Genomic DNA, 54,882 nt, shown 5'->3' on the forward strand with positions numbered 1-54,882 from the left:
CAGCCCTCGCCCAGGGCACGGTACTGAAGGGTGTGCACCTGTCCCTGATGGTCCTCGTAGGTCATGGTGGCGGGCACCACTTCACAGACGTTGGGAATCGTCGACAGGCTGATCACGCGCTTGATATCGAGGTTGGTGGAATAGTCGTACTGCTCGACCACGGGTTGGGTGTCTGCGGTCTTGACCTGGTCCGCGAAGGCGAGCGAGGACATACCGACCAATGCAAGAATCAGTAAGGCTTTCATGGATAACGACCTTGATGGCTATCAAGCTGATCGCGTGACTTCTGATGCCGTCAATGGCGCGGAGAAGTTGTCATCGACTGCGAAGATGACACGAAGTACCGATCCCGCTTTATCGTACTGCCGGGGGGATGAGTGAAAGTCTACTCCGCAGTCAGAATAGTTGAACCCCTGGGTCGGTTATTCACCCTTGCCGGATTTGCAACAATCTGCGACAAAGCACCGTCATTTTTCCTGCACAGGCCCTGTCGCGGGACAAGCCCGCTCCTACAGGCTGCATGCGACCTTGTGGGAGCGGGCTTGCCCCGCGATGAGCCACACAGCGTGAGCCACGCATGCCGCCCCTGACCTGCACCCTTCTGCCCCCTATCCAGCGCCGCCTGCTGGAGCAGTTCTATCGCCAGCACGGCTCGCGCATGCGCGCCGCCAGTGATGGCGAGCAGTGGGTCGCGCGCAGCGGTGGAATCGTCGGCGGAATGAACCTGACACCCGTAGAGGGCGGCTACTGGCTGACCGGCCTGTTCGTCGCCCCGCAATGGCGTGGCCGGCAGATCGCCTCGCAACTGGTAGAGGCCGCGCTGGCCGACAGCACCTGCGCGACCTGGCTGTTCTGCCATCCGGACCTGACGCCCTTCTACCAGCGCCTGGCCTTCACGCCCGCCACCACACTGCCCGAAGCCCTGGCCTCGCGCCTGGCCCGTTACCAGCGCAGCAAGCCCTTGGTGGCGCTGGTGCGGGATCAGTCGTCGGCCACATCGAGCCCGGGGAACAGCACGTCGGTGTAGCCGAACTTGCTGAAGTCCTGGATGCGTGAGGGGTACAACCGGCCGATCAGGTGATCGCACTCATGCTGCACCACCCGCGCATGAAAGCCATCGGCAAAGCGGTTGATCGGGTTGCCCTGGGGGTCGATGCCCGAATAGCTGATGTGCTTGTAGCGCGGCACCACGCCGCGCAGGCCCGGCACCGACAGGCAGCCTTCCCAGCCGTCCTCGACTTCCGTGGCCAGCGGCGTGATCACCGGGTTGAGCAGGATGGTCCGCGGCACCGGCTCGGCGTCCGGGTAGCGCTCGCTGCGCTCGAAGCCGAAGATCACCAGTTGCAGGTCGATGCCGATCTGCGGCGCGGCCAGGCCTACCCCACCGACATGGGCCATGGTCTCGAACATGTCGTCGATCAGTTGCTTGAGCTCGGGGCTGCCGAGCATATGCTCCGGCACCGGCGGGGCGATGCGCAGCAGGCGTTCGTCGCCCATCTTGAGAATGTCGCGGATCATCTGGTATTCGGCTCGCGGGTCTGGGGTTCGGGTGTCACCGGGTGCTCATGCCCGAGCACGGTGATGCTCTGTTGCGGATTGTCCTGGGCGAACTCCTTTTCGCCGGGGTTCTTGCCCTCAGCGGACATGTGCTCGATCACCGCGTTCATCTCGGCCCCCAGCAGCAGCACGGCGGCGGAGATGTAGAAATACAGCAGCAGCACGATAATCGCCCCGATACTGCCATACATGGCGTTGTAGTCGGCGAAGGTCTTCACGTAGTAGGCAAAACCCAGCGACGCGACGATCCACACCACTACCGCCAGCACCGAGCCCGGGGTGATGAAGCGGAATTTCTGCTTCACATCGGGCATCACGTAGTAGATCAGCGCCACCGCCACCATCATCAGGATGATGATCGCCGGCCAGCGCAGGATGGTCCAGACGACCACTACCGCCTCTTCCAGGCCCACCTGGGAGGCGATCCACCCCATGACCTGCGGCCCCAGCACCATCAGCGCGGCGGCCGCCAGGAGCATGCCGGCGACGCCGACGGTGTAGATGATCGACAGCGGGATGCGCTTCCACACCGGCCGCCCTTCAGGCACGTCGTAGGCGGCGTTCATCGCGCTCATCATCAGGCGCACGCCGGCCGAGGCGGTCCACAGGGCGATCACGATACCCACCGACAGCAGTCCGCCCTTGGACTGTTGCAACTGGTCGATCACCGGGTTGACCTGCTCCAGGGCCTGGGGCGGCAGCACCAGCTCGGACTGCAGGCGCAGCCAGGAGAAGAAGTCCGGCAGGTGCAGGAAACCGATCAGGGCAATCAGGAACAGCAGGAACGGGAACAACGAGAACAGCATCTGGTAGGCCAGCGCGGAGGCATAGGTGGACATCTCGTCGTCGAGGAACTCCTTGACGGTGCGCACCAGCACGCGGTGCAGGGGCAGGCCGCGCAGGTCGGGGAAAATCATAGCGTCTCCTTTCGCCGCTTGATCGGGGTGGCAATGCAACAAGTCTAATAGACCAGGCGGCGGGCGTGCTGTTCGCTGGCGCGTTGCCGAACGCACAAAGCAATCGCGGGGCAAACCCGCTCCCACCGCGTGAGAGCGCACTGCCCCGCGACTATGCCACTGCGATCAAGGTTTCTTCACGGCATCCTTGACCTTGCCCACGGCCTGCTGCGCCTCGCCCTTCAACTCCTGGGCCTTGCCCTCGGCGCGCAGCCTGTCGTTGTCGGTCACCTTGCCGACGCCCTGCTTGATGTTGCCCACGGCCTCGTTGGCCAGGCCTTTCGCTTTATCCTTGGTGCCGCTCATGGGATGTCTCCTTGCCGGAAAGACACGGGAAATCGTGTCGACACCTGATCGACCCATGGCCATCGGCAGGAGTTTCAATTAGTTTGCCTGCGCTCAGCCCAACGGCTTCACGCCTTCCCCGTGGGAGCGGCGGTGCGCCGATGCGACTTGCCCCGCGATGAGCCCACCCGCACAATACCAGGCCAATCTAGCGTCAACCCGCAGGAACCTGCATGAAACTCGACAAACCCACCGCCATCGCCCGGCGCAACGAAGCGCTGACCCGACCGGTGCTCAACCGCGACAACACCCTGTTCGCCATCCTCGACAAGAAGCGCAACCTGTGGTGGTTCGAGGTGCCGGTGGCGCTGCTGCGCAAAGGCCAGCCAGACTGGGTCAACCTGCTGCTGCACACCCCGGAAACCGATGAACTGCAGCACCTGAAGGTACCGACCAACTTCCTGCGCGCTCACCAGGAGCAGATGGAAGTGCGCAACGCCGGTAAACGCCGCTCGACCATCAGCCTGGCCCTGAGCGCCGACCGCGACTCGCTGCTGCGCGACAGCCGCCCGGGTGGCGAGCAGCTGGACTTCAGCACCTTCGTGCAGGCCTGATCAGGCCCGCTCGATGCGATCGTCATGGATGACGATCCGGCCCTGCTTGAACAGTGCGCCGATAGCTTTCTTGAAGTTGCCCTTGCTGACATTGAACATCTGGCTGATCAGCGCCGGATCGCTCTTGTCGCACACCGCCAGCACGCCGCCATTGGCTTCAAGGCGCTGCATGATCTGCTCGGACAAGCCGTCGGCCAGGGCCTGGCCCACCGGCTGCAGGCTCAGGGCGATCTTGCCATCGGCGCGCACTTCCTTGATGAAGCCCTTCTCGTGCATGCCCGAACGCAGGAACTTGAACACTTCGTTCTTGTGGATCAGGCCCCAGTGGCGGTTGTTGATGATCGCCTTGAAGCCCATCGGCGTCTCGCCGGCCACCAGCAGCTCGACCGGCTGGCCGACCTGGTAGTCCACCGGGGTGCGGTCCAGGTAACGGTCCAGCTTGGCGGTGGCGGTGATGCGCCGGGTGCGTTTGTCCAGGTAGGCGTGGACCACGCAGTAGTCACCGATCTTCAGTGGCCGGGACTCTTCCGAGTAGGGCATCAGCAGGTCCTTGGACAGGCCCCAGTCGAGGAAGATGCCCGCGCCGTTGATGTCCTTGACCTTGAGGCTGGCGAACTCGCCTACCTGCATCTTCGGCTTCTCGGTGGTGGCGATCAGCTGGTCCTCGCTGTCGAGGTAGATGAACACGTTGAGCCAGTCGTCCAGCTCGAGTTCGGCATCCTTGGGGAAGTAGCGCCGTGGCAGGAGGATCTCGCCGTCGGCACCGCCGTCCAGGTACAGGCCGAATTCCACGTGTTTCACGATTTGCAAACTGTTGTAACGCCCAAGCAGAGCCATTTCCGAAGATCCTCAAGACAAGGCGGCTATTCTAACACTTGACCCGCCCGTCCGCCCGAGCGCGCATGCGCCGGAACCCTCGGGCCCACCTTGCGTCCACCGCCTGGCCAGCCTGTGCAAGGATTCGCTCATGCCCCGACGCCTGCCCCAAACCCTGCTGCTCGTCATCGGCTTCGCCCTGGCCCTTGTGGCCTGCAGCCGCATCGACCTGGCCTACCGCAACCTTGACCGCCTGGTGCCCTGGTCGCTGGACGACTACCTGGACATGAACCGCGAGCAGAAACAGCTGCTCGACGAACGGCTCAGAGAACAACTGGCCTGGCACTGCAAGACGCAGCTGCCCGGCTACCTCGACTGGCTCGACCGGGTGCGGCTGATGGTTGCCGAAGACGCAGTCACCGACCAGGCCCTGGAGCAACGCACCCTCGAAGCCCGCCAGGCCATCGGCCGGGTGGCCACGGCGATCACCCCCTCGGCCACCGAACTGCTGCGCGGGATGAGCGACACCCAGGTCGCCGAGATGCGCCAGGCGTTTCGCGCCGACATCGACAAGCGCCGCAAAACCTACGACGAAACCCCGCTGCCCAAACAGATCGAACAACGCGCCGCACGCATGCAGAAGCGCCTGGAACCCTGGCTGGGTGAGCTCAGCGCCCAGCAACGCTTGCGGGTGATGAGCTGGTCCCAGGCCCTGGGCGACCAGAACCGCCAGTCGATCGCCAATCGCGCGCACTGGCAGCAGCAGCTGGTGCTGGCAATGGACCAGCGCGCCACGCCCGGCTTCGAACCGCGCCTGGCGCAACTGCTGCAGCGCAAGGAAAGCCTGTGGACGGCGGAGTACCGCCAGGCCTATGAGAACAGTGAACAGCAGGCGCGCAGCCTGCTGGTCGATCTGATGAAGCAGAGCAGCCTTGCGCAGAAGCAGTTCCTGCAGCAGCGCCTGGGCAAGGTGCGGGCGGATTTCAGTGAGCTCAAGTGCCTGAGAGGTTGAAGTTAGCTGGGCTGCTCAAGCCATACCCCCCATGTAGGAGCGGCCTTGTGCCGCGAAAGGGCTGCAAAGCAGCCCCAGGATTTCAGCTTCGCAGCGAAAATGCCGGGGCCGCGTTGCGGCCCTTTCGCGGCACAAGGCCGCTCCTACAGGGTTACATGTTTGGGCGCCATTCAGCGCCCCTTGCGCCGATACGGAAAAACATCGATCACCTTCCCCGCGCGGATCGCCTCCTGCAGCCCTTTCCAGTAATCGGCGTCATACAACTCGCCATGCAGTCGGCTGAACAAGCGGCGCTGGCCGATATCGGCGAACAGGAACGGCGGAAACTCCTCGGGGAACACGTCGTGCGGCCCGATCGAGTACCACGGTTCGCCCGACATCTCGTCCTCGGGGTAGCGCGGCGGCGGGATATGGCGGAAGTTGACCTCGGTGAGGTAGCTGATCTCGTCGTAATCGTAGAACACCACCCGGCCATGGCGAGTAACGCCGAAGTTCTTCAGCAGCATGTCACCAGGGAAGATGTTGGCCGCCGCCAGCTGCTTGATCGCCAGCCCGTAGTCCTCCAGCGCTTCCAGCACCTGGGCTTCGCTGGCCTGTTCAAGGTAGAGATTGAGCGGGGTCATGCGTCGCTCGGTCCAGCAGTGACGAATGAGTACCGTGTCCCCCTCCAGCGCCACGGTGGAGGGCGCCACTTCCAGCAGCTCGGCAAGGCAGTCGGGGTCGAACTTGGCGCGGGGGAAGCGAAAATCGGCGAACTCCTGGGTGTCGGCCATGCGTCCGACGCGATCCACGCTCTTCACCAGGCGATATTTCTCAATCACCGTGGCGCGATCAACAGTCTTGGACGGCGAGAAACGATCCTTGATGATCTTGAACACCGTGTTGAAGCCCGGCAGGGTGAACACGCTCATCACCATCCCGCGCACCCCCGGCGCCATGATGAAGCGGTCGTCGCTGTTGGCCAGGTGGTTGATCAGTGCGCGGTAGAACTCCGACTTGCCGTGTTTGTAGAAACCGATCGAGGTGTACAGCTCGGCGATGTGCTTGCCCGGCAGGATGCGCTTGAGGAAGTTGACGAACTCCGCCGGCACCGGCACATCGACCATGAAGTACGAACGGGTGAAGGAGAAGATGATCGACACCTCCGCCTCATCGGTGATCAGCGTATCGGCCTCGATGCCATGGCCTTCGCGGTGCAGCAGCGGGATCACCAGCGGCCACTGCTCGTCGGGGGTGTACAGGCGCCCGACCAGGTAGGCGCCCTTGTTGCGGTAGAGCACCGGGGTGAACAGCTCCACTGCCAGCGCCGGGTCCTTGCACACCCAGTCGGGCAGGCATTCACGCAGCTGGTCCTGCAACCGCGACAGGTCGCCCTCCAGGCCCCCGTAGGGCACGTTGAAGCGGTAATCGGCGAAGATTGCCCGCAACAGCCCCTTCAGTCCACCGTCCAGCGCATAGGTGCGGGTCTGCGCCGCGCGCTCGTGGCCGCGCATGGACGGGCGAGTGGTGTGGATGAACATGCAGCCGTCGCTGATCTGGTCATGACTGAACAGGCTGCAGAACAACGAGTTATACCAGGTCTCGGACAGCTCATCGTCCAGCCGCGGGTCGATCAGGCGGATGTAGGCGTTCTTCACCAATGGCCACTGCTCGACGTCCAGCAGTTGGGAGGTCTCGAAGCCTTGGCGCAGCCAACCGCTGACCTCGGCGACCTTGTCTTCGTAGAGATTGATCCGCGCCGCCGCGGCATGCTGGATTTCCTGCCAGCGCGCCTGCTCGAAACGCTCGCGGGCACCGAGGGTGATGCGGCGAAAATGCTCGCGGTAGTCGTCGAAGCCATCGAGGATCATCCGGGCGATGTCGGCGGCGGGCCAGGGTTGGGTCATGCGCGGGATCTCATGGCAAGTTGAGTTAGATAGCTTAGTCGTCCGTAAGCGGCTCGCAGGCAGTGTGGACCTTATCGCGGGGCAAGCCCGCTCCCACGCCGCCAGTGTTCCACACGTGGAAGCGGGCTTGCCCCGCGATAAGGCTTACACAGCAAGAAAGCACAAGAATCCCGCTTGCCCACTGACGTACACTCGCGCCCCTGCCCCACCGCCGGAGACCACCCGTGAGCCCCATCGCCCTTGCCCGTCTGTTGACCCTTGCCGCCGTCTGGGGTGCCAGCTTCCTGTTCATGCGCATCATCGCTCCCGAGCTCGGCACCGTGCCGACCGCCTTTTTCCGCGTGTCGATCGCCTGCCTGGGGCTGATCGCCATCCTCGCCGCCGCCCGGGTGCGCTGGAATTTCGAGGGCAAGCTGGGTGCCTGCCTGGTGCTGGGCATGATCAACTCCGGCATTCCGGCCACGTTCTATTCCGTGGCGGCGCAGGTGCTGCCGGCGGGCTACTCGGCGATCTTCAACGCCACCACGCCACTGATGGGCGTGCTGATCGGCACCTTGTTCTTCCGCGAGGCGATGACCCTGCCCAAGCTCTGCGGGATCTTCCTCGGCCTGTTCGGCGTAGGCATCCTCAGCGGCGCCGGCCCGGTGGCGCTGGACATGGCCCTGGTGCAAGGCGCCCTGGCGTGCCTGGCGGCGACCACCTGCTACGGTTTCGCGGGTTTCCTCGCGCGGCGCTGGGTGGGAACGCTGGACAGCCGCCTGTCGGCCCTGGGCAGCATGCTCGGCGCCACCCTGCTGCTGAGCCCGCTGTTCGCCTGGAGCGCGCTGACCCAACCGCCGGCCAGCTGGGGCGGCTGGCAGGTGTGGCTGTCGCTGCTGGGCCTGGGACTGCTGTGCACCGCGTTCGCCTACATCCTGTACTTCCGCCTGCTGAACGAGATAGGGCCGGTCAAGGCCAGTACCGTGACCTTCCTGATCCCGGTGTTCGGCGTGCTGTGGGGCGCGTGGCTGCTGGATGAGCCGCTGTCGATGGCACACCTGTATGGCGGCCTGCTGATCGCCGCGGCGCTCTGGCTGGTGCTGCGTCCGGCGCGGTCGTGATGTGGGAGCGGGCTTGCCCCGCGATTGCGTCAGGCCAGGCAACGAAACAACCTGGCCGAACGCATCGCGGGGCAAGCCCGCTCCCACTGGTTCATCTCAGGCTTCAGCCGTGCGCAACGCCGGCTTGCGGAACACGAACAGCAACCCGACCACGATCAACCCCATTCCCAGCAGGCTGAGCGGCGCCAGGCGGTTACCGAAGATGGCGAAGTCCATCACCGCCGTCACCGCCGGCACCAGGTAGAACAGGCTGGTGACATTGACCAGGTTGCCACGGGCGATCAGCCGGTACAGCAGCAGCGTGGCCAGCAGCGAAACCACCAGCCCCATCCACAGCAGCGCGCCGACGAAGCTGGCGTTCCACTCGACATGCAATGGCTGGAACGGCGCGAACAGCGCGCACAGGGCAAAGCCGGCCAGGTACTGCAGCGGCAAGGTGCCCATCGGGTTGTCGGTGATGCGCTTCTGCAGGATCGAGCCGCAGGTCATGCTGGCCAGCGCCAGCAGGGCGAACAGCATGCCCGCCAGGGACACCCCGCCAAGATTGATGCCCTGGTAGACCACCATCACCAGGCCGCCAAGCCCCAGGCCCAGGCCGAACAGCCGGCTCCAGGAGCGTTGGCGCTCCATCAGCACCACGGTAAGGATCGGTTGCACGCCCATGACCGTGGCCATGACGCCGGGGGTGACATGGGTATTGAGTGCCAGCAGGTAGAAGATCTGGTAGGCGCCCAGCAACACGCAGCCGGTCCCCAAAGCGCGAACAATGCCGCCCCGGGTACGTGGCCAGCGCAAGCCGAGCAGCGGTCCGATCAACAACAGACCGAAAAGCGCCAGGGCCGAGCGCAGCAGCAGGAAGGCGAAGGGACTGGCCTGGGCCAGGCCGAGCTTGGAAACGATCGCCCCGCTGCTCCACAGCAGGACGAACAGGCTGGTGGTGGCCGCCGAGGCCACGGATGCTTTGTTGAAAACAGACATGTATTGCCACCTGTATACGGGCAAATGAGCCGTACGGAGGGCCTATCGCGTCTTGCGGGGATAGCCGACCGTGTTCAGTAGGTTGCGAGTGCGGTGGGGAGCGGCCTGCGGCCGATCAGCCCAGCACCACGACTGCGCAAGGAGGCGGAGCTACGCCGCCTACGACGCCACTGACAGGTGGTGGGTAGTGACTGATCATGGCCGGCTGCTGGCTGCCACGCACGACCACGCCCGCGACAGGCGCGAGAACGTAAGCGGTGGTGGAAGGGATGGCGGGCATGAACAGGTCTTCTGGAAAGTGAATGGACTGGACTATAGCGGTGGATTCTTCGCGGGTAAACCCGCTCCCACAAGTATCTCGCTGGATTAGCTGCCATGGAGTACCTGTGGGAGCGGGTTTACCCGCGAAAAGGCCGGACCTGCCCGGGAAGATGCCTGCCCCGATCAGAACAGCCAGCGGTACAGCGCATAGGCGACGACAACCGCCAGCACCGGCCGCAGCACGCGGTAGGCCTTGGGGTTGGCGCGCTTGAACTGCTTGACCCGGGTGCTGATGACATTGCTGAAGCGCTTGCTCCAGGCGTAGGCCTGGTTGATCCCGCCGACGCGCTCGTCATCGGTGTTCTGCGGCGCGGTGGCGCGGCCGAGGAAGGCGCTGACCTTGCGGTTGATGCGGGTCATCAGCGGGCTGTTGAGCGGGCGCTCGACGTCGCAGAACAGGATCACGCGGGTGACCTCGGTCTCATTCTTGACCCAGTGCACGAAGGTCTCGTCGAACATCACGTCCTCGCCGTCACGCCAGGCGTAGGGTTGGCCATCGACGTAGATGCGGCAGTTGTCCGAGTTCGGCGTGGACAGGCCCAGGTGGTAACGCAGGGAGCCGGCGAACGGGTCACGGTGCGGGTTCAGGTGGCTGCCACCGGGCAGCAAGGCAAACATCGCGCCCTTGACGTTGGGGATGCTGCTGACCAGTTCGACGGTCTTCGGGCACAGCGCCTCGGCCGAAGGCAGCGGCTTGTCGTACCACTTCAGGTAGAAACGCTTCCAGCCTTTCTTGAAGAACGAACCGAAGCCGGCGTCGTTGTCTTTCTCGGCAGCACGGATGTAACCCTCGTCGAACAGGCGCATGGCCTCTTCGCGGATCACTTCCCAGTTGTCCTTGAGCACGTCCAGTTCGGGGAAGCGCTGGCGGTCCAGGTAGGGCTTGGAAGGCACGCCGGAGAACAGGTACATCAGGCTGTTGTAGGGGGCGAACAGCGCCGAATGGTTGACGAACTGGCGCAACACCGGCAGGCGTGCCTTGCCGCGCAGGTGCACGAACAGCACGCTGGCGAAGAACACCAGCAGGACACCTGCCTTGGCGACGAAGGAAAAGGTCATGCAACACTCCTTGGAGGGGAAATCTGGCCATCCCCAGATAGCCGGACATCATAAACCCATCCGGGCCGGGTAAAAACAACCGGTGCCGGATCGCAGTGTCAAGGATTGTGCAATAAACGAGAGAGGCCGACATTGCGCCGGATCAGCGGTGGCCCGTATATCCCGGGCCCCGTTCGCGGCACAAGGCCGCTCCTACAGGCAATCGCGTCCTTGTAGGAGCGGCCTTGTGCCGCGATGGGCTGCGCAGCAGCCCCAGACTTACTGCTGGTTCTCCTGCTCGGTGAACATGTCGCTGAACAGCATGCTCGACAGGTAGCGCTCGCCCGAGTCCGGCAGGATCACCACGATGGTCTTGCCCTGCATCTCCGGTTTCTCGGCCAGGCGCACCGCCGCCGCCATCGCCGCGCCACAGGAAATGCCGCAGAGGATGCCCTCCTCCTGCATCAGGCGGATGGCCATGGCCTTGGACTCGTCCTCGGTGACGGTCTCGACCTGGTCGACGATCGACAGGTCGAGGTTCTTCGGCACGAAACCGGCACCGATGCCCTGGATCTTGTGCGGGCTGGGCTTGAGTTCCTCACCGGCCAGGGTCTGGCTGATCAGCGGCGAGTTCACCGGCTCCACCGCCACCGACAGGATCGACTTGCCCTGGGTGTGCTTGATGTAGCGCGACACACCGGTGATGGTACCGCCGGTGCCGACACCGGCCACCAGAACATCCACCGCGCCATCAGTGTCGTTCCAGATTTCCGGGCCGGTGGTTTTCTCATGAATGGCCGGGTTGGCCGGGTTGTCGAACTGGCCCGGCAGGAAGTGCTGGGCAGGGTCCGAGGCGACGATCTCGTTGGCCTTCTCGATGGCGCCCTTCATGCCCTTGGCCTTGTCCGTCAGGACCAGCTCGGCGCCCAGTGCCTTCAATACCTTGCGGCGCTCCAGGCTCATCGAGTCCGGCATGGTCAGCACCAATCGGTAGCCACGGGCGGCGGCGACGAACGCCAGGCCGATGCCGGTGTTGCCCGAGGTGGGTTCGACGATGGTCATGCCCGGCTTCAGCTTGCCGCTGCTCTCGGCGTCCCAGATCATGCTCGCGCCGATCCGGCACTTCACCGAATAACCCGGGTTGCGCCCCTCGATCTTGGCCAGGATGGTCACTCCGCGCGGGGCGATGCGATTGATCTGCACCAACGGCGTGTTGCCGATGGAATGTGCGTTGTCGGCGTAGATACGGCTCATGGCGGGGGTCCTTGAATGCAGGGGCTGGCGGGTGGACCTAAAAGGGTAAGCCTGCCGAGGTGGGGCGTAAAGCCCGCTCTGTTACCGGGGGTGACGGACCATTCAGGGACTGAATACCCGGTCTGCGTTTGCAGGCGACGGGTGCGGGGTTATAGTCGCTGACACATCAATAACCATGCGTTGGCTGCACTGCCCTCATCGCGGGACAAGCCCGCTCCCACAGGTTGCTCTCAAATCCTGTCGGGGCGGGCTTGCCCCGCGATAAGGCGAGCCCAGCCACCCCAGAGGATCGGTTCATGAAGTTCGAAGGCACCCGCGACTACGTCGCCACAGACGACCTGAAGCTGGCGGTCAACGCGGCCATCACCCTGGAGCGCCCGCTGCTGGTCAAGGGCGAGCCGGGCACCGGCAAGACCATGCTCGCCGAGCAGCTCGCCGCCTCCTTCGGCGCCCGCCTGATCACCTGGCACATCAAGTCCACCACCAAGGCCCACCAGGGCCTGTACGAGTACGACGCGGTCAGCCGCCTGCGCGACTCGCAACTGGGCGTGGACAAGGTCCACGACGTGCGCAACTACCTGAAGAAGGGCAAGCTGTGGGAGGCCTTCGAGGCCGACGAGCGGGTGATCCTGCTGATCGACGAGATCGACAAGGCCGACATCGAGTTCCCCAACGACCTGTTGCAGGAACTCGACAAGATGGAGTTCTACGTCTACGAGATCGACGAGACCATCAAGGCCAAGCAACGCCCGATCATCATCATCACTTCCAACAACGAGAAGGAACTGCCCGACGCCTTCCTGCGCCGCTGCTTCTTCCACTACATCGCCTTCCCCGACCGCGCCACCCTGCAGCAGATCGTCGACGTGCACTACCCGAACATCAGCCAGTCGCTGGTCAGCGAGGCACTGGACGTGTTCTTCGACGTGCGCAAGGTCCCGGGCCTGAAGAAAAAACCGTCCACCTCCGAGCTGGTCGACTGGCTCAAGCTGCTGATGGCCGACAACATCGGTGAGGCCGTGCTGCGCGAACGCGACCCGACCAAGGCCATCCCGCCGCTGGCCGGTGCCCTGGTCAAGAACGAGCAGGACGTGCAACTGCTCGAGCGCCTGGCCTTCATGAGCCGGCGCGGCAACCGCTGACAGGAGCCGGGCCATGCTGCTCAACCTGTTCAATGAAATGCGCGCGGCCAAGGTACCGGTGTCGGTGCGCGAGCTGCTCGACCTGCACCATGCCCTGCAGAAGGGCGTGGTGTTCGCCGACATGGACGCCTTCTACTACTTGGCCCGGGCCATCCTGGTGAAGGACGAGCGCCATTTCGACAAGTTCGACCGCGCGTTCGCCGCCTACTTCAAGGGCTTGGAAAACCTCGACCGGCATATCGAGGCCCTGATTCCCGACGACTGGCTGCGCAAGGAGTTCGAGCGCTCGCTGACTGACGAGGAACGGGCGCAGATCCAGTCCCTGGGCGGCCTGGACAAGCTGATCGAGGAGTTCAAGAAACGCCTTGAGGAGCAGAAGGAGCGCCACGCCGGGGGCAACAAGTGGATCGGCACCGGCGGCACCAGCCCGTTCGGCTCCGGCGGCTTCAACCCCGAGGGCATCCGCGTCGGCGAGGCCGGCAAGCGCCAGGGCAAGGCGGTGAAGGTGTGGGACCAGCGCGAGTACAAGAACCTCGACGACCAGGTCGAGCTGGGCACGCGCAACATCAAGCTGGCCCTGCGCCGCCTGCGCAAGTTCGCCCGCGAAGGCGCCGCCGAGGAGCTGGATATCGACGGCACCATCGACCACACCGCCCGTGACGCAGGCCTGCTGAACATCCAGATGCGCCCCGAGCGACGCAACACGGTCAAGCTGCTGTTGCTGTTCGACATCGGCGGTTCGATGGACGCCCACGTGAAGGTCTGCGAGGAACTGTTCTCGGCCTGCAAGACCGAGTTCAAGCACCTGGAGTACTACTATTTCCACAACTTCATCTACGAGTCGGTGTGGAAGAACAACCTGCGCCGGACTTCCGAGCGCTTCTCCACCTTCGACCTGCTGCACAAGTACGGTGACGACTACAAGGTGGTGTTCGTCGGCGACGCGGCCATGGCGCCCTACGAGATCACCCAGCCGGGCGGCAGCGTCGAACACTGGAACGAAGAAGCCGGGTATGTGTGGATGCAGCGCTTCATGGAGAAGTTCAGGAAGATCATCTGGATCAACCCGTATCCGAAGCAGGCCTGGGAGTACACCGCCTCGACCCACCTGGTGCGGGACCTGATCGAGGACAGGATGTTTCCGCTGACCTTGCAGGGGTTGGAAGACGGGATGCGTTACCTGTCCAAGTGATGTTGCCTGTTCTGGCCTATTCGCGGGTAAACCCGCTCCCACAGGTACAGCGCCACTCTCGGGGGCTGTATCGGACCTGTGGGAGCGGGTTTACCCGCGAAAGGGCCAGCAGCTTCACCGCCAACGGAGCAGGTATAGCTGCTGCTCCCGCCAAGCCTCGTCCTGCACCACCGCCCGAAACCGCACCGCAGACCCCGGCATGCACTGTGCCAACTGCGCCAGCGCCAACGGCGTCAACGCCCCCAGTCGTGGATACCCACCGATCGTCTGCCGATCATTGAGCAGCACGATCGGCTGCCCGTCCGGCGGCACCTGCACGGCGCCGAGCGGGATCCCCTCGGAGATCATCGGCGCGCCCTGGTAGACCAGCTGTGGCCCAAGCAGGCGAATACCCATGCGATCAGCCCGGCTGTCCAGCGTCCAGTCACGGTTGAACGCCTCGAACAGACTGGTGCCGCCAAAATCACCGATCTGCGCGCCCATCACCAGGTCCAATACCGGCTTCTCGGCATACACCGGTCGCAGCGCTTCAGGCACGTGGGAGCGGACTTGCCCCACGACTGCCCCGGCAGCGTGCAGCACCTCGCCCTTCACCAACGCCCGGCCCTGGCCGTCTAAACCACCCAGTTCTTCCCGTACCACGGTAGAACAACTCCCCAGCACCGGCTCGCCCACAAACCCGCCCGGCACCGCCAGGTAAGCACGTACCCCCTGACGAGGCTGACGCAGCGTCAGGCGCTGGCCCTTGCCCAGGTTGAAGCGGGTCCAGGGCGCCACGGCCTGCCCGTTGACCTGCGCATCCAGGTCGGCCCCGGCCAGCGCCAGCACGCAGTCCTGCTCGGCAACCACGCTGAAGCCGCCAAGCGCGATCTCCACCACGGCGCTGTCCAGGGCATTGCCCAGCAGCCAGTTGGCCCAACGCATCGCCACCCAGTCCAGCGCGCCGCCCTGGGTCACGCCCAGGTGCCGCACACCGAAACGCCCGGCATCCTGCAACAGGCACAACGCGGTGCTGGCCTCGACTCTCAATTGGCTCATGCCTGGGCCTCCAGCGGGCTGTCATCACCGCCCAGGTTGATGAATTCGGCCCGTTCAACGGCCACGAAACGTACCCGATCACCAGGTTGCAGCAAGCTGTAGCCCTCGCGCTCGCGGTCGAACAGGCGCACCGGCGTGCGACCGATCAGGTTCCAGCCGCCCGGCGACACGGCGGGATAGGCGGCAGTCTGGCGTTCGGCGATGCCGACGCTGCCCGCTGCCACGCGCTTGCGCGGGGTGCTCAGGCGCGGCGTGGCCAGGCGTTCGTCGACCAGGCCCATGAAGCCGAAGCCCGGCGCGAAACCCAGGGCGAACACCGGGTAGTCGCGACCACAATGCAGGCGGATCACCTCGGCCTCACTCATCCCGCCGCGCGCGGCCAGCACCGGCAGCTCGGGGCCGACACTGGCGTGGTACCACACCGGGATCTCATGCCGACGCCCGGCCTGGCCGGCATCCGGCCGCAGGCCCTCCAGCGCGTGCTGGATACGCTGGCGCGCCTCGCCCGGCGCCAGGTCGAACTGCACCATCAGCGTGGTGTAGGACGGCACCAGGTCGATCAACTGTTGGCCGAAAGCCTCCCGCAAGCGCTGGCTGGCGGCGAGGATCCACGGCATGTTGCCTTCATCGATGGCATCGAACAGCCGCACCATCAGGCTGTCGATGGCCACCGCTTCGATACGTGGCGTCATGCTTGCTCCAGTGCATCCAGGGCTTGGCGGATCTGGCGCACGGCGGCCACCGAGCCGTCGTTGTCGCCATGCACGCACAGGGTGCTGGCGTTCAAGCGCACGTCGCTGCCGTCGTCTGCCACCAGGGCCTCGCCCTTGGCCAGGCGCAAGGCCTGCTCGACCACCAGCGCCGGATCGTGGTGCACTGCGTTCGGCAGGCGCCGCGACATCAGGTGCCCGCTGGCGGTGTAGCCACGGTCGGCGAAGGCCTCGAACCACAGCGGCACGCCGACCTCGTCGCCCAGGGCCTGGGCGGCGCTGTCGTCGGCGGTAGCCATGAGCATCAGCGGCAGGCCGCTGTCGAACGCCGCCACCGCTTCGAGCACGGTGCGCAGGATGTCCGGGTTGGCCATCATGTCGTTGTACAGCGCGCCGTGGGGCTTGACGTAGGCCACCCGCCCGCCGAGCACCTTGCAGATACCATCCAGGGCACCGATCTGGTAGTGCAGCAGGTCGCGTATCTCGTCGCTGCTGCAGGCCATGGAGCGGCGGCCGAAGCCCATCAGGTCCGGGTAGGCCGGGTGCGCGCCGATGGCCACCCGGTGCTCCAGGGCCAGGGCCACGGTGCGACGCATGGTGCCCGGGTCGCCGGCGTGGTAGCCGCAGGCGATGTTGGCGCAGTCGATGAATGGCATGACCTTGGCGTCCTGGCCCATGCGCCAGTTGCCGAAGCTCTCGCCCATGTCGCAATTGAGTAGCAGGCGTTTCACCTGGCGGACCTCCGTATCAATGTTCATGGTGCCTACCTTAGCGCGCCTGGAGTGCTTTGCCGCGGGTTTCCGGCAAGCTCAGGGCCGCCACGATCACCACACCGTAGGACACCGCGGCAAAGGCGCCAATTCCCAGGCCCAACGGCACTTTCTCGCCGAGCAGGCCGATCAGCAGCGGGAACATGGCCGCGACCACCTTGCCGATGTTGTAGCAGAAGCCTTGCCCCGATCCGCGGATCCGGGTCGGGAACAATTCGGTGAGGAATGAGCCCATGCCGCTGAAGATGCCCGAGGCAAAGAAGCCCAGGGGGAAGCCCAGCCACAGCATCACCCCGTCGCTGACCGGCATCTGCGTGTAGAGCAGGACGATGACGAACGAGCCCACGGCGAACAGGATGAAGTTTTTCCTGCGCCCCAGCAGGTCGCACAGGTAGGCGCTGACCACGTAGCCGATGTAGGAGCCGACGATGACCATCGCCAGGTAGCCGCCGGTGCCCAGCACGCTCAGACCGCGCTCGTTCTTGAGGAAGGTCGGCAGCCACGAGGTGATGGCGTAGTAGCCGCCCAGGGCACCGGTGGTCAGCAAGGAAGCGCGGATCGTGGTCCAGAGCATGCCGGGGGCGAAGATCTCGTAGAACTGCGCAGGCGCCTCGGCCTGTTCCACGGCCTTGGCCTGACGGTAGATCTCCGGGTCCTTGACCAGGCGCCGGACGAAGATCACGAAGATCGCCGGCAGCAGGCCCAGCAGGAACAGCGCGCGCCAGGCCTGCTCGGCCGGCAGCCAGGAGAACAGCAGGGCATAGAGGATCGCCGTGAGGCCCCAGCCGATGGCCCAGCCCGATTGCACCATGCCCACCGCCTTGCCGCGGTCCTGGGCACGGATCACCTCGCCGATCAGCACCGCGCCAGCGGTCCATTCGCCGCCAAAACCAAAGCCCATCAGGGTGCGGGCGATCAGCAACTGCTCGTAGCTCTGGGCGAAGCCGCAGAGGAAGGTGAAGAAGGCGAACCACAGCACCGTCAGTTGCAGGGTGCGCACCCGACCGATGCGGTCGGAGAGGATGCCGGCGATCCAGCCGCCCAGGGCCGAGGCGATCAACGTGCTGGTGTGGATCAACCCGGCCTCGGCGGTGCTGATGCCCCACAGCATGATCAGGGTGGGGATGACGAAGCTCAGCATCTGGGTATCCATGCCGTCCAGGCCGTAGCCGATCTTGCAGCTCCAGAAGGTGCGTCGTTGCTGGGAGTCGATGTCGCGGTACCAGGCGAAGGGGCCGCTCGAGGTTCGGGCGGGGGCCTGCTGCTGCACGCCGGTCGGGTTCATGGTTGCCTCGGCTTGTTGGTATTGTTCTATGGGCGACGTCGGGCGTCGCGGCCTGGGCTTCATGTTCAGAGGCCGCGTCGCCTGCGTCCAACGAGAAAAACCGCCTGTCTGGAACAAGAAAAACTGATCATGAACCTTCGTTTCCTCGAAACCTTCGTCTGGGTCGCCCGGCTCAGGAGCTTCCGCCTCACCGCCGAGAAGCTGTTCACCACCCAGGCCTCGGTGTCCAGCCGCATCGCCGCGCTGGAAGCCGACCTGGGCGTGAAACTGCTGCTGCGCGACTCCCGCGGGGTCAGCCTGACGCCAGAGGGCGCCAAGGTGCTGGAGTACGCCGAACGCATGCTCGACACCGCCAAGGCCATGAAACAGTCGCTGGACAGCGACCGGGCCAAGACCGGGCGCATCCGCCTGGGGGTGATGGACACGGTCATCCACACCTGGATGAGCGCCCTGGTGGCGGAGCTGGGCGAGCGCTACCCGCAGGTGGAGATCGAGCTGGTGGCCGATACCGCGCTGAACCTGCGCGAACAGCTGCAGAAGGGTTTTCTCGACGTGATCCTGCAGACCGACCTGCTGCGCGAGCAGTCGATCCGCAGCCACGACCTGGCGCGCTACCCGATGGGCTGGATCGTCGCCGCCGGCTCGCCGCACCACCGTACCTACGCCTCGCTGGCGGAGCTGGCCCGCGAGCGCATCGTCACCTTCTCGAAGAACTCGCGGCCGCACCAGGAAGTGCTCGGCCTGCTGCAGGCCGCCGGAGCCGAGGCGCCGCGCCTGAACTGCGTGAACTCGGTGGCGGCCATCACCCGCCTGCTGCGCGACGGCTTCGGTATTGGCGCATTGCCGCCGGCATTGGTGGATGGCGAACTAAGCCGTGGCGAGCTGGTGTTGCTGGAAGGCTTGCAGCCACCGCCGAGCCTGGAGCTGGTGGTGGCCTGGCAGACCGGTGTGGCGCTGGTGGACGAGGTGGTGGGCGTGTGCAGGCAGGTGCTGGAGCGCTATGCGCGGGATGTGGGCGGGCAGCGGATCGTGTTGGTCTGAGCGACGCTGGTGCAGGGCCGGAAAAACTAGCGCCAGCTTTCCTTCACCACCTTGCGCCGCCCGCCAAGAATCACCCAACCCATCACCAACAACAGGCTCTCGACCACAAACGCCAGCACGAACCCGCTGCCGATCCCCCAGCCAATCGCCTCGGGCACCAGCAGGATCTGATAGCTGTAGCCCTTGAGCGTCTCCTCGCGCAGCGCCGGCTCCGGCTGCACCAGCACATGCCAGGTGCGGCTCACCCACGAGCCTTGCAGGGCCTGCCATTCATGCTCGAGCAACTGGTTGCGGATCAGCAGGCTCTCGATGCTGTTGGCATCGCTGATGAACACCGGATCGTCACTGCCCCGGTAATGCCGCACCAGCGCTTGCAGGTCACCGCTGAAGAAGCGCTGCGCGGTCTGGCGGAAGCCGTCGAGCGCCTGGCGCGACTCGAGCAGGTGCGCCTCGACGCGCTGGCTGTAGTCCTTGACCAGCCCCGGCACCTGGAGACCGGCCAGCAGGCCGAAGGTGAACAACAGCAAACGCAGGTAACTTCTGAACATGCAGCGTCCTTAGCTTTGGCCGTGGGCAATGCATTCGCCATGCCGCCACAAGCCCCATTGACCCGGCTCGTAGCGGTTCCAGGTCTCGTTCTCGGTCAGCGGCTCGGTGGCGATCACCGTGACCACGTCGTTGGGGGTGGTTTGCGTATGGAAGTCGACGATCAGGTCGACATCCTTCAGCCGCGCCGCGCCGAACGGTGCGCGGCGGGTGATGTGCACCAGTTTGGTCGAGCAGAAGCAGAACAGCCAGTCGCCGTCGCTGAGCAGGCAGTTGAACACGCCTTGGCCACGGTACCCGGCGCAGGCTTCGACCAGCACTGGCAGCAGTTGCTCGACCTCGACCGGCTCGGGGAAGGCTTCGCGCACGCGGTTGAGCAGATCGCAGAAAGCCGCTTCGCTGTCGGTGTCGCCGATCGGCCGGTAGAACGTGCGCTGGCCGGTGAAATCGCCCAACTGGCCGTTGTGCGCGAAGCACCAGTTGCGGCCCCACAGCTCACGCACGAACGGGTGGGTGTTGGACAGGCAGACCTTGCCAACGTTGGCCTGGCGGATATGGCCGATGACCACTTCGCTCTTGATCGGGTAACGCTGCACCAGGTTGGCCACTTCCGACTCGCTGCTCGCCGCCGGATCCTGGAACAGACGCAGGCCGCGCCCTTCGTAGAAACCGATGCCCCAGCCATCGCGGTGCGGGCCGGTGCGCCCGCCGCGCTGCATCAGGCCGGTGAAGCTGAAGACGATGTCGGTGGGGACGTTGGCGCTCATGCCCAGCAGTTCGCACATGTTGCGGCTCCTGGCTTAAAGACGGGGTTCGACGCGGCCCTGCCCGGGGCCGGAGCGGCGTACTGGGGCGGGCGGAGGATCGTCGCGGTAGCGGTCTTGACGGTTGGCGGCCAGGGACGCTTCGGCCACGACCTCGTCTTCTTCCTTGGCCTGGCGCTGGGCGGCGGCCTCACGCTGGGCTCGGCGCTCGCGGGCACGCTTTTCCAGCGGCCAGCGGATCAGCACGAAGACGATGTACAGGGCAAAGGCGAGCATGCCGTACATGGCCAGGTCGGAGGCGGCGCGCCAGGCGTTGTTGCCGACCTTGAAGGCGACGTCCAGCGCGGTGATGGCGATGGCCGGGGCGAAGCTTTCCTTGACCGGGTCGACGATGGTCGGCGAGAACAGCAATACGGCGATGATCACCCGCAGCGGCTCGCGCAGCCAGCGCCACATCCAGCCGGTCAGCTTGAAGCCCACCAGCAGGCAGCCCAGGGCGGCAACGGCGTACAGGCCCCAGGCGAGGGTATAGTCGTGTTCGGTCATGGTGTGGGTGCAAGCCAGGCAAAGAGATGCCTATGATAAACACTTTTCCCGGCGCAGGCTGCCCCTAGCCTGTCAGGGCCTCTTCGCGGGTAAACCCGCTCCCACAGGCTAACACTTTACCTGTGGGAGCGGGTTTACCCGCGAAGAGGCCAGAGGCCCCAACCAAGAGATCTCCCATGCCGAATGCCCCCCGCCCCCCCATCGCCCGCCAGGCCGAAGGCACCGACCCCTACGCCTGGCTGCAGCAGCGCGACACCCCCGAGGTCCTGGCCTACCTGGAAGCGGAAAACGCCTACCAGCAAGCCGTCCTCGCCGACCAGGCGCCGCTGCGTGAACAGCTGTTCGAAGAAATCAAGGGCCGCATCCTCGAGACCGACCTGTCGCTGCCCTCGCCCTGGGGCCCGTACCTCTACTACACCCGTACCACCGCGGGCGACGAATACCCGCGTCATTACCGCTGCCCGCGCCCGGCCGACGACAGCAACACCGTCGATGAAAGCCGCGAAGAGCTGCTGCTCGACCCCAACGCCCTGGCCAATGGCGGCTTTCTTTCCCTCGGCGCCTTCAGCGTCAGCCCCGACCACCGCCTGCTGGCCTACAGCCTGGACACCAGCGGCGACGAGATCTACACCCTGTACGTCAAGGACCTGGCCAGCGGCGCGCTGAGCGCCCTGCCCTTCGACGACTGCGACGGCAGCATGACCTGGGCCAACGACAGCCAGACGCTGTTCTTCGCCGAACTGGACGACACCCACCGCCCCTGGCGCCTGCGCCGCCACACCTTGGGCGAGGCTGGCGCCATCACGGTGTTCGAGGAGTCCGACGGACGCTTCTTCCTGCACTGCTACCGCGCCAGCTCCGAGCGCCAGCTGGTGCTGCTGCTCAACAGCAAGACCACCAGCGAGGCCTGGGTGCTCGATGCCGCCACGCCACAGGCTGATTTCACCTGCCTGGCGCCGCGGGTCGAAGGCCATGAATACTTCCCCGACCACGGCCAGCTCGACGGCCAGTGGCGCTGGTTCGTGCGCAGCAACCAGGACGGCATCAACTTCGCCCTGTACCACGCGCCGGCCGACAGCGTGCCGACCCGCACGCAGTGGCAGGTGCTGGTACCGCACCGCGACGACGTCATGCTCGAAGGGGTGAGCCTCAATGCCACGGCGCTGTCCCTGAGCCTGCGCGAAGGCGGCCTGCCGATCATCGAAGTGCACCCGCAAGGCCTGCCGGCCTACCGCGTGGAACTGCCAGACGCCGCCTACAGCCTTTACGTTCAGGACAGCCTGGAATTCGCCAGCACGCGCATCCGTCTGCGCTACGAAGCGCTCAACCGCCCGGCCCAGGTGCGCCAGCTGGAGCTGGCCACGGGTGACCAGCAGGTACTCAAGCAGACCCCGGTGCTCGGCGCCTTCGACGCCGACGACTACGTCAGCCAGCGCCTGTGGGCGGTGGCCAAGGATGGCACGCGGGTGCCGATCAGCCTGGTGCGCCGCCGTGTCGACGAGGGCAAGTGCGTGCCGCTCTACCTCTACGGCTACGGCGCCTACGGCGAGAGCCTTGACCCGTGGTTCTCCCACGCTCGCCTGAGCCTGCTGGAGCGTGGCGTGGCCTTCGCCATCGCCCATGTGCGCGGCGGCGGCGAGCTGGGCGAGGCCTGGTACCGGGCCGGCAAGCAGGAGCACAAGCACAACAGCTTCGACGACTTCATCGCCTGCGCCGAACACCTGGTCGCCGAAGGCGTGACCAGCCGCGAGCGCTTGGCGATCAGCGGCGGCAGTGCCGGTGGCCTGCTCATGGGCGCAGTGCTCAACCTGCGCCCCGAGCTGTTCCGCTGTGCCATCGCCGAAGTGCCGTTCGTCGATGTGCTCAACACCATGCTCGACCCCGAGCTGCCGCTGACCGTCACCGAGTACGACGAATGGGGCAACCCCGAGGAGCCTGAGGTGTACGAACGGATCAAGGCCTACGCCCCTTACGAGAACGTCAAGGCGCAGGCCTACCCGGCGCTGCTGGTGGTCGCCGGCTACAACGACAGCCGCGTGCAGTACTGGGAGGCTGCCAAGTGGGTGGCGCGCCTGCGCACGCGCAAGACCGACGACAACCTGCTGCTGCTCAAGACCGAGATGGGCGCGGGCCACGGCGGCATGAGCGGGCGCTACCAGGGGCTGCGCGACGTGGCGCTGGAGTATGCGTTCGTCTTCAATGAGCTGGGCGTGGCGTAAAACGCGATTTTCGTTGTCATAGCGTCAAGCTGACGTGGGAGCGGGCTTGCCCCGCTCCCACGATGCCTCACTACCTACCCAGCAGTTTGTGGCGCTTTCCAGACATTCGAAGAAGAACAACACATGCCCGACACCCAGCACCTGAACGCCGAGATCCGCGACATGCTCATGGACTGCGGCCTGTTCGACACCCTGCAGCCCGGTGACTTCCTCGCCGCCGCCGGCTACTTCAGCCTCACCGCCGTCGCCCAGGGCCAGACCCTGTTCAGCGAAGGCGACGCCGGCACTTTCATGTGCATCCTCCATCGCGGCGTGGTCTCGGTGCGCAAGACCGACGGCAACGGCGTCCAGGTGGAGATCGCCACCCTGCGCAAGGGCCGGGCCTTCGGCGAGATGGCCGTGCTCGATGGCGAACGCCGCTCGGCCACCTGCGCGGCGGCCAGCGACTGCCAACTGCTGACCCTGGGCAAGGACGCGCTGGAAAAGATGCTCAACGAAGCGCCGCGCATCGCCGCACGGATCATCCGCGCCCTCGCCGTGGCCTTGTCAAAACGCCTGCGCATGCAGGATGGCCAGCGCCTGGCACAGCAGGTCTAGCGCCCCTTGTCAGGCGGCTTCGGCGGGTCCTGGCTCAGCCCGGGCAACGGCTGGTCCTTGGGTGGGCCCGGCAGCGGCATCGGCGGCAACAGCGGCGCGCCCGGCCGGTTGGCGCCGGCCTTGGGCGGCGTGCTCGGGGTGATCTGCGGGTAAGGTGTCGGCGTCGCGGTGCCGGGTGCCCCGGGGACCGTCGTGAGCGGCCGCTGCTGGCCCGCGGCGTCGGCCGTGGATACAGCGCCAAGCAACAGCGCGGCGAGGATCGCATGCAACATCGGCAGCCTCCTGTCAGAAACCTCCCTACAGGCTACGCCCAATGGCGCGATTTTGCCTGTCCGCCCGCCCCACAGGCGCGCTAGACTCAAAGGCATAACCGTCATTGCCCTGATCAGAAAAAAGGTAACACCATGAGCTCCACCTCCGACGCCACCGCCCGCCTCGACCGCATCCTCGCCGACGCCAAGCGCGACAAGGAAATGGGCTACCGCGACAAGGCGCTGAAGATATATCCCCACGTCTGCGGTCGTTGCACCCGCGAGTTCTCCGGCAAGCGCCTGTCGGAACTGACCGTGCACCACCGCGACCACAACCACGACAACAACCCCCAGGACGGCTCCAACTGGGAGTTGCTGTGCCTGTACTGCCACGACAACGAGCACGCCCGCTACACCGACCAGCAGTATTTCAGCGAAGGCTCGCTGAGCACGCCGAAAGTCGCCGTGGCCACCCACAACCCGTTCGCCAACCTGGCCGCGCTGATGAAGAAGGACTGAACGTCGATTCGCGCCCCCGGCGTGCCGTCAAGCCCGTATAATCGCGCTCTTTTTTTGCGAAGGGCCCCGACACGTGGCGAACAAACGGTACAGCTGCATCGGCCTGTTCAACCCAAAATCCGCGGAAAACGTAGGCTCGGTGATGCGCGCCGCGGGCTGCTATGGCGTCAATTCGGTGTTCTACACCGGCAAGCGCTATGAGCGCGCCCGCGACTTCGTCACCGACACCAAGCGTGTGCACTACGACATCCCGCTGATCGGCATCGACGACCTGCAGCGCATCATTCCCCTGGGCTGCACCCCGGTGGCCGTGGAGCTGGTGGAAGGCGCACGGCCATTGCCTGAGTACACCCACCCGGACCGGGCGATCTACATCTTCGGGCCCGAGGATGGCTCGTTGAGTGAAGACGTGCGGGGCTGGTGCGAAGAGACGATCTACATCCCGACAGAAGGCTGCATGAACCTGGCGGCGACGGTGAATGTGGTGCTGTACGACCGCATGGCCAAAGGCTTGAATACCCGCTCGGGGCCGAAGTTCAAGTAGCCCTCACGCCTTGCGCTCCCCAATCCGGCTCCCGTGCAATCCTGGCGTCTACGCGGCGAAATAAACGCTACCGTAGGCCGTTGCCGTTGCCGTTGTGCTTTTGCTTTTGCTTCTAAGCGCGCGATATCCCAGGCGACACAAATTGCGACTTCAGGAGGCCGAACGCAGGCCTTGCGGAGGGAGGTGACGGGCATGGATGCCCGTCAAGCGCTGCGCCCCAGGATGGGGCGTTCAGCGCGGTCCTCCCGGGAGCAAGGCCGGAGTGAGGGGACCCGGAGCGAAGCGCAGGGCCGGATGAATGGAGCGAGGATTTTTTGGTTCCTTTTTGATCCTTCAAAAAGGAACTCGCCGTAAGGGCGAAAAGGTGACTATGTGTCGACATCGCAAATGAATGCACTTACAACTATTAAAACCGACGCCGACTGCATTTAGCTTTGACTTTGACTTTGACTTTGACTTTGACTTTGACTTTGACTTTGACTTTGACTTTGACTTTGACTTTGACTTTGACTTTGACTTTTAGAGCATGTGTTTTGAAAGTTATATGCGCATTCATTTGCGATGGTGACGCATAGTCACCTTTCCGCCCTTCCGGCGGGTCCCTTTTTGAAGGATCAAAAAGGAACCAAAAAATCCTCGCTCCATTCATCCGGCCCCTACGCTTCGCTCCGGGGTCCCCTCACTCCGGGCTTGCTCCCGGGAGGACCGCGCTGAACGCCCCATCCTGGGGCGCAGCGCTTGACGGGCATCCATGCCCGTCACCTCCCTCCGCAAGCCCTGCGTTCGGCCTCCTGAAGTCGCAACTTGTATCGCCTGGGATATCGCGCGCTTAGAAGCAAAAGCAAAAGAACAACAGCAACAACAACAACAACAACAACAACAACAACAACAACAACAACAACAACAACAACAACAACAACAACAACAGCAACAGAAACATCGAAACTTAGAAATTCTCCACAGTCGTTCAGCCACGGCAGCCAAACCATGTCACGACTGATTAAATACGCTGATCAAAATTTTCATTACAACCAACATGCTCGCCAACGGCACCCACAGCCAAGTGTTATAAACCAACCTTGCTCAGGATAGCCTCGAAGTTGACCGGGACAACCACGCGGAAAATTACACTGAACGCTTGCACGCTGGTCAAAGTCTGCTGGATATCACCAACCTGAGGAGATCTGGCAATGCACGATACCCATTGGACAACGGACGCACCGAAACACAATGTCCACGGCCTGGAGCGCGTCAGCTCCCTGGCTGGGGGCGCGTTGATGATCAGCAAGGGGCTGCGCCACGGTGGCCTGATAGGGATGTTGCAGGTTGCCGTCGGCGGCTTGGCGCTGGCCCGTGGCGTGAGCGGGCATTGCTCGACCAAGGCGTGGTGGTTGCGCCATCGCGCCGAATACCTGCGCCTGCATCGCGACATAGAACGAGGCGCTGCCGAGCTCAAGGCGCTGAAGGCCAGCGCCGAGGCGGCGACCCGTACCGCGACGGTGACCGGCGGTTGAAAGCATCGCGGGGCAAGCCCGCTCCCACGAGCCCACGTTCAAAATGATGTCCGGGGGCGTGGGAACGGGCTTGCCCCGCGATAGATCCTGCGCCTAGCGCAATACCTTGCTCTGCAACACCTCGGACTGTCGCCCGAGCACGTTCTCGCTGATCTGCACGAACTCCTCGGTGCTGACGCTCGACAGGCGCATCAGCGCGCGGGCGACGTCGTCCAGCGAGCGCTTGTCGTGGTGGTGCAAGCGAATCTCGCGATCCAGCGCCTGGAGCAGCAGCACGCCACGGGCCACCTGCGCGGCATCGGCCTTGGCACCCTTCAGGTGGGTCACCTTGGCCGCCAGCTTGTGCTGACGGGCCTGCAGCGCCTCGTAGCGATCATCGCTCATGCCGCCAGCGCGGCGCAGCAGCTCGGTGGCGTAGTAGTCGGCCAGGCTCTCGCCCAGCCAGTCGCTGCCGTCGCGGTCGTTGATCTGGGCGAACAACTGCACCAGTTCGCGCAGCACCGGGCTGGAGCCATTTTCGCTGACCAGCGGGCGCGTGCTGTGCAGGTACAGCGAGTTGTTGCCAGCCAGCACGCCCCGCCACATCTCGTCCCGGGCACCGACCAGCAGCAGCTTCGGCGGGTTGCGCGGGAACACCGCCTGCAACTGCGGCCAGACGAAGGTCAGCAAGGTCAGCGTGTCCATGCGCCGCATACCCTGGCCCTGCGGCGCGGCCACGGTCACCTCGGTGTCGCCCAGGCGCGCCCGACGGCTGCCCAGGTTGCCGGCGAGCATCCAGCCGGTGGGGCGGTCGAACAGCCGCGACACATCGTCGATACGGAATTTCTGCCGGCCGATGCGTGGCCAGGCGGTTTCGACGCTTTTCCAGCCCGCCGGCAGGTCGAAGGTCAGCCGCGAGACCAGTTCGGTGCCGTCCTGCTGGTCGAGGCGCGCCGGCGGCACCAGCTGGTCGCCGCGAAACAGCGCCCAGTGCGGCGTGATGCGTGCCTCATGGGCGGCGCCTCGGGGTTGCTGGTCGAGCAGCACACGGTAACTGAGGCTGGTCTTGCCCGCCGCCGGGTGCCAGACGCCACGCCCGTTCTGCACCTGCCACTGGCCATCGGCGAGAAAATCGCTGTAGGCACCGGGCTTGCCCAGGTCGAAGTCCAGGCTGCGCACCGCGCTGCCGTCGGCCAGGGTCAGGCGCACCTCGGCCTGGCCGCTCTGCGGCAGCAGGCGCACCTGATAATCGAGGTCGACTTTCTTCGCCAGGACCTGCGAACTGGCCAGCAGGCCGACAATCAGCAACAACGGGCGACGCATAAAAAACTCCTTGTTTCCCGGACACTCAACCCGCGCGGAAGATCAGATGGTCTTCCCAGTCGTCTTCATCCACGTCGTTTTCGCTGAGCATGCGCCCCGACCGGGAAATACGCTGCTCGTGCACCTGCTGGCGATCACCGCTGATCAGGTGGTGCCAGGCCGGCAGGTCCTGTCCTTCGCTGACCAGGCGATAGCCGCAGGTGGGCGGCAGCCACTTGAACTGGTCGGCCTTGCCGGGGGTGAGTTGGATGCAGTCGGGAACGTGTTCGAAGCGATTGGGGTAGTCGCTGCACTGGCAGGTCTGCAGGTCCAGCAGCTTGCAGGCGATGCTCGTGTAATAGACGCTGTTGTCTTCCTCGTCCTCGAGTTTCTGCAGGCAGCACAGGCCGCAGCCGTCGCAGAGCGACTCCCACTCCTGGTCATCGAGCTGGTCGAGGGTCTTGCGCCGCCAGAAGGGCGCGGTATCGGCGATCATCACACGGTTTCCTGCAGTCAACGTCAAGCCGCGGCGCGCGGCGGCGCCAGTCTAGAGGCAGTCCGGCGGCAACGCCAGACCGCTTGTCAGTGCTCACCGGACGCAGTAGCGTGCGGTATTTTCCCCCGCCCTTGCAGGAGCACCCATGAGCGCCACCCCACGCATCGCCGACTATGCCATCAACGAGCAGTTCATCAATCGCTGGTCGCCCCGCGCCTTCACCGCCGAGCCGATCAGCCAGGAAACCCTGCTGAGCTTCCTCGAGGCCGCGCGCTGGGCGCCTTCGGCCTACAACTCGCAGCCGTGGCGGTTCCTCTACGCCCGCCGCGATACGCCAAGCTGGGAGCGCTACCTGGGCATCCTCAACGAGTTCAACCGCAGCTGGGCGCAGCACGCCTCGGCCCTGGTGCTGATCATCTCCAAGACCACCTTCGCCGCGCCCGGCTCCGATGAAGAGAAGCCTGCGCTGTGGCACACCTTCGATACCGGTTCGGCCTGGGGCCACCTGGCGCTGCAGGCGAGCATCAGCGGCTGGCACAGCCACGGCATGGCCGGCTTCGACCAGGACCTGGCCCGCCGCGAGCTGAAAATTCCCGAGGGCTACGCGCTGCATGCAATGGTGGCGATCGGCAAGCTGGGTGACAAGGCGACCCTGGCCGAAGGCCTGCAGGCCCGCGAAGTGCCGAGCCCGCGCCGGCCGCTGAGCGAGCTGGCGGCCGAGGGTGAATTCAGCCTGTAATTCTCTGTCGCCTGGGCCGGCCTCTTCGCGGGCAAGCCCGCTCCCACAGGTGTGTCACTGCTCTTGTGAGCGGTGATATCCCTGTGGGAGCGGGTTTACCCGCGAAGAGGCCGGTTCAGGTCAATAGCCTCGCTGGAAATCCACCTCGCCCCGCAGTGCCTGCTCCGCCACATACGCCCGCGCATTCGCGACGAACAACCGCACCATCGCCGTCGGCGAGGTCGGCGCCGAGCTGTGCCCGGTCAGCAGCAGCCCCCAGGCGGTCCAGAACGGATGGCGCTGGGGCAAGGGTTCCTGGCGACAGACATCGATCACCGCGCCAGCCAGGTGGCCCTGCTTGAGCGCCTCGACCAGGTCGGCATCGACCACCGCCACGCCACGCCCGGCATTGATGAACAAGGCGCTGGGGCGGAAGCACTTGAACAGCGCCGCATCGTACAGGTCGTGGGTGGCCGGGGTATCGGGCAGCAGGTTGATTACGTAGTCGGCCTGGCCGACCAGGCGCGGCAACTGGTCGAGGCCCGCCACTTCGACGAAGGGCGCCTGCTCGCGGGCGCTGCTGGCCACGCCTTGCAGGATGACACCGAACGGCACGAGGAACTGCGCCACGCGCTGGCCGATGTCGCCGGTACCAACGATCAGCACCCGCCGTCCCTCCAGGGTCCGCCCAGGACGGTCATCCCAGCGCCTTTCGACCTGGCTGACCAGGCGCGAAAGCACATCGCGCTCATGCCCAAGCATATAGGTCAGCATGTACTCGGCCATCACCTGGCCAAAGATGCCCACCGCCCGGGTCAGGCGGTAGTCGCGTGGCAGGCCGTCGGCCAGCAACGGCGTGATACCGGCCCAGGTCGATTGCATCCAGCGGGGCTTGTGGCCCTGGCGCAACAGGCTGGCCAGCAGGTCCGGCTGGCCCAGCCACACCGGGCAGTCGGGGGCCAGGCGTGCCAGTTCGGCGGAGTCGCCGCTGGTTAGGGCCTCCAGGTCCGGCGCCGCCTCGCCCAGCAGGCGAGCATAGTTGGCATGATCCTGTTCAGCGATCAGAACGCGCATGTGAAACACAACCTTGGCAAACAACGGAAGCGGCCCGCCAGGCGGGCCGCAATCAGAGAGGGGACCGTGCCTGGATCAGGCCGGGTCGTTGCGGCGCAGCAGTTCTTCGGGCAGGTGCTCGATGTAGTCGTCATCCGGCGGCGGCATCTGCAGGTGGTAGCCCTGCTTGTCGAGGTTCTCCAGCACCTTGGCGATGTCCTCGCGGGCCAGCGTGCGCTCAGGCGTCAGCACCAGGTCGAAGGCATGCACCGGCTTGCCGAAGAATGGCAGCAGCGCCTCAGGCACACGCTCCAGCCCCTCGGCCTTGAGCACGTAGAGGTACATTTCGTTCTTGCGTGGGCTCTTGTAGATCGAGCAGATACGTTTCATCGGGAATCTCCGGCGCCCGCCAGGTCGTCCAGCAGGGCCTGGCCCATGCGCTCGCGACGCCAGCCGCGCAGCGCATCGGGCAGTTGATAGGGGCCGTCGGGGTAGCCGCTCTTGAGCAGGGCTTCGAGGGCTTTCTTGCGCAGCATCAGTTCCGGGGCGATGCCCAGCCGCTCGCCTTCGGCCTGGCCGATGGCGCGCAGGCGCTTGAGAATGCCGGCGGCTTCGATCGGCAGCGGCTCGGGCAGCGGCTCGGGCCACTGCTCCTGGGGCTGGCTGGCGGCGCGCTTGATCAGCTGGATCAGCTGCTCACCGTCCTGGCGGATGGTGCGCGGATGCATCTCGTCGATTTTCGCCAGCGCCGACGGGCTGTCTGGCTGGCTCCTGGCCATGGGCCACAGCGAGTGTTCCTTGAGGATGCGGTTGCGCGGCACATCGCGGCTGCGGGCCTCGCGCTCGCGCCAGGCGCACAGTTCGCGCAGCACGGCCAGTTGCTGGCGACCGAGCTTCCAGGCCAGCTTGACGTCGCGGTACAGGGTTTCGGGCTCGACTTCGCGGCGCAGCGCGGCGACCAGTTCGGCGCCGTCTTCCAGCACCCAGGCGTACTTGTCATCCGACAGGCGCGGGCGCAGGGCGTCGAACAGTTCGGCCAGGTGCACGGCGTCTTCGGCGGCGTAGCTGACCTGGGTGTCCGACAGCGGGCGTTGCAGCCAGTCCGAGCGGGTCTCGCCCTTGGGCAATTCGAGCCCCAGCACCTCTTGCACCAGGCGCGAATAGCCCATGGAGAAACCGATGTTAAGGTAGCCGGCGGCCAGCTGGGTGTCGAACAACGGCTGGGGCAGCTTGCCGGTCAGGCGCAGCAATACTTCCAGGTCTTCGCTGCAGGCATGCAGCACCTTGACCACGCCGCTGTCCTCGAGCAATCCGGCCAGCGGCAGCCAGTCGCGGATCAGCAGGGGGTCGATGAGATAGGCGCACTGGCCGACGCCGATCTGGATCAGGCCGGCCTTGGGGTAGAAGGTGTCGACCCGCATGAATTCGGTGTCGAGGGCCACGAAGGGCTGTTCGCGCCAGCTTCGGCAGTGTTCGGCCAGGGTCTGGTCGTCACGGATCCAGTGTATTTCGATGGCCACGAGGCTCTCCCACTAACATTGGCGCGCAGTATATACGGCGCGGCCCCTGGGGGTGAAACCTCGCGCCATCCATGGTGCCGGGCGGTCGACCGCTCAGCGTTTGGCCGCCAGCCACGGCCGGCAGCCGGCGAACATGTCCAGCGATCGCTGGTAGACCTCGGTGCGCACCTGCAGCAGGCCGAGCATCGAGTGGAACAGGTTGTCCTGGGACAACGGTGCATCGCGCAGCTTGCCCAGGCACTCGGTGTCCAGGCCGAAGTCCTCGCGGTAGCTGTCGGAGAACCAGGCCAGCAGTGGCACGTGCTTCTGCTGGTCCGGCGCGATCATGTAGGGCGTGCCGTGCAGGAACAGGTTGTACTCGCCCAGCGACTCGCCATGGTCTGAAAGATAGATCATCGCGGTGTCGACCTTGTCCTGCCGGCTGCGCAAGGTGTCGATCAGGGTAGCCAGCACCTTGTCGGTGTAGGCCAGGGTGTTGTCGTAGCCGTTGACGATCTCCTGCTGGCTGCACTGGTTCAGGGCGTTGCTGCGGCACACCGGGGTGAAGGGTTCGTTGCCCGCGGGGTAGCGCTTGAAGTATTCAGGGCCATGGCTGCCCATCTGGTGCAGCACCAGCACGGTGTCCTGGTCGAGGTTGTCTAGCAACTCGGCCAGGCCCTGCAGCAGGATCTCGTCATGGCATTCGCCACTGGCGCACAGCGCCGGCTCCTTGAGGTTGCTCACATCGATGAACTGCACCCGGTCGCAGGTGCCTTTGCAGCCGGACTGGTTGTCACGCCACTGCACCGCCAGGCCCGCGCGCTGGAGGATGTCGAGCAGGCCCTCGCGGTTCTTGGCCACGCGGGCGTCGTAGTCCTTGCGCGGCATGCCGGAAAACATGCAGGGCACCGACACGGCGGTCTCGGTGCCGCAGGAGTGGACATCGGTGAAGCTCAGTAGGCCCTGCTCCTTGGCCAGTCGTGGCGTGGTGTCGCGGGCATAGCCGAGCAGGCCGAAGTTGTCCGCCCGGGCACTCTCGCCGACCACCAGCACGGTCAGCGACTTGCGCGCATGCTGCTGCCAGGCGCTATCGCGACGGGCATCTTCGCCATAGCGCTGAAATGGCCGGGTGGCGCTGCCCACCTGTTCGCTGACATAACCGATGGAGGCCCCGACAATGTTGCTCGGCGTGAGCATCAGGCGCAGTTCATGGTGATTGCGAAACAACGACGCCAACCCCTGGTAGTTGACCAGCGCCACCGAGCCCAGGGCCGCGACGCAGGCCCCACTCACCACCAGCTTGCCCAGCAGTTCGCGGTGCCAGGGGCGATAGGCGATCCTGGCCTTCCACACCAGCAGCGACGGCAGCACACCGAGCAGCAGGATATACAGGGCAAACTTCAGCGAGAGCAGATCGCGTACTTCTGCCACATTGGTTTCGGCAACATTGCGGAACATGCCGGCATCAATAAGCACACCATATTGATTCATGAAGTAAGCGACACTTGCACCGCTGAGGAACAACACGATCAATACCGGTTTCAGGACATAACGAAACGCCAGCAAGGTAAGTATGAGATTGAAGGCGAACAGCATCAGCACGGCGAACGCCAGGCTCAGCCACAGCCCCACCATGCCCGGCGGCACGATGGATTCCAGGTGTTGCCAAAGCAAGCTATTGAAGCCGATCAACAGGTACAGGCTGGCCAGCAACGTGACCCATTCGGTCCGCAGGGATTTGAGTTTCAGCATGGCGTTCGCAACAAGAGTTCATCAGCGGCCAACACGCCCGGACGGGCAGGTTGGGAAGTTGGCCGAACTCTAGAAAGCCTAGCATCAATTTTTTGTGAAAAAGACGCCAACAATTAGTATGCCGACGTCTTTCATCCATTAAACAACTTTCATTCAGCTGCCATTCAGCCAGGCAGGCGAAGCTTGGCGTACGGCTCGCGATCGATATCCAGGACCTCCACGCACAGCTGGATGTCCAGGCCGGCCTGGCCGGGGATCGCCTCGCGCAGCACCTCGAGCAGGCTGTTGGACAATTGCTGCTTCACTTGCGGCGTGCGCCCGTTGAGGATCGCCAGGCGTACATGGGCGAAGGCCCGCTCGCCCGGCGCGGTACCGACCCGGTATTGGGCGAAGGCCTGGGCACGGCTCTTGATGTCCAGCTCTTCGGCAAACTGGCCGCTGCCGACCAGGGCGTGGTTCAGGCGCAGCAGCAGCACGTCGACATTGAGCTCGCGCAGGTTGTCGCTGTATTCCAGGTTCAGGTGAGGCATGGCGCAGGTTCCGGTTACGCAGGGATGGGCGACAGCCTAACCCAGTCCCGCAATGCGGCAAAGGCGACTATCCTCTTGGTTCAGGTTCGCTTACCAACCCTGAGAGAGGTGGAGAAATGCCAGTTCCGCACAATCTATTTGAAGACCTTGGCGTAAAGGAAGATGACTTCAATGCGCTTGCGAAGGAAAACCACAAACTCGCAGAGCTGAAGAAACGCTACACCGAGAAGGATCATGACATTGAGAACGTTGAAAAAACCGGCCTCACTACGGATGACAACCTCAATCGACTTCGAAAAGAACGCGCTCTGATCAAGGAAGAGATCGAACGGATCGTCCATCCGCCCAAATCCTGACTGAACCAGAACATTTGCCGGCCTCTTCGCGGGTAAACCCGCTCCCACAGGGCCACCACCCACATTGAAATCAGTACTGTACCTGTGGGAGCGGGTTTACCCGCGAATGGGCCGGCAGCCATCACACGGAAGCTGAAGCCTTCAGCGCCGCGTCCAGGTCCTCGATCAGGTCCCGGTAATCCTCGATCCCGATCGACAACCGCACCAGGTTCTCGCTGATCCCCATCACGCCCTTCTGCTCCGGGCTCAGGGAGTTGTGCGACATGCTCCAGGAGTGGTTGATCATGCTCTCCACCCCACCCAGCGAATCGGCCAGGACAAAGATCGACAGCGCCTCAACCAGGCGGTTGACCGCGGCCCGATCCCCCTTGATGCGCAGCGCCACCACCGCACCGCCGGTGCGCATCTGGCGCTTGCTCAACTCATGCTGCGGGTGGCTTTCCAGCCCCGGGTAGTAGACCTGCTCGACCTGCGGATGCTGTTCGAGGAACTGCGCCACGCGCAGGGCGTTGGCGCTCTGGCGCTCCATGCGCACGTCGAGGGTCTTCAGCCCGCGCAGCGCCAGGTAGCAGTCGAACGGCCCCTGGATCGCGCCGACCGCCATGCTGATCTTGCGCAAACGGCCCAGCAGTTCGTGATTGGCCGCCACCACCACGCCACCGGTCAGGTCGGAGTGGCCGCCGATGTACTTGCTCGCCGAATGCATCACCAGGTCCACGCCCAGGGTGATCGGCTGCTGGTTCCAGGGCGAGCAGAAGGTGTTGTCGATGCAGGTCATCACCCCACGGGCGCGGGCCAGGTCGCAGACCGCCTTGATGTCCACCAGGTGCAGCAGCGGGTTGGTCGGCGACTCGATCCAGATCAGTTGGGTGTCCGGACGGATCGCCGCGGCCACGGCCTCGACGTCGTTGAGGTCGACATAGGTGGTGGTCAGGCCCGAGGTGCGCCCGCGGTAGTCTTCCAGCAGGCGGAAGGTGCCGCCGTAGACACCGTTCATCACCACCACGTGGGCGTCCTTGGACAGCAGCTCGAGCACCGTGGCGGTGGCGCTGACGCCCGAGGCGCAGGCGACCGCGCCGACGCCCTCCTCCAGTGCGGCCACGCAGGTCTCGTAGGCGTGCCGGGTCGGGTTGCTGACACGGCTGTAGGCGTATTCGGGGTTGTCGTCCAGGCCGCGCTTGATGAACGAGCTGGAAGTGACGATGGCCGGGAAGATGGCGTTGTCGGCGACGCTGGACTGCTCACCGGCGTGGATGGTGCGGGTGGCGAAATTGCGCGGTTTGTCGGACATGGTCGGGTCCATTGACTGAGGATGGAAAACCGCCACTATCTCATATCCGCAAGGCCCGGGCGCCAACAGAACGTTGCTGTCGAAGAACCAGCCGAAAGGCTTTCAACGTTCGCCTCGTACGGCTAACCTTGGAAAACTTTCCCTCAAACCTGCCAGATGACGCCATGGACAATTTCGACCAGCACATCCTCACCCTGCTCCAACGTGATGCGTCGCTGTCCCTCAAGGACCTGGCCGAGGCGGTCAACCTGTCTACCACGCCGTGCTGGAAGCGGGTCAAGCGCCTGGAAGAGGAAGGCTACATCCGCGGCCGCGTCGCCCTGCTCGACCCCGAGCGCCTGGGCCTGGGCCTGACGGTGTTCGTCCAGCTCAAGACCCAGCGCCACGACAGCGCCTGGCTGGCGCAGTTCGCCGCCACGGTGACGGCATTCGAGGAGGTGATGGAGGTGTACCGCATGTCCGGTGACTGGGACTACATGCTGCGGGTGGTGGTGGGCGACATCGCCGCTTACGACCGCTTCTACAAGAAGCTGATTACCAGCACCGACGGGCTGTCGAACATCACCTCCAGCTTTGCCATGGAGCAGATGAAGTACACCACGGCGTATCCGGTACGTCGCTGAAAGTGCAACAGCGCGCCCCTCTTCTGTAGGAGCGGCCTTGTGCCGCGAAAGGGGCGCGCAGCGCCCCCGGGTTTTCGGCATCATGTGAGATTGTCGGGGCTGCTACGCAGCCCTTTCGCGGCACAAGGCCGCTCCTACACCTCCGTGGTGATCGCCTCGATCCGGTTCCCGGCCCTGGCCTTCTCCAGCTTGATCGCCACGAACTTCGAGGTCGGCGTATAGGTCCCCTCGCCATAACTCTCCAGCGGCACCAGCGGGTTGGTCTCCGGATAGTAGGCCGCCGCCTGGCCTTGCGGCACGTCATAGGCCACCAGGCGGAACCCCGAGACCCGCCGCTCGCGACCATCCTCCCAGAGCGACACCAGGTCCACCTGCTCGCCCGGCTCGAAGCCCAGCCGGCGGATGTCCGCCTCATTGACGAACACCACCTCGCGCAGGCCGAACACCCCACGGTAGCGGTCGTCCAGCCCGTACAACGTGGTGTTGTACTGGTCGTGGGAACGCAGGGTCTGCAGAATCAGGTCGGGTTTGTCGCCACGGGCCAGCACCTGGGCGTTGACCAACTGCTCGGGCAGCACGTTCGCGGTGAACCGCGCCTTGCCGGTGGCGGTGCGGAAATTACGGTCCGCAGCATTGTTGCCCAGGTGGAAGCCACCCGGATGCTGCAGGCGCTCGTTGAATTCGCTGAAGCCCGGGATGACGTCGGCGATCATGCTGCGGATGCGAGCGTAGTCGGCAATCGCGTAGTCCCAGTCAATCGGCTTGCTGCCCAAGGTGGCCTTGGCCATGCCGGCGACGATGGCCGGCTCCGAGCGCAGGAGCGGCGAGCGCGGTTTCAGCTGGCCATGGGAGATATGCACCATGCTGAAGGTGTCTTCCACGGTGACGCCTTGCGGCCCTTCGGCCTGGATGTCGATCTCGGTGCGGCCCAGGCACGGCAGGATCAACGCATCACGCCCAGTCACCAGGTGCGAGCGGTTGAGCTTGGTGGAAATCTGCACGGTCAGTTCGCAGTTGCGCAGCGCCGCGTGGGTACGCGGAGTGTCCGGAGTCGCCTGGGCGAAGTTGCCGCCCAGGGCAATGAACACCTTGGCCCGTCTCTCCTCCATGGCCTGGATCGCCAGCACCGCATTGTGGCCATGCTCGCGAGGTACCTTGAACTGGAAGCGTTTCTCGAGTGCATCGAGCAGCGCCGCCTTGGGCTTCTCGTCGATACCCATGGTGCGGTCGCCCTGCACGTTGCTGTGGCCACGCACCGGCGACAGGCCGGCACCTGGCTTGCCGACGTTGCCGCGCAACAGCTGCAGGTTGACGATTTCCTGCACGGTCGGCACCGAATGGCGGTGCTGGGTCACGCCCATGGCCCAGCACATGATCACCCGCTCGGCCTTGCGGTACATGCGCGCGGCCAGCTCGATCTCGGCCTTGCTCAGGCCAGACTGCTCGATGATGTGTTCCCACGGCGTGGTATCAACCAGCGTCAGGTAATCCTCGACACCGCTGGTGTGCTCGGCAATGAATGCGTGATCGAACACGGGTGGCTCATCGTTCAACTGCGCCTCGCGCTCCCACTGCAGGAGGAACTTGGCGATCCCGCGCATGGCCGCCATGTCGCCGCCCAGTGCTGGACGGAAGTAGGCGGTGTTGGTCGGTTCGGAGCCGTTGCTGAGCATCTCGAACGGGTGCTGCGGGTGCTGGAAGCGCTCCAGGCCCCGCTCCTTGAGCGGGTTGAAGCAGACCACCTGGGCGCCGCGCTTGACCGCCTCGCGCAGCGGTTCGAGCATGCGCGGGTGGTTGGTGCCAGGGTTCTGGCCGATGACGAAGATCGCATCGGCCAGCTCCAGGTCATGGAACACCACGGTGCCCTTGCCCACGCCGAGGGTTTCGGCCATGCCGACGCCACTGGCCTCGTGGCACATGTTCGAGCAGTCGGGGAAGTTGTTGGTGCCATAGGCGCGCACGAACAACTGGTAGAGGAACGCCGCCTCGTTGCTGGCCCGACCCGAGGTGTAGAACTCGGCCTGGTCCGGCGACTCGAGGCCGTTGAGGTGCCGGGCGATCAGGGCGAACGCCTCGTCCCAGCTGGTTTCGACGTAATGATCGGTGGCCGCGTCGTAGCGCATCGGGTGGGTGATCCGCCCTTGGTATTCGAGCCAGTAGTCGGTCTGCTCGAGCAAGGCGCTGACGCTGTAGCGGGCGAAGAACGCCGGATCCACCGAGCGACCGGTGGCCTCCCAGTTGACCGCCTTGGCGCCGTTCTCGCAGAACTTGACCATGTCACTTTCCGGCGACTCGCCCCAGGCACAGCCCGGGCAGTCGAAACCGCCGTTCTGGTTGGTCTTGAGCATGGCCCGCAGGTTCTTGAAGGCGTTCTCGCTGCCCAGCCAGCTCTTGGTCACGCTTTTGAGCGCGCCCCAGCCGGCGGCCGGCCCCTTGTAGTCCCTGATGTGTTCGTCCTGGCTCATGCTGCGCTTCTCCGCACGGTGTTTTTTCCAGCCTAAGAAGCCGCTCCCAGTGCGTCCAATCGAAATAAATGACAGCGTGATAAACCGTCTCGATCACCCGGTATAGCCCTTGAGCTCCGTGGCCTGCAGCCGTGATAGACGAGACTGATCGAACGGTCGGGGAAAGCAATTTGACGTCACTGGGCGCAGGTTATAGCTTGAACCTTGTCTGCGGCCTTTCGCCGCCCCCAGCCACTGCACAGGTCGAGCGCGAACGTGGAAAAGAACCCCCAGGCCCTGATCGACGGTTTCAACCGCAAAGTCGATTACCTGCGGATGTCGGTCACCGACCGCTGCGATTTTCGTTGCGTCTATTGCATGGCCGAAGACATGCAGTTCCTGCCGCGCCAGCAGATTCTCAGCCTCGAGGAGCTGTACCTGGTCGCCGAGCGCTTCGTCGCCCTGGGCACCCGCAAGATCCGCCTGACCGGTGGCGAGCCCTTGGTGCGCCAGGGCATCGTCGGGCTGTGTGAGCGCATCGCCGCCCTGCCCGGCCTGCGCGAACTGTGCCTGACCAGCAATGGCTCGCAGCTCGGCCGCCTGGCCCAGCCGCTGTTCGATGCCGGCGTCTCGCGCCTGAACATCAGCCTCGACAGCCTTGACCCCGAGCGCTTTCGTGCCCTGACCCGCACTGGCGACCTCAAGCAGGTGATCGCGGGGATCGATGCCGCGCGCGCCGCGGGCTTTCGCCGCACCAAGCTCAACGCGGTGGTGCTCAAGGGCCGCAACGACCACGAAATCGTCGACTTGGTGCGCTTCGCCATCGACCGCGAGCTGGACATCTCCTTTATCGAAGAAATGCCTCTGGGCGTCATCAGCGAGCACGAGCGCGGCGAGTCCTTCTGCTCCAGCGACGACGTGCGCGCCCGCCTGGCCGAGCACTTCACCCTGGTCGAGTCAGCCGAATCCTCCCAGGGCCCGGCGCGCTACTGGCGCCTGGCCGAAGCCCCCGATACCCGGGTCGGCTTCATCTCGCCGCACAGCCACAACTTCTGCGCCACCTGCAACCGCGTGCGCCTGACCGTCGAAGGCCGCCTGCTGCTGTGCCTGGGCAACGAGCACTCGGTGGACCTCAAGCAGGTCCTGCGCCAACACCCCGGCGACAGCGCCCGCCTGGAGAAGGCCTTGCGCGACGCCATGCAGCTCAAGCCCTACCGCCACCACTTCGAAGTGGGCGGCGAGGTGCAGATCCTGCGCTTCATGAACATGACCGGCGGCTGATCGGCCGCCTCTGGAACCGTCTTGATCGTCCACTCACGCCCCGACATGCTGCGCGTGCTGTTCACCCTCAAGGGCTCGATTGTCCAGCGTATCGCCTTGCGCTGCCTGGCGGTGACCTTGCTGGCTGCGCTGATCGTGCTGGTCGAGCGGCACTACCCGGCGCTGTTCTACCCGGTCAGCGCCACGCCCTTCACCCTGCTGGGGCTGTCGCTGTCGATCTTCATGAGCTTTCGCAACAACGCCTGCTACGACCGCTGGTGGGAGGGCCGCAAGGCCTGGGGACGGATGATCATCGAGGTGCGCTCGTTCGTGCGCGAAAGCGTGGCGATCGAGGACCAGCAGCTGCGCGCGCAGATGCTGCGCGGCCTGTGTGGGTTCGCCCATGCCCTCAATGCCCGGCTGCGCAACGAAGACGAACTGCCCTTGGCGCGCACCTGGCTGGCCGAGGACGCGCCGATCACCGCGCACAACGTGTGCGACGGTATCCTGCGCGATATCGGTGCCCAGTGCTCACGGTTGGCGAAGGACGGCGCGATCAGCGAGTTCCGCTACACCCTCCTGGAGCAGCGCCTAGCCGGCCTGTCGGATGTGCAGGCCACCTGCGAGCGAATCAAGGGCACGCCGCTGCCGTTCCCCTACACCCTGCTGCTGCACCGCACCATCTACATCTTTTGCCTGCTGCTGCCGTTTGCCCTGGCAGAACCCCTGGGCTGGCTGGCACCGCTGTTCACCACCATCGTCAGCTACACGTTCTTCGGCCTGGATGCGATCGGCAACGAGCTGGAGGACCCGTTCGGCCGGGACGAGAACGATCTGCCGACCGATGCGCTGGTGCGCACCGTCGAACGCGATGTCCTGGCGGCGTTGGGGCATGAGCCGCTGCCACCGGCGTTGGTGCCGGTGGATCATGTGTTGAGTTGAAGTCTCATCGCGGGGCAAGTCGCATCGGCGCACCGCCGCTCCCACGCCAGCCTGTGTGTGCTGATATGAGATCAGCGTGGGAGCGGGCTTGCCCCGCGATGGGGTTCCTGAGGTCAACCGCGGCTTTCGCAGACCCCGATTGGTTTGAGGTGCGCGACAAAGTTGCAAGGCCGGTGCCGTGCATCCAGCTGCTCGGCCAGGATACCTTCCCAGGCCGTGCGACAGGCGCCGGTCGAACCCGGCAGGCAGCACACCAGGGTGCCGTTGGCCATGCCTGCCAAGGCCCGGCTCTGCACGGTCGAGGTGCCGATATCGAGGATCGACAGTGCACGGAACAGCTCGCCGAACCCATCGATGCGCTTGTCCAGCAGGCAGTCCACTGCCTCCGGCGTGCTGTCGCGCCCGGTAAAACCGGTGCCGCCAGTGATCAGCACCACCTGCACCTGGTCGTCGGCGATCCAGGTGGCGACCTGGGCGCGGATCTTGTACAGGTCGTCCTTGAGCAGCTCCCGCGCCACCAGGCGGTGGCCCACGCCGACGGCGCGGCTGGCCAGCAGCTCGCCGGAGGTGTCGGTGTCGTAGGTGCGGGTGTCGCTGACGGTCAGCACCGCGATGTTCAGCGGTACGAACACCGCGTCCGGTTTCACGCTCATGGCCTTTGCTCCAGGATTGGCTTCGCGGCCACGTTAGAGACAAGCCCCGGCAGCGTCCAATCGATAGGGCGTACCGGGTGATCGACGATTTCTATCGCCGATCTCGGCCCCGCTACCGGGTCGGTGAAATGTTCATCAAGGATTAGCCAGGTGCTTCACTCTTGGTTAAGGTCTACCCACCCCGCAACCCCAGGCCGCACCATGGACATCAAACAGCTCAAGTTCCTCATCGCCCTCGACCAGACCCGCCACTTCGGCCAGGCCGCGGCGCTGTGCCACATTACCCAGCCGACCCTGTCCATGCGCCTGCGCAACCTCGAGGACGAACTGGACCTGGTGCTGGTCAAGCGCGGCCAGCGCTTCGAAGGTTTCACCGAAGCCGGCGAGCGCATCCTGGCCTGGGCCCGCACCCTGCTCGCCGCCCATGACGGCCTGCAGGCCGAGGCCGCCAGCTGCCGCGGCCAGGTGGTCGGCAGCCTGCGCCTGGGCACCGTGCCGCTGGCCAGCTTCAACCCCATGCAACTGCTGATGCCGCTGCGCGAGAAGTACCCCGAGCTGCACTTCCAGCTGTCGTCGCTGAGCTCCGAGCAGGTGATCGACGGCCTGAGCCGCAACCAGCTCGACCTGGGCATCTGCTACCTCGACCAGGTCAACACCAGCTTCTTCGAAGTGATCGAGCTGAGCACCACCACCATGGGCCTGCTGCACGACACCCGGCACTTCCAGTTCGAGGCCGATAGCCTGCGCTGGGAAGACCTCGGCGAGCTGCCGCTGGGCCTGCTGAGCAAGGGCATGCACTACCGCCAGTCCCTCGACCTGAGCTTGCGCAGCCGGGGCCTTGCGCCCAATGCCGTGCTCGAGAGCGACTCGACTTTCCAGCTGATCCAGGCGATCAACACCGGCGTGTGCTGCGCGATCATGCCGCTGGACTGCGGCCTGGAAGACCTCAGCAAGCACATGCGCATCATCCCGGTGCAGGAAGCCAGCATCCACAGCCCGGTCGGCCTGCTGCTGCGCCGCAGCGAGCCGCGCTCGGCCATCGCCGAGCAGTGTTTCGACGAGGCGCGTGCCCTGTTCAGCAGCAAGTGATCAGCACTTGATCAATGCGAGCATGGCCATGTTGCGTGGGCGGGTGATCCCGGAGTAACCACGGTCACCGAACAGACCTGGCAATGCATAGTTGACCCGCGCATCGACCCCACCCAGCGAAATGGTCGAATACTCGTCGGTGGAGTAGGCATCGACGCCCATCGCGACTTGCGAAGCGGGACCTGTGTTCTGCGTGGTGGATGCACTCCAGACGCCGTTGGCTATGTTCTCGGTGGTGTCGTAAGGGTAGAGGCTGCCCTTCTGCCAGGAGCCGAACGCCCGGCCTTGGTCTACCCCACGGCCGTCATCGAAGCCACGGATGAACTCACCGCGCAGGTCAGGCAGACCGAAGGTCGTGACACCATCGCCAGCGCCATAGGTGGTGCCGATGGCGGCGAACAATGCGCCATGCTCGGCGCGAGACACCAATGCCCCATCGGCCTTCAGCCAGCCCACCGGCGCCTCGTTGGCTGCGGAGAACTTGATGTCACCAGGCGCGGCTCCGGAGAATCCGATGATCTGGCCAAGCGTCACGGCATGCTGGCTATGCGTGGCATTGGCCACCTGCTGGGCACCACCCTCGCAGTTCAGCAGGATCCAGCACAGGGCCCCCTGGTTGAGCAGTGGACCGAGGTAGGAAACCAGCGTCACATTGCCGCCAGCGACAATCTCGTTGCCTTGCAACAGCTGGCCACCGAGGCCGTAGATCGGCGCGGCTGCCAGACCATCGGGAGCATAGGACGCATCCGCTACGTTGGTGCTGGTCGCACGAAAGTACTGAACGACACCATCGGTAGTGGGTAGCGCTGCAAAAGGCAGGGAATTCTTGGCGGTGTAAGCGGTTGTCATCGTGAACATCCTGTATCGATTGAGTTTATGCACGCTACTGAGTAGCGTTGAAACCCAATATATGCATAAAAGCATAATAAATCAATGCATTTATGCATCGACCTTTAATTCGTTGCCATCCGGTACTGCCGCGGGGTGAACCCGGTCAGTTGCCTGAACTGCCGGCTGAAGGCGCTGTGGTCGGTGTAGCCGCAGCGCAGGGCCACCTCGATGATCGGCAGGTCGCTGTGCAGCAACTGGTGCGCATGCTCCAGGCGGGCCTTGTGGATCATCTGCCGGGGAGTGAGGTGGAACACCCGCTTGCAGTAGCGTTCCAGCTGCGCCACCGAGATCCCGGCGATGCGGGTCAGCTCGCCCATGCTGATCGGCTGGTGGAAATGCGCGCGGATATGCGCATCCACCGCCGCCAGGCGCTGGTAGGCGGGGTGGGTGTCGGCGGCTGACTGCAGGTCGACGGAAATGCCCACCAGGCCGATGATCGTCCCCGCCGGATCGTACAGCGGACGCTTGTGGGTCAGGCACCAGCCCGGTTCGCGGCTGCCGTACAGGTGCAACTCCAGCTGGTCCTCCAGCACCAGGCCCTGCTCCAGCACCCGTCGATCCTGCTCGGTGTAGCCGGGGCCCAGGCGCGCCGGGAACACCTCGGCGCTGGTCTTGCCCAGCAGCGGTTGCAGGTGCTTCAGACCGCAGCGCTGGACCAGTGTGCGGTTGGCCAGGACGTAGCGGGCCTGGTCGTCCTTGATGAAGATCGCCGCATTGGCGATCACGTCGAGCATGGGCAGCAGCCAGACCACACCGGTGAGCAGGGCCTCGAGGGATTCGGGGCGGTGCTGGTCGAGGGTCTGGTACAGGGTTGCCAGTGAGTCGTGTGACATTCAATCAGGTCTCCGGTGGCAGGGCCGGCCTCTTCGCGGGGCAAGCCCGCTCCTACAGGGATCGCGCCGATCTTGAAGCAAGCGCAATACCTGTAGGAGCGGGCTTGCCCCGCGAAGAGGCCGGTATTGCCACTGCATCTCTCCAGCCCTTGCCGGCTATGCAATCCAGCCTATCCAGCCACCGCCCCAGCTCGCCAGTCTTTTCTTCGACTATGCCGATTTCGTCACCCACCTTGCAGAAAACCATCAAGAACCCCGGCCCCGATCGGTCCACTCTATGCCCCACGCAAGCCGCCCCATGACCTACAAGAACGCGGCGCATGCCGCCGCATCGTGACATCAGACCTGCCTATCCAAAACCTACAAAAAGGCGCAACCATGTCAGGCAAATTCAAGAAACAGCTGTCCCTGCTGGACCTCACCTTCATCGGCCTGGGCGCCATCTTCGGCTCCGGCTGGCTGTTCGCCGCCAGCCACGTCTCGGCCATCGCCGGCCCGGCCGGCATCCTCTCCTGGTTCCTCGGCGGCTTTGCGGTGCTGCTGCTGGGCATCGTCTACTGCGAGCTCGGCGCCGCCCTGCCACGGGCCGGCGGCGTGGTGCGCTACCCGGTGTATTCCCACGGCCCGCTGCTGGGCTACCTGATGGGTTTCATTACCCTGATCGCCTTCTCCAGCCTGATCGCCATCGAGGTGGTCGCCTCGCGCCAGTACGCCGCAGCCTGGTTCCCGGCCTTGACCAAGACCGGCTCCAGCGACCCTACGGTGCTCGGCTGGTTGGTGCAGTTCGCCCTGCTCGGATTGTTCTTCCTGCTCAACTACCGCAGCGTGAAGACCTTCGCCAAGGCCAACAACCTGGTCAGCGTGTTCAAGTTCATCGTGCCGCTGCTGGTGATCGGCGTGCTGTTCACCTTCTTCAAACCGGAGAACTTCGAGGTCCAGGGTTTCGCGCCGTTCGGCCTGTCCGGCGTTGAGATGGCGGTGTCGGCCGGCGGCATCATCTTCGCCTACCTGGGGCTTACGCCGATCATCTCGGTGGCCAGCGAGGTGAAGAACCCGCAGCGCACCATCCCTATCGCGCTGATTCTCTCGGTGCTGCTGTCCACCGCGATCTATGCCCTGCTGCAACTGGCGTTCCTCGGCAGCGTGCCGACCGAGATGATTGCCAACGGCTGGGCCGGAGTGACCAAGGAGCTGGCCCTGCCCTACCGTGACATCGCCCTGGCCCTGGGCGTCGGCTGGCTGGCCTACCTGGTGGTGGCTGACGCGGTGATCTCGCCCAGCGGCTGCGGCAACATCTATATGAATGCCACCCCACGGGTAATCTATGGCTGGGCGCAGACCGGCACCTTCTTCAAGTACTTCACCCGCATCGACGAGCAGTCCGGCATTCCGCGCCCGGCGCTGTGGCTGACCTTCGGCCTGGCGGTGTTCTGGACCCTACCGTTCCCGTCCTGGGAAGCGCTGATCAACGTGGTGTCCGCCGCCCTGGTGCTGAGCTACGCGGTGGCCCCGGTGTCGGTCGCCGCCTTGCGCCGCAACGCCCCGGACATGTCCCGGCCGTTCCGGGTCAAGGGCATGGGCGTGCTCGGCCCGCTGTCGTTCATCATCGCCGCGCTGATCGTCTACTGGTCGGGCTGGAACACCGTGTCCTGGCTGCTGGCGCTGCAGATCGTGATGTTCGTGCTGTACCTGCTGTGCCGCCGCTTCGTCCCCACCGAACACCTGTCGCTGGGCCAACAGGTGCGCTCGTCGGCCTGGCTGATCGGCTTCTACGCCGTGACCATTTTCCTGTCCTGGCTGGGCAGCTTCGGCGGCCTGGGTGTGATCGGCCATCCGCTGGACACCGTGATCGTCGCCGCCAGTGCCCTGGGCATCTACTACTGGGGCGCGGCCACCGGCGTGCCGGCCCGGCTGGTGCGGCTCGATGGCGAGGATGAAAGCGAAGCGGGTACCGAAGCCAATCGCGGGCACGAGCCGGCTGCACTGGCCTCCTGAGAACTGACGGGAACTCGTGGGAGCGGGCTTGCCCCGCGATTCAGGGCAAGCGGCCTCATCGCGGGGCAAGCCCGCTCCCATGATTGCCCCACACTTTGGAACGAACTGACCTATGAAAGAGATTCACGTCATCGACTCCCACACCGGCGGCGAACCGACCCGCCTGGTGATGAAAGGCTTTCCGACCCTGCACGGCCGCAGCATGGCCGAACAGCGTGACGAACTGCGCGAGCTGCACGACCACTGGCGCCGCGCCTGCCTGCTGGAGCCTCGCGGCAACGATGTGCTGGTGGGCGCGCTGTACTGCCCGCCAATCTCTGCGGATGCCACCTGCGGGGTGATTTTCTTCAACAACGCCGGCTACCTGAGCATGTGCGGCCACGGCACCATCGGCCTGGTCGCCTCGCTGCACCACCTGGGCCTGATCGAACCGGGGGTGCACAAGATCGACACGCCGGTCGGCCAGGTCAGCGCCACCCTGCATGACGACGGCGCCGTCACCGTCGGCAACGTACCATCCTACCGCTACCGCCGGCAGGTGGCGGTGGACGTGCCGGGCCATGGCCTGGTGCGTGGCGACATCGCCTGGGGCGGCAACTGGTTCTTCCTGGTTTCCGACCACGGCCAGCGCATCGAACTGGACAACCGCGAAGCCCTCACCGACTACACCTGGGCCCTGCTCAAGGCCCTCGAGGCCCAGGGCATCACCGGTGAACACGGTGCCCCGATCGACCATGTCGAGCTGTTCGCCGACGACGCCAACGCCGACAGCCGCAACTTCGTCATGTGCCCCGGCAAGGCCTACGACCGCTCGCCCTGCGGCACCGGCACAAGCGCCAAGCTGGCGTGCCTGGCCGCCGACGGCAAGCTCGCCGAAGGCCAGCCCTGGGTCCAGGCCAGCATCACCGGCAGCCAGTTCCACGGCCGCTACGAGCGCGACGGCGAACGCATTCGCCCGTTCATCACCGGCCGCGCCCACATGACCGCCGACAGCACCCTGCTGATCGACGAGCAGGATCCGTTCGCCTGGGGCATCTGACCCCTTCATTTCCCACTGAATACCGCCAGGAGTGACAACAATGACCGACAACATCTTCACCGGCACCATGCCCGCCCTGATGACCCCCTGCACCGCCGCGCGCAAGCCGGACTTCGACGCCCTGGTGCGCAAGGGCCGCGAACTGATCGACGCCGGCATGAGCGCGGTGGTGTACTGCGGCTCGATGGGCGACTGGCCGCTGCTGACCGAGGCCGAGCGCCAGGAGGGCGTGGCGCGCCTGGTGGCCGCCGGCATCCCGACCATCGTCGGCACCGGCGCGGTGAACACCCGTGAAGCGGTGTCCCACGCTGCCCACGCCGCCAAGGTCGGCGCCGCCGGCCTGATGGTCATCCCCCGGGTGCTGTCCCGCGGCGCCTCGCTGACCGCCCAGCAGCATCACTTCTCGGCCATTCTCGGCGCCGCGCCGAAGCTGCCGGCGGTGATCTACAACAGCCCCTACTACGGTTTCGCCACCCGCGCCGACCTGTTCTTCGCCCTGCGTCGCGAGTACCCCAACCTGATCGGTTTCAAGGAGTTCGGCGGCGCCGCCGACCTGCGCTATGCCGCCGAACACATCACCTCCCAGGACGATGACGTGACCCTGATGGTCGGCGTCGACACGCAAGTGGTGCATGGTTTCGTCAACTGCAACGCCACCGGCGCCATCACCGGCATCGGCAACGCGCTGCCGCGCGAAGTGCTGCAACTGGTCAGCTTGAGCAAGCGCGCCGCCAAGGGTGATGCCAAGGCCCGACGCCAGGCCCGGGAGCTGGAATCGGCGCTGGCGGTGCTGTCGTCGTTCGATGAAGGCTGCGACCTGGTGCTGTACTACAAGCACCTGATGGTGCTCAACGGCGACACCGAGTACCGCCTGCACTTCAACGAAACCGACGCCCTCACCGACGCCCAGCGCCACTACGCCGAACAGCAGTACGCGCTGTTCCGCACCTGGTACGCCAGCTGGTCGGCCGAGCAGAACCAGGCTTGATATCGAGGACAGCCCGCCCCCCCTGTGGGAGCGGGTTCACCCGCGAACACCGGCAAGGCCGGTGCCATGCACCGAGTTGCTTGTTTCGCGGGTAAACCCGCTCCCACAGGGCTGCGGTACGCCCTTGAGTCTGAATTTAATTCCAAAGGATGTCCTCATGCCCCTCACCGGCAACCTGCTAATCGGCCAACGCTCCGTGGTCGGCACCGAAGCACCGATCCGCGCCATCGATCCGGCCAGCAACCAGGCCCTAGAACCCGCCTACGTCGGCGCCAGCGCCGAGCAGGTAACCCAGGCCTGCACCCTGGCCTGGGCAGCCTTCGATGCCTACCGCGAAACCACCCTCGAACAACGTGCCCACTTTCTCGACACCATCGCCGAGCAGATCGAAGCCCTGGGCGATGCCCTGATCGACCGCGCCAATGCCGAAACCGGCCTGCCCAAGGCTCGACTGCTGGGCGAGCGCGGCCGCACCTGCGCGCAACTGCGCACTTTCGCTTGCGTGGTACGGGCCGGTGAATGGCTGGATGTACGGGTGGACAACGCCCTGCCCGAGCGCCAGCCACTGCCACGCCCCGACCTGCGCCAACGACAGGTTGCCCTGGGCCCGGTGGCGGTGTTCGGCGCCAGCAATTTCCCGCTGGCCTTCTCGGTGGCCGGCGGCGACACCGCCTCGGCACTGGCCGCCGGTTGTCCGGTGGTGGTCAAGGCTCATGGCGCGCACCCCGGCACCAGCGAACTGGTAGGCCAGGCCGTGGCTCGGGCGGTCGCGCAGTGCGAGCTGCCCGAAGGCGTGTTCTCACTGCTGTACGGCGCCGGCCGTGAGGCCGGTATCGGTCTGGTCAGCGACCCGCGCATCAAGGCCGTCGGCTTCACCGGCTCGCGCAGCGGCGGCCTCGCCTTGTGCCAGGCCGCCCAGGCACGTCCGGAGCCAATCCCCGTCTATGCCGAAATGAGCTCGATCAACCCGGTGTTCCTCTTCGAAGCCGCCCTGCAAGCCCGAGCGGAACCTCTGGCGCAAGCCTTCGTCGCTTCACTGACCCAAGGCGCCGGCCAGTTCTGTACCAACCCCGGGCTGCTGATCGCCCGTCAGGGGCCGGCCCTCGAACGCTTCATCAATGCTGCCGCCGAGCATGTCCGGCAAACTGCGGCGCAGACCATGCTCACACCCGGCATTGCCAGCGCCTATGCCAATGGCGTCGCCGCACTGGCTGAGAACCGCAATGCCCGACAGATCGCCAGCGGTCAGCCCCATCAAGGCCCGAACCAATGCCAGGCGCACCTGTTCGTTACCTCGGCCCAGGCGTTTCTCGCCGACCCGGCACTGCAGGCCGAAGTATTCGGCTCCGCCTCGCTGCTGGTCGCTTGCGACAGCGATGAACAGGTCCGCCAAGTCGCCGAACACCTGGAAGGGCAGCTGACCGCCACCCTGCACCTGGACGCCGCCGACCTCGACTGCGCCCGCCAGCTGCTGCCTACCCTCGAACGCAAGACCGGGCGGATTCTGGTCAACGGCTGGCCGACCGGGGTCGAGGTGTGCGACGCGATGGTCCACGGCGGCCCGTTCCCGGCCACCTCCGACACCCGCGGCACCTCGGTAGGCACTGCGGCGATCCTGCGTTTCCTGCGCCCGGTGTGCTACCAGGACTTCCCCGATGCTCTGCTGCCCGATGCGCTGCAACAGGGCAACCCGCTGCACCTGCGCCGCTTGCTCGATGGCCGGCGGGAAGGCTGAATCATGACCGCCACTGACACGGATATCGCCGTGGTCGGCGCCGGCATTGTCGGCGTCGCCTGCGCCCTGCAGCTGGCCCGCCAGGGCCGCCGGGTGCTGCTGATCGATCGCCAGGCGCCAGGCCACGGCGCTTCGTTTGGCAATGCCGGGCACCTGGCCACCGAGCAGGTGTTTCCCATCGCCGACCTGTCGCTTCTCAAGCGCCTGCCGGCCATGCTGCTGGACCCGATGGGCCCGCTGCGCCTGGACTGGAAGTACCTGCCACGGGCCCTGCCCTGGTTCACCCGCCTGCTGCTCAACCTGCGACCGGCGCCATTCCAGCGCAGCGTGGCGGGCCTTCGTGCGCTGAATGAAAGCAGCCTCGGCGCCTGGCAACGGCTGCTTGCATCCATCGACCGCAGCCACCTGCTCAAGGAAGACGGTTCGCTGCTGGTGTTCGAACGCCACGAATCGCGCCAGGCGCTCGCGGCATTGCGCGCCCGCCTGCAGGCACAGGCCGTGCCCGTGGACCTGTGGTCGGCCGAGGCGGTAAGCGAAGCGGCGCCGCAGTTGAGTCCGTCGATCCTGGGCGGCCTGTTCTTCCCGCGCACCGGTCACTTCCTCGACCCCTATCAGGTGGTCTGCGACCTGTTCAGCGCCGCCAGGGCCAGCGGCGTGCGCTTCCTGCATGCCGAGGTCGATGGCGGCCGGGTGCATGGCCAGGGCATCACCCTTGCCAGCGACCAGGGCACCCTCGAGGCCCGCCAGGTGTTGATCAGTGCCGGGGCACATTCGGCCAGGCTCACGGCCGCCCTGACCGGTCGGCAGGTACCGCTGGATACCGAGCGCGGCTACCACCTGATGCTGCCGGCGGAACACCAGCGCCTACCATTCGCCGTCACCTCGCTGGAGCGCAAGTTCATCATGACGCCCATGGCCGACGGCCTGCGCCTGGCCGGCACGGTGGAATTCGCCGGGCTCGAGGCGCCGCCGAGCATGCAGCGGGCATGGCAACTGCATCGGTTGAGCAAGGGCTTGTTCCGGCGTGAGCTGGATGCCGAGGGGGCAACGCCGTGGATGGGGTTCCGGCCTTCGTTGCCGGATTCGCTGCCGGTGATCGACCGGGTGGCCGATGGCAAGGTGCTGCTGGCGTTCGGGCATCAGCACCTGGGGTTGACCCAGGCGGCGGTGACGGCGGAGTGGGTGGGGCGGTTGGATGGGGGGGGCGAGGTGGAACAGGCATACCGGTTGGATCGGTTCTGAGATTGCCGGGGGGCGCTTTGCGCCCCTTTCGCGGCACAAGGCCGCTCCTACAGGGGGATGCGTTCCGTGTAGGAGCGGCCTTGTGCCGCGAAAGGGCCGCAGAGCGGCCCCATGCGATATCAGCGATAACGCTCCAACCAATGCGCATAAGGCGCCGGCAGCGTCCACGCCGCCTTGTCCACGCCCAGGGCCTTGGCTGCAGCATACGGCCAGTGCGGGTCGGCCAGGTGCGCACGCCCCACCGACACCAGGTCGAGCTGGTTGGCCTGCAACGCGCCCTCGGCCAGCTCCGGCGTGCCAAAGCCCCAGGCCGAGGTCACCGGCAGCTTCGCCTCGCGGCGCACCCGCTCGGCGATCGGCCCCAGGAATGCCGGGCCCCATGGGATGTTGGTCTGGGGAATGGTGAAGCCGACACTGACGCTCAGCAGATCGAGGCCGCCGGCCTTGAAGCGACGGGCCAGTTCAACGGACTCCTGCAGGGTCTGCTCGTCACGGCCATCGTATTCCACCACGCCAAAGCGAGCGGTCAGCGGCAGGTTCTCCGGCCACACTTCACGTACCGCAGCGAGGGTTTCCAGCAGGAAACGCGTACGGTTGTCGAAGCTGCCCCCATAGGCGTCGGTACGCTGGTTGGAGTGCTCGGAGAAGAAACTCTGGCCCAGGTAGCCATGGGCGAAGTGCAGTTCGATCCACTCGAAGCCAGCATCGCGGGCACGGCGCGCGGCATCGACGAAGTCCTGCTTGACCCGGGCGATATCGTCCAGGGTCATGGCCTTGGGCACTTTCGGCAGGTGGCCGCCAAAGGCGATGGCGGACGGGGCGATGGTGTCCCAGCCACGGGCATCGTCGGCGGCGATATGGTCGTCACCTTCCCAGGGGCGATTGGCACTGGCCTTGCGGCCGGCGTGGGCAATCTGGATGCCTGGCACGGAACCGGCAGCCTTGATCGCCTTGACCACCGGCACGAAGGCCTGGGCCTGGGCGTCGTTCCAGATGCCGGCGCAGCCGGGGGTGATGCGCCCTTCCGGGGACACCGCGGTGGCCTCGACCACCACCAGGCCGGCGCCACCACGGGCCAAGCTCGCGTAATGCACCTGGTGCCAGTCATTGATCAGGCCATTCTCGGCCATGTACTGGCACATCGGCGGAATGGCAATGCGGTTGCGCAGGGTGACATCTTTGAGGGTATAGGGTTCGAACAAGGCGGCCATGAGGTAACTCCAGGGACGGGGTTGGATACGATTGTTCGATCATATTCGAACTATGGCAATTTGTGAAACCCCCGTTATCATGTCGTCCATGCGAGCCTATACCCACCCCAACCCCGAAGACCTGACGCTGGAGCGCCTGCTCTACGCCCTGAGCGACCCTGTGCGCATGGAAATCGTCCGTCGCCTGGCCGGCGTCGCCGAAGCCAGCTGCGGCGAGCTGGACGGCGGCCGGCCCAAGTCGAGCATGTCCCATCACTTTCGCGTATTGCGCGATTCCGGGCTGGTGCACACCCGCAATGTCGGCACCACGCATATGAACTCGCTGCGCAGCGAAGAACTCGAAAGCCGCTTTCCGGGGTTGCTGGGCAGTATTCTCGAGCAGCGTTGAGGTGCACCCGGCCACGCCAACCTCAAGCCTTGCGCAATCCCTGTAGGAGCGGCCTTGTGCCGCGAAAGGGCCGCATTGCGACCCCGGCGATCGTTGCTCAACGCCGAGATGCTGGGGCCGCTTCGCAGCCCTTTCGCGGCACAAGGCCGCTCCTACAGGGGTAGGCGTCAATCCCTTGCCCGATTCTCAGGCATAAAAAAACCACGAGGCCGCCGGTGGCGACGCTCGTGGTGGGTGTTGCCGGGCAAGTCCGGCAACCGTCTGGCCTTACAGCGCCATGTCGTTCGCAGGCTTGCTCTCGACCGGTGCGGCTGGCGCCACGCTGGTCTTGACGCTCTGGTCGATCACCGGCGGCTTCTCCAGCTGCAGGACTTCGGCGGTGTAGTCCCACTCTTTCTGGGTGGCGGCGGCCGAATCGTTCAGCTTGGTACCGTAGCTCGGGACGATCTCCTTGATCTTGGCCTGCCACTCAGGGGTAGCGACCTTCTCCTTGAACACGGTTTCCAGCACGTTGAGCATGATCGGCGCGGCGGTCGAGGCACCTGGCGAGGCGCCCAGCAGGCCGGCGATGGTGCGGTCTTCGGAAGCCACGACCTCGGTGCCCAGCTTCAGCACGCCGCCCTTGTCGGCATCACGCTTGATGATCTGCACGCGCTGACCGGCCTGCCACAGTTTCCAGTCTTCCTTCTTGGCGTTCGGGAAGTAGGTCTGCAGGGCGGCGAAACGGTCGTCGTCGGACTGCATCAGCTGGCCGGCGAGGTACTCGACCAGCGGGTACTGATCGATGCCGACACGGGCCATCGGCCAGACGTTGTGGGTGGTGGTGCTGCTCAGCAGGTCCAGGTACGAGCCGTTCTTCAGGAACTTGGTCGAGAAGGTGGCGAATGGCCCGAACAGGATCACGCGCTTGCCGTCCAGCACGCGGGTGTCCAGGTGCGGAACCGACATGGGTGGCGCGCCGGTCGAGGCGATGCCGTAGGCCTTGGCCATGTGCTGCATGGCAACGGTCGGGTTCTCGGTCACCAGGAACGAGCCGCCCACCGGGAAGCCTGCGTATTCCTTGGCTTCCGGGATGCCCGACTTCTGCAGTAGCTTCAGCGCGCCGCCGCCGGCACCGATGAACAGGAACTTGGCGTCGGTGGCGTGCTCGGTGCCATCCTTCAGGTTCTTGTACTCGACGTGCCAGGAGCCGTCTTCGTTGCGGGTGATGTCCTGCACTTCGCTGGACAGCTTCAGGTCGAAGTTCTCTTTGGTCTTCAGGTGACCAACGAACTGACGGGTGATCTCACCGAAGTTGACGTCGGTGCCGATCGGGCTCCAGGTCACGGCCAGCTTCTGGCTTGGATCGCGGCCTTCCATCATCAGCGGGACCCACTTGGCGATCTGCGCGTGGTCTTCCGAGTACTGCATCGAACGGAACAGCGGGCTGGCCTGCAGGGCGTCGTAGCGCTGCTTCAGGAACTTGATGTTGTCATCGCCCCAGACGAAGCTCATGTGCGGGGTGGTGTTGATGAACGAGTGCGGGTTCTTCAGCACGCCCTGGCGTACCTGCCAGGACCAGAACTGGCGGGAGATCTGGAACGACTCGTTGATCTCGATGGCCTTGGTGATGTTGACCTTGCCATCTTTGTCCATCGGGGTGTAGTTCAGCTCGGCCAGCGCGGAGTGGCCAGTACCGGCGTTGTTCCAGCCGTTGGAGCTTTCTTCGGCGACGCCGTCCATGCGCTCGACCATTTCCATCGACCAGCTCGGTTCCAGCTCGTTGAGCCAGACCGCCAGGGTGGAACTCATGATGCCGCCGCCAACCAGCAGCACGTCGACTTTCTTGGTGTCTTCGGCGTGCGCTTGCATGAAGCTCGCCGCGACTGCCAGACCCAGCAAGGTCTTGCCAGCTTTCTTGAACATTGATCGATTCCAGTCAGTAGAACGGAGGGTGGGCCTGTGGCTGGCCCAGGTATTCCATGTTCTTCAGCGCAGGCTTGTTGTGATCATTGTTCAGCAGCCAGAGAGACATTGGACGCGCCAGCCTTTGGTCGGATTGACCGACAAGGCTGAAACGATTTACGGATTGTAACCGA

56 protein-coding genes are annotated in these 54,882 nt (G+C 65.0%); 25 read left to right on the forward strand and 31 right to left on the reverse strand.

What is annotated here, in order from left to right:
• A partial coding sequence (locus POF53_RS17045; protein ID WP_498968655.1) for a DUF2790 domain-containing protein occupies positions 1 to 245 on the reverse strand: 245 nt, incomplete at its 3' end.
• A 332-nt stretch (positions 246 to 577) separates the two neighbouring features.
• On the opposite strand from POF53_RS17045, the gene POF53_RS17050 reads away from it, so the two are divergent.
• Complete coding sequence (locus POF53_RS17050) at positions 578 to 1,027, forward strand: GNAT family N-acetyltransferase (RefSeq protein ID WP_254464636.1); 450 nt, start codon at positions 578 to 580, stop codon at positions 1,025 to 1,027.
• Here POF53_RS17050 and def read toward each other — a convergent pair.
• The 3 genes from def to POF53_RS17065 all read right to left on the reverse strand — a co-directional run bounded on the left by def (position 982) and on the right by POF53_RS17065 (position 2,819).
• Positions 982 to 1,518: a peptide deformylase gene (gene def / locus POF53_RS17055; RefSeq protein ID WP_186733041.1), complete on the reverse strand. Its 537-nt coding sequence runs from the start codon at positions 1,516 to 1,518 to the stop codon at positions 982 to 984. The two genes, POF53_RS17050 and def, sit on opposite strands and share 46 nt — an antisense overlap.
• Positions 1,515 to 2,474 (reverse strand): YihY/virulence factor BrkB family protein, encoded by a 960-nt coding sequence (locus POF53_RS17060; RefSeq protein ID WP_254464635.1) that lies wholly within the window; start codon positions 2,472 to 2,474, stop codon positions 1,515 to 1,517. Before POF53_RS17060 ends, def begins: the two co-directional genes overlap by 4 nt.
• A 165-nt stretch (positions 2,475 to 2,639) precedes the next feature.
• The gene (locus tag POF53_RS17065) at positions 2,640 to 2,819 is read right to left on the reverse strand and encodes a CsbD family protein (protein WP_050706819.1); all 180 of its coding nucleotides are present in this window, start codon (positions 2,817 to 2,819) and stop codon (positions 2,640 to 2,642) included.
• Positions 2,820 to 3,031: 212 nt separating this feature from the next.
• Between POF53_RS17065 and POF53_RS17070 the strand changes: the two genes are divergently transcribed.
• Complete coding sequence (locus tag POF53_RS17070; RefSeq protein WP_050706820.1) at positions 3,032 to 3,412, forward strand: hypothetical protein; 381 nt, start codon at positions 3,032 to 3,034, stop codon at positions 3,410 to 3,412.
• Here the strand turns inward: POF53_RS17070 and POF53_RS17075 are convergent, their stop codons facing one another.
• Complete coding sequence (locus tag POF53_RS17075) at positions 3,413 to 4,249, reverse strand: CvfB family protein (RefSeq protein ID WP_110739178.1); 837 nt, start codon at positions 4,247 to 4,249, stop codon at positions 3,413 to 3,415.
• 130 nt (positions 4,250 to 4,379) lie between these two features.
• On the opposite strand from POF53_RS17075, the gene POF53_RS17080 reads away from it, so the two are divergent.
• Complete coding sequence (locus POF53_RS17080; protein WP_234560266.1) at positions 4,380 to 5,240, forward strand: DUF6279 family lipoprotein; 861 nt, start codon at positions 4,380 to 4,382, stop codon at positions 5,238 to 5,240.
• A gap of 170 nt (positions 5,241 to 5,410) precedes the next feature.
• On the opposite strand, the gene aceK is transcribed toward POF53_RS17080, so the two are convergent.
• Positions 5,411 to 7,126 carry a bifunctional isocitrate dehydrogenase kinase/phosphatase gene (gene aceK / locus POF53_RS17085; protein WP_254464633.1) on the reverse strand — a complete coding sequence of 572 codons (1,716 nt, stop codon included), beginning with the start codon at positions 7,124 to 7,126 and terminating at the stop codon, positions 5,411 to 5,413.
• Between the two features lie 224 nt (positions 7,127 to 7,350).
• On the opposite strand from aceK, the gene POF53_RS17090 reads away from it, so the two are divergent.
• Positions 7,351 to 8,226, forward strand: a complete 876-nt coding sequence (locus POF53_RS17090; protein ID WP_110739181.1) for a DMT family transporter — start codon at positions 7,351 to 7,353, stop codon at positions 8,224 to 8,226.
• Between the two features lie 96 nt (positions 8,227 to 8,322).
• On the opposite strand, the gene POF53_RS17095 is transcribed toward POF53_RS17090, so the two are convergent.
• The 3 genes from POF53_RS17095 to cysK form a co-directional block, all read right to left on the reverse strand.
• Complete coding sequence (locus tag POF53_RS17095; RefSeq protein WP_498968660.1) at positions 8,323 to 9,204, reverse strand: DMT family transporter; 882 nt, start codon at positions 9,202 to 9,204, stop codon at positions 8,323 to 8,325.
• A 444-nt stretch (positions 9,205 to 9,648) separates the two neighbouring features.
• Entirely contained in the window at positions 9,649 to 10,584 is a 936-nt protein-coding gene (locus POF53_RS17100; protein WP_203651369.1) for an aspartyl/asparaginyl beta-hydroxylase domain-containing protein, read from the reverse strand.
• Between the two features lie 258 nt (positions 10,585 to 10,842).
• On the reverse strand, positions 10,843 to 11,817 hold the full coding sequence (gene cysK, locus POF53_RS17105; protein WP_254464632.1) for a cysteine synthase A: 975 nt from the start codon (positions 11,815 to 11,817) through the stop codon (positions 10,843 to 10,845).
• Positions 11,818 to 12,113: 296 nt separating this feature from the next.
• Here cysK and POF53_RS17110 point away from each other — a divergent pair, with 296 nt between their 5' ends.
• Positions 12,114 to 12,959: an AAA family ATPase gene (locus POF53_RS17110; protein WP_011535085.1), complete on the forward strand. Its 846-nt coding sequence runs from the start codon at positions 12,114 to 12,116 to the stop codon at positions 12,957 to 12,959.
• A 13-nt stretch (positions 12,960 to 12,972) separates the two neighbouring features.
• Entirely contained in the window at positions 12,973 to 14,151 is a 1,179-nt protein-coding gene (locus tag POF53_RS17115) for a vWA domain-containing protein (protein ID WP_050706827.1), read from the forward strand.
• A gap of 114 nt (positions 14,152 to 14,265) precedes the next feature.
• Here the strand turns inward: POF53_RS17115 and POF53_RS17120 are convergent, their stop codons facing one another.
• The 4 genes from POF53_RS17120 to POF53_RS17135 are packed head-to-tail and all read right to left on the reverse strand — an operon-like array spanning position 14,266 to position 17,954.
• On the reverse strand, positions 14,266 to 15,189 hold the full coding sequence (locus POF53_RS17120; RefSeq protein WP_232857270.1) for a 5-oxoprolinase subunit C family protein: 924 nt from the start codon (positions 15,187 to 15,189) through the stop codon (positions 14,266 to 14,268).
• The gene (gene pxpB, locus POF53_RS17125; RefSeq protein WP_232857269.1) at positions 15,186 to 15,881 is read right to left on the reverse strand and encodes a 5-oxoprolinase subunit PxpB; all 696 of its coding nucleotides are present in this window, start codon (positions 15,879 to 15,881) and stop codon (positions 15,186 to 15,188) included. Before pxpB ends, POF53_RS17120 begins: the two co-directional genes overlap by 4 nt.
• Entirely contained in the window at positions 15,878 to 16,657 is a 780-nt protein-coding gene (locus POF53_RS17130; RefSeq protein ID WP_028693037.1) for a 5-oxoprolinase subunit PxpA, read from the reverse strand. Before POF53_RS17130 ends, pxpB begins: the two co-directional genes overlap by 4 nt.
• A gap of 10 nt (positions 16,658 to 16,667) precedes the next feature.
• Positions 16,668 to 17,954 (reverse strand): MFS transporter, encoded by a 1,287-nt coding sequence (locus tag POF53_RS17135; protein ID WP_203651339.1) that lies wholly within the window; start codon positions 17,952 to 17,954, stop codon positions 16,668 to 16,670.
• 129 nt (positions 17,955 to 18,083) lie between these two features.
• On the opposite strand from POF53_RS17135, the gene POF53_RS17140 reads away from it, so the two are divergent.
• On the forward strand, positions 18,084 to 18,995 hold the full coding sequence (locus POF53_RS17140; protein ID WP_050706836.1) for a LysR family transcriptional regulator: 912 nt from the start codon (positions 18,084 to 18,086) through the stop codon (positions 18,993 to 18,995).
• Between the two features lie 26 nt (positions 18,996 to 19,021).
• Here the strand turns inward: POF53_RS17140 and POF53_RS17145 are convergent, their stop codons facing one another.
• The 3 genes from POF53_RS17145 to POF53_RS17155 are packed head-to-tail and all read right to left on the reverse strand — an operon-like array spanning position 19,022 to position 20,851.
• Positions 19,022 to 19,543, reverse strand: a complete 522-nt coding sequence (locus POF53_RS17145) for a DUF2937 family protein (protein WP_498968665.1) — start codon at positions 19,541 to 19,543, stop codon at positions 19,022 to 19,024.
• Between the two features lie 9 nt (positions 19,544 to 19,552).
• Entirely contained in the window at positions 19,553 to 20,326 is a 774-nt protein-coding gene (locus POF53_RS17150) for a class II glutamine amidotransferase (RefSeq protein WP_110739193.1), read from the reverse strand.
• 15 nt (positions 20,327 to 20,341) lie between these two features.
• Entirely contained in the window at positions 20,342 to 20,851 is a 510-nt protein-coding gene (locus tag POF53_RS17155; RefSeq protein ID WP_062360569.1) for a hypothetical protein, read from the reverse strand.
• Between the two features lie 176 nt (positions 20,852 to 21,027).
• Here POF53_RS17155 and POF53_RS17160 point away from each other — a divergent pair, with 176 nt between their 5' ends.
• Both POF53_RS17160 and POF53_RS17165 read left to right on the forward strand, forming a co-directional pair.
• Entirely contained in the window at positions 21,028 to 23,070 is a 2,043-nt protein-coding gene (locus tag POF53_RS17160; protein WP_232857267.1) for a S9 family peptidase, read from the forward strand.
• A gap of 123 nt (positions 23,071 to 23,193) precedes the next feature.
• Positions 23,194 to 23,667: a cyclic nucleotide-binding domain-containing protein gene (locus POF53_RS17165; protein WP_232857266.1), complete on the forward strand. Its 474-nt coding sequence runs from the start codon at positions 23,194 to 23,196 to the stop codon at positions 23,665 to 23,667.
• On the opposite strand, the gene POF53_RS17170 is transcribed toward POF53_RS17165, so the two are convergent.
• Positions 23,664 to 23,939 (reverse strand): hypothetical protein, encoded by a 276-nt coding sequence (locus tag POF53_RS17170; protein WP_028693029.1) that lies wholly within the window; start codon positions 23,937 to 23,939, stop codon positions 23,664 to 23,666. The genes POF53_RS17165 and POF53_RS17170 overlap by 4 nt on opposite strands.
• A 132-nt stretch (positions 23,940 to 24,071) precedes the next feature.
• Between POF53_RS17170 and POF53_RS17175 the strand changes: the two genes are divergently transcribed.
• The 4 genes from POF53_RS17175 to POF53_RS17190 all read left to right on the forward strand — a co-directional run bounded on the left by POF53_RS17175 (position 24,072) and on the right by POF53_RS17190 (position 26,495).
• The gene (locus POF53_RS17175; protein WP_232857265.1) at positions 24,072 to 24,437 is read left to right on the forward strand and encodes a YajD family HNH nuclease; all 366 of its coding nucleotides are present in this window, start codon (positions 24,072 to 24,074) and stop codon (positions 24,435 to 24,437) included.
• Positions 24,438 to 24,510: 73 nt separating this feature from the next.
• Positions 24,511 to 24,981 carry an RNA methyltransferase gene (locus tag POF53_RS17180; protein ID WP_028693028.1) on the forward strand — a complete coding sequence of 157 codons (471 nt, stop codon included), beginning with the start codon at positions 24,511 to 24,513 and terminating at the stop codon, positions 24,979 to 24,981.
• A 751-nt stretch (positions 24,982 to 25,732) separates the two neighbouring features.
• Positions 25,733 to 25,981 carry a hypothetical protein gene (locus POF53_RS17185; RefSeq protein WP_498968670.1) on the forward strand — a complete coding sequence of 83 codons (249 nt, stop codon included), beginning with the start codon at positions 25,733 to 25,735 and terminating at the stop codon, positions 25,979 to 25,981.
• Positions 25,982 to 26,171: 190 nt separating this feature from the next.
• Positions 26,172 to 26,495, forward strand: coding sequence for a YgaP-like transmembrane domain (locus tag POF53_RS17190; protein ID WP_232857193.1), 324 nt, complete (start codon positions 26,172 to 26,174; stop codon positions 26,493 to 26,495).
• 93 nt (positions 26,496 to 26,588) lie between these two features.
• Here the strand turns inward: POF53_RS17190 and POF53_RS17195 are convergent, their stop codons facing one another.
• Both POF53_RS17195 and POF53_RS17200 read right to left on the reverse strand, forming a co-directional pair.
• Positions 26,589 to 27,797 carry a hypothetical protein gene (locus tag POF53_RS17195; RefSeq protein ID WP_232857192.1) on the reverse strand — a complete coding sequence of 403 codons (1,209 nt, stop codon included), beginning with the start codon at positions 27,795 to 27,797 and terminating at the stop codon, positions 26,589 to 26,591.
• 25 nt (positions 27,798 to 27,822) lie between these two features.
• Positions 27,823 to 28,272, reverse strand: coding sequence for a YcgN family cysteine cluster protein (locus POF53_RS17200; RefSeq protein WP_203651332.1), 450 nt, complete (start codon positions 28,270 to 28,272; stop codon positions 27,823 to 27,825).
• Positions 28,273 to 28,417: 145 nt separating this feature from the next.
• Here POF53_RS17200 and POF53_RS17205 point away from each other — a divergent pair, with 145 nt between their 5' ends.
• A complete protein-coding gene (locus POF53_RS17205) occupies positions 28,418 to 29,011 on the forward strand; it encodes a nitroreductase family protein (RefSeq protein ID WP_203651331.1) in 594 nt (197 codons plus the stop codon).
• 120 nt (positions 29,012 to 29,131) lie between these two features.
• On the opposite strand, the gene POF53_RS17210 is transcribed toward POF53_RS17205, so the two are convergent.
• From POF53_RS17210 to POF53_RS17230, 5 genes are all read right to left on the reverse strand, one after another.
• Positions 29,132 to 30,064, reverse strand: coding sequence for a D-2-hydroxyacid dehydrogenase (locus POF53_RS17210; RefSeq protein ID WP_203651330.1), 933 nt, complete (start codon positions 30,062 to 30,064; stop codon positions 29,132 to 29,134).
• 75 nt (positions 30,065 to 30,139) lie between these two features.
• Entirely contained in the window at positions 30,140 to 30,433 is a 294-nt protein-coding gene (locus POF53_RS17215) for a YcgL domain-containing protein (protein ID WP_110739238.1), read from the reverse strand.
• Positions 30,430 to 31,563: a ribonuclease D gene (gene rnd, locus POF53_RS17220; RefSeq protein ID WP_232857191.1), complete on the reverse strand. Its 1,134-nt coding sequence runs from the start codon at positions 31,561 to 31,563 to the stop codon at positions 30,430 to 30,432. Before rnd ends, POF53_RS17215 begins: the two co-directional genes overlap by 4 nt.
• A gap of 93 nt (positions 31,564 to 31,656) precedes the next feature.
• Complete coding sequence (locus tag POF53_RS17225) at positions 31,657 to 33,294, reverse strand: phosphoethanolamine transferase (protein WP_232857190.1); 1,638 nt, start codon at positions 33,292 to 33,294, stop codon at positions 31,657 to 31,659.
• A gap of 164 nt (positions 33,295 to 33,458) precedes the next feature.
• Complete coding sequence (locus POF53_RS17230) at positions 33,459 to 33,824, reverse strand: 5-carboxymethyl-2-hydroxymuconate Delta-isomerase (RefSeq protein ID WP_232857189.1); 366 nt, start codon at positions 33,822 to 33,824, stop codon at positions 33,459 to 33,461.
• A gap of 116 nt (positions 33,825 to 33,940) precedes the next feature.
• On the opposite strand from POF53_RS17230, the gene POF53_RS17235 reads away from it, so the two are divergent.
• Positions 33,941 to 34,180 (forward strand): HP1242/YdcH family protein, encoded by a 240-nt coding sequence (locus tag POF53_RS17235; RefSeq protein WP_081100331.1) that lies wholly within the window; start codon positions 33,941 to 33,943, stop codon positions 34,178 to 34,180.
• A gap of 121 nt (positions 34,181 to 34,301) precedes the next feature.
• Here the strand turns inward: POF53_RS17235 and POF53_RS17240 are convergent, their stop codons facing one another.
• A complete protein-coding gene (locus POF53_RS17240) occupies positions 34,302 to 35,471 on the reverse strand; it encodes a trans-sulfuration enzyme family protein (RefSeq protein WP_498968675.1) in 1,170 nt (389 codons plus the stop codon).
• Positions 35,472 to 35,635: 164 nt separating this feature from the next.
• On the opposite strand from POF53_RS17240, the gene POF53_RS17245 reads away from it, so the two are divergent.
• Complete coding sequence (locus POF53_RS17245; protein WP_203651322.1) at positions 35,636 to 36,094, forward strand: Lrp/AsnC family transcriptional regulator; 459 nt, start codon at positions 35,636 to 35,638, stop codon at positions 36,092 to 36,094.
• 134 nt (positions 36,095 to 36,228) lie between these two features.
• Here POF53_RS17245 and POF53_RS17250 read toward each other — a convergent pair whose 3' ends face one another.
• Positions 36,229 to 38,559 carry an FdhF/YdeP family oxidoreductase gene (locus tag POF53_RS17250; protein WP_232857188.1) on the reverse strand — a complete coding sequence of 777 codons (2,331 nt, stop codon included), beginning with the start codon at positions 38,557 to 38,559 and terminating at the stop codon, positions 36,229 to 36,231.
• A gap of 255 nt (positions 38,560 to 38,814) precedes the next feature.
• Here POF53_RS17250 and moaA point away from each other — a divergent pair, with 255 nt between their 5' ends.
• Positions 38,815 to 39,819: a GTP 3',8-cyclase MoaA gene (gene moaA, locus POF53_RS17255; RefSeq protein ID WP_232857187.1), complete on the forward strand. Its 1,005-nt coding sequence runs from the start codon at positions 38,815 to 38,817 to the stop codon at positions 39,817 to 39,819.
• Positions 39,820 to 39,840: 21 nt separating this feature from the next.
• Positions 39,841 to 40,740 (forward strand): bestrophin family protein, encoded by a 900-nt coding sequence (locus POF53_RS17260; protein ID WP_498968678.1) that lies wholly within the window; start codon positions 39,841 to 39,843, stop codon positions 40,738 to 40,740.
• Between the two features lie 113 nt (positions 40,741 to 40,853).
• Here POF53_RS17260 and moaB read toward each other — a convergent pair whose 3' ends face one another.
• Positions 40,854 to 41,393 carry a molybdenum cofactor biosynthesis protein B gene (moaB, locus tag POF53_RS17265; protein ID WP_498968680.1) on the reverse strand — a complete coding sequence of 180 codons (540 nt, stop codon included), beginning with the start codon at positions 41,391 to 41,393 and terminating at the stop codon, positions 40,854 to 40,856.
• Positions 41,394 to 41,594: 201 nt separating this feature from the next.
• Here moaB and POF53_RS17270 point away from each other — a divergent pair, with 201 nt between their 5' ends.
• Complete coding sequence (locus POF53_RS17270; RefSeq protein ID WP_234560246.1) at positions 41,595 to 42,482, forward strand: LysR family transcriptional regulator; 888 nt, start codon at positions 41,595 to 41,597, stop codon at positions 42,480 to 42,482.
• Here POF53_RS17270 and POF53_RS17275 read toward each other — a convergent pair whose 3' ends face one another.
• On the reverse strand, positions 42,483 to 43,331 hold the full coding sequence (locus tag POF53_RS17275) for a tail fiber protein (RefSeq protein WP_050704303.1): 849 nt from the start codon (positions 43,329 to 43,331) through the stop codon (positions 42,483 to 42,485). It lies immediately after the preceding gene.
• A gap of 104 nt (positions 43,332 to 43,435) precedes the next feature.
• On the reverse strand, positions 43,436 to 44,206 hold the full coding sequence (locus POF53_RS17280; protein ID WP_232857185.1) for an AraC family transcriptional regulator: 771 nt from the start codon (positions 44,204 to 44,206) through the stop codon (positions 43,436 to 43,438).
• Between the two features lie 378 nt (positions 44,207 to 44,584).
• On the opposite strand from POF53_RS17280, the gene POF53_RS17285 reads away from it, so the two are divergent.
• The 5 genes from POF53_RS17285 to POF53_RS17305 all read left to right on the forward strand — a co-directional run bounded on the left by POF53_RS17285 (position 44,585) and on the right by POF53_RS17305 (position 51,205).
• Positions 44,585 to 46,201: an APC family permease gene (locus tag POF53_RS17285; protein WP_498968683.1), complete on the forward strand. Its 1,617-nt coding sequence runs from the start codon at positions 44,585 to 44,587 to the stop codon at positions 46,199 to 46,201.
• A gap of 112 nt (positions 46,202 to 46,313) precedes the next feature.
• The gene (locus POF53_RS17290; RefSeq protein ID WP_254464622.1) at positions 46,314 to 47,240 is read left to right on the forward strand and encodes a 4-hydroxyproline epimerase; all 927 of its coding nucleotides are present in this window, start codon (positions 46,314 to 46,316) and stop codon (positions 47,238 to 47,240) included.
• A 40-nt stretch (positions 47,241 to 47,280) separates the two neighbouring features.
• The gene (locus POF53_RS17295) at positions 47,281 to 48,228 is read left to right on the forward strand and encodes a dihydrodipicolinate synthase family protein (RefSeq protein WP_498968685.1); all 948 of its coding nucleotides are present in this window, start codon (positions 47,281 to 47,283) and stop codon (positions 48,226 to 48,228) included.
• A 157-nt stretch (positions 48,229 to 48,385) separates the two neighbouring features.
• Complete coding sequence (locus POF53_RS17300; protein WP_498968687.1) at positions 48,386 to 49,963, forward strand: aldehyde dehydrogenase (NADP(+)); 1,578 nt, start codon at positions 48,386 to 48,388, stop codon at positions 49,961 to 49,963.
• Between the two features lie 3 nt (positions 49,964 to 49,966).
• A complete protein-coding gene (locus POF53_RS17305; protein ID WP_232857178.1) occupies positions 49,967 to 51,205 on the forward strand; it encodes an NAD(P)/FAD-dependent oxidoreductase in 1,239 nt (412 codons plus the stop codon).
• A gap of 119 nt (positions 51,206 to 51,324) precedes the next feature.
• On the opposite strand, the gene POF53_RS17310 is transcribed toward POF53_RS17305, so the two are convergent.
• Positions 51,325 to 52,416 carry an NADH:flavin oxidoreductase/NADH oxidase gene (locus POF53_RS17310; protein WP_232857177.1) on the reverse strand — a complete coding sequence of 364 codons (1,092 nt, stop codon included), beginning with the start codon at positions 52,414 to 52,416 and terminating at the stop codon, positions 51,325 to 51,327.
• Positions 52,417 to 52,504: 88 nt separating this feature from the next.
• On the opposite strand from POF53_RS17310, the gene POF53_RS17315 reads away from it, so the two are divergent.
• Complete coding sequence (locus tag POF53_RS17315; RefSeq protein WP_050704295.1) at positions 52,505 to 52,804, forward strand: ArsR/SmtB family transcription factor; 300 nt, start codon at positions 52,505 to 52,507, stop codon at positions 52,802 to 52,804.
• A gap of 267 nt (positions 52,805 to 53,071) precedes the next feature.
• Here POF53_RS17315 and mqo read toward each other — a convergent pair whose 3' ends face one another.
• Positions 53,072 to 54,709, reverse strand: a complete 1,638-nt coding sequence (gene mqo, locus POF53_RS17320) for a malate dehydrogenase (quinone) (RefSeq protein WP_198744485.1) — start codon at positions 54,707 to 54,709, stop codon at positions 53,072 to 53,074.
• Positions 54,710 to 54,882: the final 173 nt, after the last annotated feature.

The organism is Mitsuaria sp. RG (assembly GCF_028369275.1).
Lineage (GTDB): Bacteria > Pseudomonadota > Gammaproteobacteria > Pseudomonadales > Pseudomonadaceae > Aquipseudomonas > Aquipseudomonas peradeniyensis.

Excerpts from the sequence above, each read along its gene's own strand:
- POF53_RS17115 (WP_050706827.1), top strand. The coding sequence starts at position 12,973 with ATGCTGCTCAACCTGTTCAATGAAATGCGCGCGGCCAAGGTACCGGTG.
- POF53_RS17215 (WP_110739238.1), bottom strand. The coding sequence starts at position 30,433 with ATGAAACGTATCTGCTCGATCTACAAGAGCCCACGCAAGAACGAAATG.
- POF53_RS17150 (WP_110739193.1), bottom strand. The coding sequence starts at position 20,326 with ATGTGCGAACTGCTGGGCATGAGCGCCAACGTCCCCACCGACATCGTC.
- def (WP_186733041.1), bottom strand. The coding sequence starts at position 1,518 with ATGATCCGCGACATTCTCAAGATGGGCGACGAACGCCTGCTGCGCATC.
- POF53_RS17290 (WP_254464622.1), top strand. The coding sequence starts at position 46,314 with ATGAAAGAGATTCACGTCATCGACTCCCACACCGGCGGCGAACCGACC.
- POF53_RS17195 (WP_232857192.1), bottom strand. The coding sequence starts at position 27,797 with ATGCGTCGCCCGTTGTTGCTGATTGTCGGCCTGCTGGCCAGTTCGCAG.
- POF53_RS17230 (WP_232857189.1), bottom strand. The coding sequence starts at position 33,824 with ATGCCTCACCTGAACCTGGAATACAGCGACAACCTGCGCGAGCTCAAT.
- POF53_RS17305 (WP_232857178.1), top strand. The coding sequence starts at position 49,967 with ATGACCGCCACTGACACGGATATCGCCGTGGTCGGCGCCGGCATTGTC.
- POF53_RS17190 (WP_232857193.1), top strand. The coding sequence starts at position 26,172 with ATGCACGATACCCATTGGACAACGGACGCACCGAAACACAATGTCCAC.
- POF53_RS17185 (WP_498968670.1), top strand. The coding sequence starts at position 25,733 with ATGCCCGTCACCTCCCTCCGCAAGCCCTGCGTTCGGCCTCCTGAAGTC.
- POF53_RS17285 (WP_498968683.1), top strand. The coding sequence starts at position 44,585 with ATGTCAGGCAAATTCAAGAAACAGCTGTCCCTGCTGGACCTCACCTTC.
- POF53_RS17315 (WP_050704295.1), top strand. The coding sequence starts at position 52,505 with ATGCGAGCCTATACCCACCCCAACCCCGAAGACCTGACGCTGGAGCGC.
- POF53_RS17275 (WP_050704303.1), bottom strand. The coding sequence starts at position 43,331 with ATGACAACCGCTTACACCGCCAAGAATTCCCTGCCTTTTGCAGCGCTA.
- POF53_RS17140 (WP_050706836.1), top strand. The coding sequence starts at position 18,084 with ATGAACCTTCGTTTCCTCGAAACCTTCGTCTGGGTCGCCCGGCTCAGG.
- POF53_RS17280 (WP_232857185.1), bottom strand. The coding sequence starts at position 44,206 with ATGTCACACGACTCACTGGCAACCCTGTACCAGACCCTCGACCAGCAC.
- POF53_RS17070 (WP_050706820.1), top strand. The coding sequence starts at position 3,032 with ATGAAACTCGACAAACCCACCGCCATCGCCCGGCGCAACGAAGCGCTG.
- POF53_RS17145 (WP_498968665.1), bottom strand. The coding sequence starts at position 19,543 with ATGTTCAGAAGTTACCTGCGTTTGCTGTTGTTCACCTTCGGCCTGCTG.
- POF53_RS17295 (WP_498968685.1), top strand. The coding sequence starts at position 47,281 with ATGACCGACAACATCTTCACCGGCACCATGCCCGCCCTGATGACCCCC.
- POF53_RS17100 (WP_203651369.1), bottom strand. The coding sequence starts at position 10,584 with ATGACCTTTTCCTTCGTCGCCAAGGCAGGTGTCCTGCTGGTGTTCTTC.
- POF53_RS17135 (WP_203651339.1), bottom strand. The coding sequence starts at position 17,954 with ATGAACCCGACCGGCGTGCAGCAGCAGGCCCCCGCCCGAACCTCGAGC.
- POF53_RS17300 (WP_498968687.1), top strand. The coding sequence starts at position 48,386 with ATGCCCCTCACCGGCAACCTGCTAATCGGCCAACGCTCCGTGGTCGGC.
- POF53_RS17050 (WP_254464636.1), top strand. The coding sequence starts at position 578 with ATGCCGCCCCTGACCTGCACCCTTCTGCCCCCTATCCAGCGCCGCCTG.
- POF53_RS17245 (WP_203651322.1), top strand. The coding sequence starts at position 35,636 with ATGGACAATTTCGACCAGCACATCCTCACCCTGCTCCAACGTGATGCG.
- moaB (WP_498968680.1), bottom strand. The coding sequence starts at position 41,393 with ATGAGCGTGAAACCGGACGCGGTGTTCGTACCGCTGAACATCGCGGTG.
- POF53_RS17075 (WP_110739178.1), bottom strand. The coding sequence starts at position 4,249 with ATGGCTCTGCTTGGGCGTTACAACAGTTTGCAAATCGTGAAACACGTG.
- POF53_RS17270 (WP_234560246.1), top strand. The coding sequence starts at position 41,595 with ATGGACATCAAACAGCTCAAGTTCCTCATCGCCCTCGACCAGACCCGC.
- POF53_RS17160 (WP_232857267.1), top strand. The coding sequence starts at position 21,028 with ATGCCGAATGCCCCCCGCCCCCCCATCGCCCGCCAGGCCGAAGGCACC.
- POF53_RS17060 (WP_254464635.1), bottom strand. The coding sequence starts at position 2,474 with ATGATTTTCCCCGACCTGCGCGGCCTGCCCCTGCACCGCGTGCTGGTG.
- POF53_RS17200 (WP_203651332.1), bottom strand. The coding sequence starts at position 28,272 with ATGATCGCCGATACCGCGCCCTTCTGGCGGCGCAAGACCCTCGACCAG.
- aceK (WP_254464633.1), bottom strand. The coding sequence starts at position 7,126 with ATGACCCAACCCTGGCCCGCCGCCGACATCGCCCGGATGATCCTCGAT.
- POF53_RS17250 (WP_232857188.1), bottom strand. The coding sequence starts at position 38,559 with ATGAGCCAGGACGAACACATCAGGGACTACAAGGGGCCGGCCGCCGGC.
- POF53_RS17110 (WP_011535085.1), top strand. The coding sequence starts at position 12,114 with ATGAAGTTCGAAGGCACCCGCGACTACGTCGCCACAGACGACCTGAAG.
- POF53_RS17165 (WP_232857266.1), top strand. The coding sequence starts at position 23,194 with ATGCCCGACACCCAGCACCTGAACGCCGAGATCCGCGACATGCTCATG.
- POF53_RS17120 (WP_232857270.1), bottom strand. The coding sequence starts at position 15,189 with ATGAGCCAATTGAGAGTCGAGGCCAGCACCGCGTTGTGCCTGTTGCAG.
- pxpB (WP_232857269.1), bottom strand. The coding sequence starts at position 15,881 with ATGACGCCACGTATCGAAGCGGTGGCCATCGACAGCCTGATGGTGCGG.
- POF53_RS17235 (WP_081100331.1), top strand. The coding sequence starts at position 33,941 with ATGCCAGTTCCGCACAATCTATTTGAAGACCTTGGCGTAAAGGAAGAT.
- POF53_RS17155 (WP_062360569.1), bottom strand. The coding sequence starts at position 20,851 with ATGACCGAACACGACTATACCCTCGCCTGGGGCCTGTACGCCGTTGCC.
- POF53_RS17240 (WP_498968675.1), bottom strand. The coding sequence starts at position 35,471 with ATGTCCGACAAACCGCGCAATTTCGCCACCCGCACCATCCACGCCGGT.
- POF53_RS17170 (WP_028693029.1), bottom strand. The coding sequence starts at position 23,939 with ATGTTGCATGCGATCCTCGCCGCGCTGTTGCTTGGCGCTGTATCCACG.
- POF53_RS17310 (WP_232857177.1), bottom strand. The coding sequence starts at position 52,416 with ATGGCCGCCTTGTTCGAACCCTATACCCTCAAAGATGTCACCCTGCGC.
- POF53_RS17095 (WP_498968660.1), bottom strand. The coding sequence starts at position 9,204 with ATGTCTGTTTTCAACAAAGCATCCGTGGCCTCGGCGGCCACCACCAGC.
- POF53_RS17210 (WP_203651330.1), bottom strand. The coding sequence starts at position 30,064 with ATGCGCGTTCTGATCGCTGAACAGGATCATGCCAACTATGCTCGCCTG.
- POF53_RS17205 (WP_203651331.1), top strand. The coding sequence starts at position 28,418 with ATGAGCGCCACCCCACGCATCGCCGACTATGCCATCAACGAGCAGTTC.
- POF53_RS17130 (WP_028693037.1), bottom strand. The coding sequence starts at position 16,657 with ATGAACATTGATACGGAGGTCCGCCAGGTGAAACGCCTGCTACTCAAT.
- mqo (WP_198744485.1), bottom strand. The coding sequence starts at position 54,709 with ATGTTCAAGAAAGCTGGCAAGACCTTGCTGGGTCTGGCAGTCGCGGCG.
- POF53_RS17225 (WP_232857190.1), bottom strand. The coding sequence starts at position 33,294 with ATGCTGAAACTCAAATCCCTGCGGACCGAATGGGTCACGTTGCTGGCC.
- POF53_RS17080 (WP_234560266.1), top strand. The coding sequence starts at position 4,380 with ATGCCCCGACGCCTGCCCCAAACCCTGCTGCTCGTCATCGGCTTCGCC.
- cysK (WP_254464632.1), bottom strand. The coding sequence starts at position 11,817 with ATGAGCCGTATCTACGCCGACAACGCACATTCCATCGGCAACACGCCG.
- POF53_RS17175 (WP_232857265.1), top strand. The coding sequence starts at position 24,072 with ATGAGCTCCACCTCCGACGCCACCGCCCGCCTCGACCGCATCCTCGCC.
- POF53_RS17065 (WP_050706819.1), bottom strand. The coding sequence starts at position 2,819 with ATGAGCGGCACCAAGGATAAAGCGAAAGGCCTGGCCAACGAGGCCGTG.